The organism is Paenibacillus sp. J22P169, from assembly GCF_059691995.1.
Window position 1 is genome coordinate 576,713 of record NZ_JCAUAO010000002.1, and the last position, 57,671, is coordinate 634,383.

Annotated in this window: 29 protein-coding genes (1 of these 29 cut by a window edge); 19 read left to right on the forward strand and 10 right to left on the reverse strand. The window is 46.2% G+C overall.

The features are described from left to right. Window positions 1-52 precede the first annotated feature (52 nt). Window positions 53-2,383: a SpoIID/LytB domain-containing protein gene (locus AC58QG_RS16840; protein ID WP_497363269.1), complete on the reverse strand. Its 2,331-nt coding sequence runs from the start codon at window positions 2,381-2,383 to the stop codon at window positions 53-55. Window positions 2,384-2,798: 415 nt separating this feature from the next. On the opposite strand from AC58QG_RS16840, the gene helD reads away from it, so the two are divergent. The 9 genes from helD (at window position 2,799) to AC58QG_RS16885 (ending at window position 25,793) form a co-directional block, all read left to right on the forward strand. After that, entirely contained in the window at window positions 2,799-5,234 is a 2,436-nt protein-coding gene (helD, locus tag AC58QG_RS16845) for an RNA polymerase recycling motor HelD (RefSeq protein ID WP_497363270.1), read from the forward strand. 181 nt (window positions 5,235-5,415) lie between these two features. Further along, window positions 5,416-7,797: a helix-turn-helix domain-containing protein gene (locus tag AC58QG_RS16850; protein ID WP_497363271.1), complete on the forward strand. Its 2,382-nt coding sequence runs from the start codon at window positions 5,416-5,418 to the stop codon at window positions 7,795-7,797. Window positions 7,798-8,034: 237 nt separating this feature from the next. Further along, entirely contained in the window at window positions 8,035-9,675 is a 1,641-nt protein-coding gene (locus tag AC58QG_RS16855; protein WP_497363272.1) for a type 2 periplasmic-binding domain-containing protein, read from the forward strand. 80 nt (window positions 9,676-9,755) lie between these two features. Further along, entirely contained in the window at window positions 9,756-10,733 is a 978-nt protein-coding gene (locus AC58QG_RS16860) for an ABC transporter permease (RefSeq protein ID WP_497363273.1), read from the forward strand. A 12-nt stretch (window positions 10,734-10,745) separates the two neighbouring features. Further along, the gene (locus tag AC58QG_RS16865; protein ID WP_497363274.1) at window positions 10,746-11,618 is read left to right on the forward strand and encodes a carbohydrate ABC transporter permease; all 873 of its coding nucleotides are present in this window, start codon (window positions 10,746-10,748) and stop codon (window positions 11,616-11,618) included. A 46-nt stretch (window positions 11,619-11,664) separates the two neighbouring features. Continuing rightward, window positions 11,665-14,772: a glycosyl hydrolase family 95 catalytic domain-containing protein gene (locus AC58QG_RS16870; RefSeq protein WP_497363275.1), complete on the forward strand. Its 3,108-nt coding sequence runs from the start codon at window positions 11,665-11,667 to the stop codon at window positions 14,770-14,772. 615 nt (window positions 14,773-15,387) lie between these two features. Then, window positions 15,388-23,847 (forward strand): endo-alpha-N-acetylgalactosaminidase family protein, encoded by an 8,460-nt coding sequence (locus AC58QG_RS16875; RefSeq protein ID WP_497363276.1) that lies wholly within the window; start codon window positions 15,388-15,390, stop codon window positions 23,845-23,847. Between the two features lie 460 nt (window positions 23,848-24,307). Beyond that, window positions 24,308-24,913: a pentapeptide repeat-containing protein gene (locus AC58QG_RS16880; RefSeq protein WP_497363277.1), complete on the forward strand. Its 606-nt coding sequence runs from the start codon at window positions 24,308-24,310 to the stop codon at window positions 24,911-24,913. A gap of 52 nt (window positions 24,914-24,965) precedes the next feature. Then, window positions 24,966-25,793, forward strand: coding sequence for an AraC family transcriptional regulator (locus tag AC58QG_RS16885; RefSeq protein WP_497363278.1), 828 nt, complete (start codon window positions 24,966-24,968; stop codon window positions 25,791-25,793). 26 nt (window positions 25,794-25,819) lie between these two features. Here AC58QG_RS16885 and AC58QG_RS16890 read toward each other — a convergent pair whose 3' ends face one another. The 5 genes from AC58QG_RS16890 to AC58QG_RS16910 all read right to left on the reverse strand — a co-directional run bounded on the left by AC58QG_RS16890 (window position 25,820) and on the right by AC58QG_RS16910 (window position 31,705). Beyond that, window positions 25,820-26,812, reverse strand: coding sequence for an aldo/keto reductase (locus AC58QG_RS16890; RefSeq protein ID WP_497363471.1), 993 nt, complete (start codon window positions 26,810-26,812; stop codon window positions 25,820-25,822). Window positions 26,813-26,995: 183 nt separating this feature from the next. Further along, window positions 26,996-28,549 carry an extracellular solute-binding protein gene (locus AC58QG_RS16895; RefSeq protein WP_497363279.1) on the reverse strand — a complete coding sequence of 518 codons (1,554 nt, stop codon included), beginning with the start codon at window positions 28,547-28,549 and terminating at the stop codon, window positions 26,996-26,998. Between the two features lie 63 nt (window positions 28,550-28,612). Beyond that, complete coding sequence (locus tag AC58QG_RS16900) at window positions 28,613-29,464, reverse strand: carbohydrate ABC transporter permease (protein WP_497363280.1); 852 nt, start codon at window positions 29,462-29,464, stop codon at window positions 28,613-28,615. 13 nt (window positions 29,465-29,477) lie between these two features. Further along, the gene (locus AC58QG_RS16905; protein ID WP_497363281.1) at window positions 29,478-30,383 is read right to left on the reverse strand and encodes an ABC transporter permease; all 906 of its coding nucleotides are present in this window, start codon (window positions 30,381-30,383) and stop codon (window positions 29,478-29,480) included. Window positions 30,384-30,613: 230 nt separating this feature from the next. Continuing rightward, complete coding sequence (locus AC58QG_RS16910; protein WP_497363282.1) at window positions 30,614-31,705, reverse strand: hypothetical protein; 1,092 nt, start codon at window positions 31,703-31,705, stop codon at window positions 30,614-30,616. Between the two features lie 316 nt (window positions 31,706-32,021). Between AC58QG_RS16910 and AC58QG_RS16915 the strand changes: the two genes are divergently transcribed. After that, window positions 32,022-37,898 (forward strand): hemoblobin-interacting domain-containing protein, encoded by a 5,877-nt coding sequence (locus AC58QG_RS16915; protein WP_497363283.1) that lies wholly within the window; start codon window positions 32,022-32,024, stop codon window positions 37,896-37,898. Between the two features lie 39 nt (window positions 37,899-37,937). Here AC58QG_RS16915 and AC58QG_RS16920 read toward each other — a convergent pair whose 3' ends face one another. After that, on the reverse strand, window positions 37,938-40,205 hold the full coding sequence (locus tag AC58QG_RS16920; protein ID WP_497363284.1) for a helix-turn-helix domain-containing protein: 2,268 nt from the start codon (window positions 40,203-40,205) through the stop codon (window positions 37,938-37,940). A gap of 259 nt (window positions 40,206-40,464) precedes the next feature. Between AC58QG_RS16920 and AC58QG_RS16925 the strand changes: the two genes are divergently transcribed. The 6 genes from AC58QG_RS16925 to AC58QG_RS16950 all read left to right on the forward strand — a co-directional run bounded on the left by AC58QG_RS16925 (window position 40,465) and on the right by AC58QG_RS16950 (window position 48,378). Next, complete coding sequence (locus tag AC58QG_RS16925) at window positions 40,465-42,093, forward strand: glycoside hydrolase family 10-like protein (protein ID WP_497363285.1); 1,629 nt, start codon at window positions 40,465-40,467, stop codon at window positions 42,091-42,093. A 26-nt stretch (window positions 42,094-42,119) separates the two neighbouring features. After that, window positions 42,120-43,718: a response regulator transcription factor gene (locus AC58QG_RS16930; protein WP_497363286.1), complete on the forward strand. Its 1,599-nt coding sequence runs from the start codon at window positions 42,120-42,122 to the stop codon at window positions 43,716-43,718. Between the two features lie 235 nt (window positions 43,719-43,953). Continuing rightward, window positions 43,954-44,859 (forward strand): ABC transporter permease, encoded by a 906-nt coding sequence (locus AC58QG_RS16935; RefSeq protein WP_497363472.1) that lies wholly within the window; start codon window positions 43,954-43,956, stop codon window positions 44,857-44,859. A 57-nt stretch (window positions 44,860-44,916) separates the two neighbouring features. Beyond that, complete coding sequence (locus AC58QG_RS16940) at window positions 44,917-45,837, forward strand: carbohydrate ABC transporter permease (protein ID WP_497363287.1); 921 nt, start codon at window positions 44,917-44,919, stop codon at window positions 45,835-45,837. A gap of 106 nt (window positions 45,838-45,943) precedes the next feature. Then, entirely contained in the window at window positions 45,944-47,476 is a 1,533-nt protein-coding gene (locus AC58QG_RS16945; protein ID WP_497363288.1) for a type 2 periplasmic-binding domain-containing protein, read from the forward strand. A gap of 62 nt (window positions 47,477-47,538) precedes the next feature. Then, window positions 47,539-48,378: a Gfo/Idh/MocA family protein gene (locus AC58QG_RS16950; RefSeq protein WP_497363289.1), complete on the forward strand. Its 840-nt coding sequence runs from the start codon at window positions 47,539-47,541 to the stop codon at window positions 48,376-48,378. A 431-nt stretch (window positions 48,379-48,809) separates the two neighbouring features. Here the strand turns inward: AC58QG_RS16950 and AC58QG_RS16955 are convergent, their stop codons facing one another. The 3 genes from AC58QG_RS16955 to AC58QG_RS16965 are packed head-to-tail and all read right to left on the reverse strand — an operon-like array spanning window position 48,810 to window position 54,665. Beyond that, complete coding sequence (locus tag AC58QG_RS16955) at window positions 48,810-51,959, reverse strand: Ig-like domain-containing protein (RefSeq protein WP_497363290.1); 3,150 nt, start codon at window positions 51,957-51,959, stop codon at window positions 48,810-48,812. 43 nt (window positions 51,960-52,002) lie between these two features. Beyond that, window positions 52,003-53,061, reverse strand: coding sequence for a Gfo/Idh/MocA family protein (locus AC58QG_RS16960; protein ID WP_497363291.1), 1,059 nt, complete (start codon window positions 53,059-53,061; stop codon window positions 52,003-52,005). Between the two features lie 32 nt (window positions 53,062-53,093). Further along, on the reverse strand, window positions 53,094-54,665 hold the full coding sequence (locus tag AC58QG_RS16965) for an FAD-dependent oxidoreductase (protein ID WP_497363473.1): 1,572 nt from the start codon (window positions 54,663-54,665) through the stop codon (window positions 53,094-53,096). A 226-nt stretch (window positions 54,666-54,891) separates the two neighbouring features. Here AC58QG_RS16965 and AC58QG_RS16970 point away from each other — a divergent pair, with 226 nt between their 5' ends. The 3 genes in view from AC58QG_RS16970 to AC58QG_RS16980 are tightly spaced (at most 58 nt apart) and all read left to right on the forward strand, a layout consistent with a single transcriptional unit that may run on beyond the window. Continuing rightward, window positions 54,892-55,992, forward strand: a complete 1,101-nt coding sequence (locus AC58QG_RS16970) for an SGNH/GDSL hydrolase family protein (protein WP_497363292.1) — start codon at window positions 54,892-54,894, stop codon at window positions 55,990-55,992. A 41-nt stretch (window positions 55,993-56,033) separates the two neighbouring features. Continuing rightward, the gene (locus AC58QG_RS16975; RefSeq protein WP_497363293.1) at window positions 56,034-57,539 is read left to right on the forward strand and encodes an extracellular solute-binding protein; all 1,506 of its coding nucleotides are present in this window, start codon (window positions 56,034-56,036) and stop codon (window positions 57,537-57,539) included. Window positions 57,540-57,597: 58 nt separating this feature from the next. Next, a protein-coding gene (locus AC58QG_RS16980) for a cache domain-containing sensor histidine kinase (RefSeq protein ID WP_497363294.1) crosses the window boundary here: on the forward strand, window positions 57,598-57,671 show its start. The gene runs 1,756 nt beyond the window's last position; 74 of the gene's 1,830 nt are visible here — the first part of the coding sequence; its start codon is at window positions 57,598-57,600; its stop codon lies beyond the right edge, outside the window.

Below are 57,671 nucleotides of genomic sequence, written 5' to 3' on the forward strand. Positions count from 1 at the left end.
GGCGTTCATATTTGTCATGTAATTAGTTCAGTTTGAATCGTACCTGTTCATTTTATTTATCTTTATCATTAAAGTTACCGTGTATTTTCACGGATACGCCAAGACTCGTTACGCCTTCATAGGAAGCGAGAATGATCACATCTCCCTTATCTAATGTGTGCAACACCTGGTTAGAAGCAATCATTGCTTTCTGTGTGTCGTTGGATGTGAACAGAGTGAAAGCAGTTAAGTCAGCCGTACTGCCATCTGCATACGTTCCGATAGCTTTGAGTTGAGCGGTTTCACCGGTTTTAAGCTTGTTAGGCAACCCAACAATTTGCATGCTAACAGGCTTGGCGGGTACGACCTTTACTTCGATCTGAGAAGATTTGCCATTGTAAGTGGCTACTACAATCGTACTCCCCGTTTTAACCGCAGTTAAGGTACCGTCTGGGGATACAGTTGCAACGTCGGGTGCGCTTGAAGTGAAGTTCACGCCAGATACGATGTCAGCACGGGAACCATTTGTATATTCGCCGCTCACTTGCAGCCTTGCAGATTCTCCGGCTTTAAGGACACTAGGTCCAGTTGCTGAAATCTGGGTCAAGATGAGGTTGCTATTGTTGTAATTATGGAATTGCATGTTTGGATAATACGCATTCAAGATTCGATCATAACTCCAGCCCATACCGCCAAGCATCGAGGCGCCGAATTGGCTCATGCCTACGCCATGACCGTTGCCTCCACCAAAGAAGGTTACGCCTGTTGCTGCACCGTTAGCATCTCGAGCAATGTCAAAAGTAAAGAAAGCGGAGTATAGGATGCTTGGATTTTTGAGAGTTGCCGTGGCGTCATAATCTGTCGCACCGCCTTTTGCCCGATACGCTAGGATATCAGATCCTCCGGTATATAATTTACTTGGTCGTATTGTAAATCGGATATTGAATTCTTTGATGATCTTGTACGTACCAGTAGTTCCTTCCACGACAAGTTCAGTAATATTGCCGCCTGCACCTCGTTTGGCGACGTACATGTTTTTGAAGCTTCCGATCCCTTCAGCAGGTATCGCGAGGCTTTGGAACGAGCCGTCTGCTGTGCGTGTCAGAATAAAGTTAGGATCTGCCGCATATCGCAATCCCAAGTTAGCATTGATCGTTTTTTCAAGCTCTTGTTGAGTAAGCCCAACCTTCCAACGGAAATATAAGGAATCGGAATCGTAGCCTTTGTAGGCTAGATTTTTGTAAAATGCGCTAACAGCCGCTTCATCTTGGGTATTCATTTGGAACAGCTTGCTGCTGTCTGCCAAATCAAAGGTATAGCTGCCTGCTGTCAGGTAAGGAAGCGGAGTCCCAGGGAACAGATTAGTTACAGTGTCAGACCAAACTTCATGTTTGGAAGCACCGAACCCGCCTGAAGTGGAATAGAAGCGGGCGTCAACCAAGTCTTGACCGCTCTTCATGATTTGGCCAGCCGTCTCGTTGATCGCTTGCGTAGTCAATGTATTCTCTGCTGAATTGTTATACACTTGGCTTAGCGTGCTATCATCAATATGAAAGCTTTGATCTGCGAAACGGTTGGAGACATAATCGGTCAGTGCATACGTTCTTGCAGCTACAGCTTGTGCCTTCAATGCTTCCAATCCAAAACTAGCAGGCATTTCACTAGGAACGACCTGATACAAGTATTCTTCCATGCCTACTTCATTAACTACGCGCAGCTTATCTTTGCTCGGGTTCAAGGATAGTTCCATGACACCGCGATATTGAGGAGGCGTGCTTAGCGCTCTTTTTATCGAGGATAGTTCCAATTTCTGTGTGGGGCTAGAAGGTATGGCATAGAGTCTATTAGCTGTCGTATAAACATCTACACCACTCACAGTTACTTTCATTTTACCGTTGTCAGGGGTAACGGAAAGCAAGCTTCCTGCTGGAATGTCTAAGGTATGCTCAGAAATTTTATCTAACAGCTGGAAGTTTTGCACCGATTTGAGATCCACTTTGGCGTGGTTCAGCTGAGTCAGATCGGCAATGTTAGAAATATCAAAACGAATCCCGACACGCATCACATTCATCGGAGTTTCGCCTTGAAGAACAATACGGGAAATTTGACCGGCTGTATTCGTATAAACCTCCGCATTTTTCGCTCCGACCATGACGTCGCTCAAGCTTTTGGTAAACCATTGCCCATTCACATTTTGGAGAACATCTGTGTGATCAGCTAATGGAAGAGTGCCCGCGAATTCTAGTTCCAACGTATGATTAGTCATATTTTTCGAAAGGATCTTTTCTTTCAGTGGTGTTGGCTCAATCGTCTCTCCATATACAGTAGGTAAAGCGCTTACAGAGCCGAAAGCTAAAAGCATGCAAAATATGAAAATAAGAGGGCGGAAAACAAATGCTTTCATTTTTTTTACTTCTCCTTCGTGTTGCAAAATTTTGAAATAAAATTTCATGTTGATGAATAAAAATTGATCATTTATGAAATTTTATTCCAAAACTAGTATAACTGGGATTCTTTTACTTGCCCATAAGTCTTTCTAACTAGAAATGATTCGACAAAAAATGAAAAATAGGTCATCTGTTATGTTTTGCGGAAACAAAAAGAAGAACCGGTAGAAAATACCGGTTCTTCTTTTTAAATAAATCATTTACATGGAAGGAAGCTCTATGATAAAATCGAAAAGTCATTTCTATTTATTTTTGATAAAACTATATAGTTAATGCATTTTATCTATACTTAAATTTTAGCATGATGACTTGCAGTTTGTCAAACATTTTTTGTTTTTTCACATAAGACCAAGAAGGAGCGTGTTTGTAAAGATGGAAAACGCGAAGGATTGGCAGCAAGAACAGGAGAGGTTAGATAAGGTTACTGAAAAATTGAGAACGACAATAGAGGAATTGGAACCGGAGGTATCCGGGCTGCGCGATCAAGTGACGGACTTTCGTAAGCGTTTTTGGGAGGAAGTAACGATCAACACCAGCAGTCATGAAGATTTCGAAGAGTCGTTTTACAGTATGAGGCAGCAAGAGGTGCTATTGTCCGAACGGGAGCGCAGTCACCGACAGCGGGTGCAGCGTTTGAAAAGCCTGAAACGGCTGCTTCCGTCTCCTTATTTCGGGCGGATCGATTTTCAAGAGGACGGCATCGGCATTAGCGAGCAGATTTATATAGGCGTTTCGTCCTTCCTTGATGTAGATGGCATAGACTTTCTTGTATACGACTGGCGAACGCCAATCGCAAGCATGTACTACGATTATTCTCCAGGAGCATCTGCCTATGAAACACCAGGAGGACGCGTAGAGGGCGAAATGAAGCTGAAGCGGCAATATCAGATCAGCGACGGTCAGCTGAGAACTGTGTTTGACACCAGCGTAACGATCGGTGACGAATTGCTTCAGCATGTGCTAGGCAAGGGCGCAGATTCACAAATGAAGAGCATTGTGGCGACCATCCAAAGGGAGCAGAATGCGATCATCCGCGACGATACAAGTGCTATGCTCATCGTGCAGGGAGCGGCAGGCAGCGGAAAGACGTCCGCCGCACTACAGCGGGCGGCCTATCTGTTGTATAAGCACCGCGATAAGCTCAAAGCGGATCAAATTGTGCTTTTTTCACCGAATCCGATGTTTAACAGTTATGTATCCACGGTGCTTCCCGAGCTCGGTGAGGAGAACATGCAGCAAACGACGATGCAGGAATATCTGGCTTATTGGCTAGAATCCACGTTCCGTATAGAAAGCCCTTTCGACCAGATGGAATATGTCCTGTCTTCAACGGGATCAGTTGGTTATGAAGCAAGGCTGAGTGGGATTCATTATAAAGCCTCTGAAGCTTTTCTACAGGCACTCCAAGAATATGGGCTGTGGCTGCGTAAGGAGGGGATGCTATTCCAAGGCATCTCTTTCCGTGATGGTGAGTTAATAACCGCGGAACAGATGGAAGCCGAATTTTACAGCTACGACAGCTCACTCCGTCTAGCTAATCGGGTCGCCCTTCTGCAGGAATGGCTGCTGAAAAAGCTAACTTTACTTGAGCGTAAGGAGCAGAAAGCGCAGTGGGTTCAAGATGAACTCGACTATCTCGACAACGAACAATATGCAGAAGCCTACAGCGAGCTGCTTAAGAAGTATAAACAAGAGGGAACCGTCATTCATTTTAACGACCAATATGTGGAAAGGTATGGCGAATCTGAGGCGGAGCAGGAAGGGGAGTACGACTTCGACTTTGAATATGCCATGCAGGAAGAAGAGCTGCTGCGCCAGATGATCGTGAAAGCGTGGTTTAAACCACTGAGGCAGCAGGTAAAACGGTTACTGTTCATCGATATAATGGGACTGTACAATCGATTGTTCGGTGACGCGGCGGCCTATCGGAATATGACGAACGAGACTGACTTACCCGAGCAGTGGGCGGAAATGTGTAAGCAAACACAGGCAAAATTGAGCCAGTTCGAATTGTTCTATGAGGATGCGGCGCCATTTCTGTTCTTAAAAGAACTTGTCGAGGGCAATCGGAGGAACACCGAGGTGAGGCATCTATTCGTGGATGAAGGTCAGGATTACTCGCCGTTCCAATTCTATTTCCTCAAGCAATTATTCCCTCGCGCCCGCATGACGGTGCTCGGGGATTTCAGCCAAGCGATCTTCCCACAGGCGACGAATTTGCACGAGGTGGATTCGCCTTTGAGCAAGCTTTACGGTGAAGGCGAAACTGGCCTAATCCGCCTTGTCCGAAGCTATCGCTCAACCCGCGAGATCGTGGAGTTCACGAAGTCGCTATTGCCGTACGAAGAGATCGTACCTTTTGAGAGGAGTGGCCGTAAGCCGCAACTCATTAAGGTTAGCAGCGGTGAGAAGCGGGCCGTGCGCATAGTAACGGACATCGCGTCACTTCAGGCAGAAGGCTTCGACTCGATCGCCGTCATTACGAGAACCGCAGCCGAAAGCCGTGAGGCTTATGACGTATTGAAGTCACAGGGCTGCGAAGCGCTGCGACTTATTACGAAGGAGACGCTCACTTTCGAGAAAGGCGTCATGATTATTCCCTCTTATCTCGCGAAGGGTGTTGAATTCGACGCGGTATTGGTCTACGATGCGTCTTCACAAACATACGACAGAGAAAGTGAGCGCAAGCTCTTCTATACCGTATGTACGCGCGCGATGCACCGACTTCTTCTTTACTCGACGAGGGAGTGGACAACATTTATTACATCGATGGATCCATCATTATATGAACTCGAGCTGTTAGGATAAATGAAAGTGGAGCCACATTTCTCAGAAATGTGGCTCCATTATTTATTAGGTGGAAATTCCCCAACCCCTATCCATTGAGCAGCTTGTGCCGCTCTAGTTTGGACATGTACGACAAGCCCAAAATGTTTTATTGCAACTTTGATGTGGAGAAGATACAATTTCAAGTAAATTCGTTTGCGGAATGGATGGTGAGCTTGTTTTGAAAATGCCTTTCATTATACGTCTTTTCGATAGTCGCAAAAGTGCTCTTTCAACGATCATCGCCTCCAATTTATTCATCCTATTGATACCGCTTGCAATGGGCCTTTTTCTGTACACGAAGGTGGAACAAAGCTTAGAGAAGAGCTCGACTAGATCCAATGTGGCCATGCTCGAGCAGCTGAAACTGTCACTCGATAACAAATTATCGGAAGTGGATACGTTAATGCGGCAGGTTGTGTTTGATCCGAAGCTGGATTATATGCTTAGAATTCCTGCGAACTCGACGGATGCGGACAAATACGAGTTTATTCAATTCATGCGGGACAAAATGAGCAAATATCACAGTATGACCAGCAGCTTCATTTTGGATTACTATGTATACTTTGCAAGCAGTGATACTATTGTCAAATCGGATTTGGTGACGAACTCTCGTACCTTTTATTCACTCTATTACTCCTATAAGAACATGTCGTACAATGGATGGCTTGAGCTATTGGACAAGGAACATAATATGTCGTACTTGCCGCTTACTTCCGTTTCAAACGGATCAGATTCAATGACCAAAGATGTGGTTACCTATATACAATCTCTACCCATTCATTCGCAATCTCAAAATCTCGGAAGCTTTATCGTATTGATTGACGTCGATCAGGTTAAGCAATTGTTTGCGCAGATGGAATCGGCCAGCCATAGCTTAGTCTACATCATAGATGATGCAGGAAAAACGATTATGAGCAACAGTGAGACACCTTTTCCGTCCGACTTGCTGGCACGTATTCATGGAAGCACGCAGCCATTTGATTACCGATTGGCGAATGTAGATCAAGTGGTATCGGTCACATCGTCGCAAAAAGCGGGCTGGAAATATGTATCTATCATGCCAAACGATGTTTTTATGCAGCAGGTGAATCAAATTCAGAGTTGGTCAATTGGGTTGTTCATCCTATGCTTGATTTGCGGTTTGGTGGCTGTAAGCATTGGGGCTTACCGCACGTACAAGCCACTCCAAAAAACAGTTAACGCAATTATGCGCGGGAAGGAAATGATCATGCGTCCTTCCTCGAATGAATACGAGTTTATTCGGCAAACCGTCGAGGGCTCCATTCATGAAGAGAAAAACCTGCGCATGACCTTAGCACAGCAAGTTCCTTTTATTCGAGCGAACTACTTGTCTCGTCTTCTCAATGGCTATATGGATGTGGATATATCCGTCGAAAACGGAGATCGGCTTCAATTTATGGATTTGAAATTCACAAGCGATAGTTTTGCAGTGCTCATAGTCAAAATTGAAGATGTTCATTTCTTAGGTGAAGAGGATGAACAGCAGTGGGCTCACGCAAGATTTATCGTCTCCAATATCGGTACGGATCTGATTGCGACGAATCATAGAGGCTTCTCGGTTGAGCTCGACCGAGATCGCATTGCGTTTCTCATTAATCTAACGACGAATAAGGAGAGCGTGGCTGAAGCAAATATCCGTGAAATCGCGGAATCCCTCCTCAGTATCACCTCTCAAAGATTCCAGATGGGCATAACCATCGCAGTTGGCGGCATTCATTCGGGTCCAAAAGCGATTCGTGATTCTTACCCGGAAGCACTAGCAGCACTTGAGTATAGGTTGATAGTGGGTAAACAGGCAACGATCCATTTCCAGGATATTCTCGAGGTTAAGCAGCATTATTATTATCCGCTTGAAATTGAGATTCAGCTCATTAATTTTGTCCGCAGCGGTGATATCGAGAATGTTGAAAAGGTACTCGATAAAATTTATTCAATGAATTTCGATTCCAGTCAGATCACACCAGAATTAGGCAAAGCCTTGTTTTTCAATGTGACGAGTACGCTCTTGAAAATTATTAACTCGACGAATACGAATCAGGAGGAAGTACTTGGCGCTGGCTTTGATCCCATCAAAGAAGTGTTCAGTTATCCAACAGCGCAAGGCATGTATACGAAAACCAAGGAGCTGTACGAGACACTTACCGGCTCGTTTAATTTGGAACGATCTGATCACAGTTCACAGCGACTTCAGGAAATCGTTGCTATTGTACACGATAATCTAGATGACTCGAACCTGGGAGTTGCTCAGATTGCTGAACGTATCCAGATGACACCTCAATATTTGTCTACCTTTTTCAAAAAGCATCAAGGACAGAATTTGCTGGATTACATCACAACGAAACGGATTCAACAAGCCAAGCATTTGATGAAGAACAAAGAACTGACGATTGTGCAGATTTCTCAAAGGATCGGTTACAACAATGATGTCGTGTTCATTCGAGCATTCAAAAAGCTTGAGGGTGTGACGCCGGGTAAATACCGTGAGACGATGTTTGCGGAAAGTATCGGCTCAAATTCCTAAAAGGCAGCCTCTTGAGGCTGCTTTATTCATTTGGCAGAGGCAACTGACGATTTCTAATATGGACTGATTATTTCTCTTCAGGCCTGATTTTCTTACTAAAATACAACGGAAATGAGAACTAGACTGTATTCATGCCATAGCTGGAGAAGCATACTTGGAGACAGGTGCTGGATGACGCTCACCGATTCTCAGTACCAAGCAAGCTTAGTGTTACTCATATAAAGGGAGGCAAGAAGAATGAAGAAAACATTGAAACAAGTAGGGTCCGTTGTATTGCTTTCTGCACTAGTCATTTCGGTAAGCGCATGTGGCGATGATACGAGTAGTACGAGCTCATCGGCAGCGCCACAGGCAAGTAGCGAAGCTCAGCCGCCAAAGCTGTCCAAATTGACGTATTGGGTAGCTAATCATTCTGCAGCCTCAGGTCAAATGAAAACGTACGCTGAAATGGGCATGTATAAGGAGCTCGAAAAAGCTACTGGTGTCAAGGTTGACTTCCAGCATCCTCCACTTGAGGTTCCACAAGCGCAAGAGCAATTTAACTTAATGATTGCGACAAACGAGCTTCCGGATGTTATTGAAGCGAGCTGGGGAGCAACAAGCGGTGCCGTTATTCGCTATCCAGGCGGACCGGAAAAAGCAATTTTAGATAAGAAAATCATTAAGCTAAACGATCTCATCGACAAATATGCCCCGAACCTGAAGAAGCTGCTTGCCGCTCATCCAGATTGGAAAAAGCAGATTTCAACGGATGAAGGAAGCATCTATGCGTTCCCGTTCTTGCGTGGTGATGATAAAGTCAGAGTGTTTTTTGGTCCATCGATCCGTCAAGATTGGCTGGATAAGCTGGGCTTGAAGATGCCGACGACCATCGATGAATGGTACACCGTGCTGAAAGCTTTTAAAGAAAAAGATCCAAATGGCAATGGTAAAGCGGATGAGATTCCAATTTATCTAGATAAAAATTTATTCTCAACCGACGCTCCTTTCCTTGGCGCATGGGGCGTTAACTACAGCTTCTATCAAGATAACGGCACTGTAAAATACGGCCCGATTCAGCCTGAATATAAAGAATTCCTGGCAACCATGAACAAATGGTACAAAGAAGGCTTACTCGATAAGGATTTCGCAGCTCCGAACGATAAATTATTCGATAACAAAATGACGACCAACCTCCTGGGTGCAACGGCTTCCTTCAATGGGGGAGGCATTGGGAAATATGCGGGTCTCATGAAGGATAAAGATCCTAAATTCGATTTGGAAGCGGCTCCATATCCTGTATTGAAAGCTGGCGACAAAGCGATATGGGGACAAAAGGATTTTGCTTATAACGGTGTTGGGGCAGCTATCTCGGTAGTCAACAAGAACCCAATCGAAACGGTGAAATGGCTCGATTACGCTTATGGAGAGAAAGGCGATCTGCTGTTCAACTACGGTGTAGAAGGCACGAGCTACAAGATGGAGAATGGCAAAGCAACCTTCTTACCGGAGATTTTGAACCCGCCAGCGGGAACGAGCATTCAGCAATCCATTGCTAAATATAATCGTGCTACATGGAGTGCACCTTTCGTGCTTAGCGATAATTTCCAAATGCAATATCTGGCTTTGCCACAGCAGAAGAAAGCCTTGGAAATCTGGTCGAAACCAACAGCTGAGCGTAAGATTCCGCTTGTTTCTCCGACGCAGGATGAAAGCAGCAAATTCGCTTCTATCGTCACGGACATCCAAACGTATCAAGACGAAATGCTCTTGAAATTCATCATGGGCGTAGAACCTATTGATAATTTTGATTCCTATGTGAAAAAGATTAAGAGCATGGGCATTGATGATGCGATCAAAATCCAGCAAGGTGCTTTGGAGCGTTTCAATAAACGCTAAGGAAACGTTGGGGGATGAACAGCGTAGAGGGTTTATCCCCTTTTCTAAATAGAAACGTTGAAAGAAAGGGTAGGGAGACGATGAGGCAAAGCCATACACCAGTTGAGGCCGTACAGGCCGTAAATATAAAGAAACCCTATCGCAATCCGACTGTGCTGGAAACCATACGTGGGGATTTAAAACGGCATTGGTCCATTTATGTGATGGCCATTCCCGTTATTGCGTATTACTTGATTTTTCATTATGGACCGATGTACGGATTGCAAATTGCGTTTAAAGATTTCTCCCCAGCGAAAGGAATTCTGGGAAGTCCATGGGTTGGATTTAAACATTTCGAAAGCTTTTTTAACGGGATTTACTTCTGGCGATTAATCAAAAATACCATCTTAATTAACCTCTACGATCTGCTGTTCGGTTTCCCGGCAGCCATCATTCTGGCGTTATTGCTGAACGAAATCCGCCATAGCGTATTTAAAAGGGTTGTGCAGTCAATCTCCTATTTGCCGCATTTTATCTCGATTGTTGTTGTGGCGGGGATGATGATCGACTTTCTTAGCCGCAATGGTCTCATAAATCAACTTATAGGCAGCTTTGGCATTGAACCTATAGATTTCTTACAAAAGGAAGGTTGGTTCCGTTTCCTATTCGTTTCCTCTGGTATCTGGCAAGGGATCGGCTGGGGCTCCATCGTTTATTTGGCAGCAATGGCGACGATCGATCCGACGTTGTATGAGGCGGCCAGAATGGATGGCGCAAACCGCTGGAAGCAGACGCTGCATATAACGATTCCGGGCATCATGCCGACGATCGTCATCCTATTTATTTTACAAATGGGTAATATGCTGACGGTCGGCAGTGAAAAGGTGCTCTTGCTTTACAACCCGCTGACCTATGGAACGGCTGATGTGATTTCAACCTATGTTTACCGCAAAGGGGTATTAGAAGCAAGTTATAGCTTTACTGCTGCTGTCGGGCTATTCAACTCGGTTATCAGCTTTATTCTGATCGTTGCCGCCAATAGCTTCGTTAAGCGAATCAGCGAGAACAAACTGTGGTAAGGAGATTTGCACATGAAATTAACCAGTGGGGAACGAACATTTGGCTACTTCAATATTCTGTTGATGCTCGTGCTTTGCGCGGTCACCCTATATCCATTCTTGTACGTGGCTTTCGCTTCGATTAGCGATGCGACATCCTTGCTGCAGCATCGCGGTATCATGCTCAAACCGGCAGGGTTTGATCTTGGTGCCTACAAAGCGGTTTTTGCGAACCCGATGATCGTGAAAGGGTATCAGAATACCCTGCTATACGTCGTACTCGGTACAACAATCAATCTATTCATGACAGCGATTGGTGCCTATGTGTTGTCTAGGCCGAATCTCTATTTTAAAAATATCATCATGTTTTTTATCGTCGTGACGATGGTGTTCCATGGGGGACTTATTCCAAGTTACCTGCTCGTGAACGATCTCGGCATGATGAATACGATGTGGGCGATCCTCATTCCAGGTGCAATCAACACGTTCAATATGATTATCATGCGTACTTCTTTTCAAGGCATCCCCGTCAGCTTGGAGGAATCCGCTAGAATGGATGGCGCAGGCGACTGGAAGATTTTATTCCGAATTGTCATTCCTCTATCGATGCCGGTCATTGCTGTCATGATTTTGTGGTATGCGGTAGGGCACTGGAATTCTTACTTTAGCGCACTGGTCTATCTGCGGAATAGGGAAGCTTATCCCCTCCAGCTCGTGCTCCGTGAAATTTTGATTTCTAACAATACGGACTCGATGATGGCAGGTGGAGGCGATGACAAATATGCCATCGGAGAAACGATTAAATATGCGGCGATTATCGTCTCAACACTCCCAATTATTTGTTTGTATCCGTTTCTTCAGAAGTATTTTGTTCAAGGTGTGTTGATTGGAGCGATTAAGGAGTAGACTTGCGCAAGATCACCACGATATGGAGGCAAAAGGAGAGATACGTGTGAGAGGCGTAACGTTCGAGAATGCTCCGAGCAGCTGGGACGAGGCTTTACCGATCGGCAACGGTCATTTTGGGGGCATGGCGTATTTCGAGGATAACAAGCTGACGCTAGCGCTTAATCATTACGAGGTTTATTATCAAAAGCTCCATCGGTATAGTCAGAAGTATCGAAATGGGGAAGGCCCTGATTTCATGCTTCAATATGGGCGGACATTGGAAGAGTTAAAGCAGCTGGCGACTGATAGGTATCGCGATCCCGAGCAGGAGCCAGTTGTTCTATATGGCGATGCGTTAAATGCGAACAGTATGTATAGAAAATATGGTAAGCCATCCGGTGGAACCTCCCATTATCCGACTGGTGAAATTGGGCTCTTTCCTTCTGAAGATCTGGCAGAACCTGATGATTACTCCTTAGGGCTTGATTTGGAAGAGGCAGTTATTCACTTGCGAGTGCAGAAGGGGCTTGATCAGCTTGAAGTGAAGACCCGGATAGCTCAGGATCGCGACTTGGTCATCACCGAAATTAAGCAGACAGCGTCATCCTTGTTGCAATCCGTAGCGATGTCCATCCCACTGGGTAGATATGTTGATATGCAAGTGGCGTATCATCGTCTGGATGAGAAGACCTTCTACTATCAAGGCAGCTTTTATCCCGATGGTGAGGATAAGGAACAATATGAACCGTTCACGTTCATTGTGATGATGAGGATCGTTGGGGCTGAAGGGCGCGTCGTTAGTTCCGCCGATTCCCTCCGAATTGTACTTGAAGATGCGCAGGAAAACATAACATTGCTTACAACGGTGGTCACAGAGGAAGAAACCAAGGAACTACTTCCAACTGCTCTGAGGAGACTGAATGAGGCATCATCACAATTACAGATCAGGATAGCCCATCATCAATCACATTGGCGCAGCTTCTGGTCACGTTCCTCCATCACCTTGCCGGATAAACTGATCGAAGAACTCTGGTATATCAATTTATATGCGATCGCTTGCTGCAGTGGAAAAGGCGGTAGAATGCGCGAGCAAGCATGCGGATTGAATGGACTATGGGATATCAAACAGCCGACCAAGTGGGGCAGTATGTGGTACTGGGACGTGAATATTCAAGCGGCGTTTTGGCCGCTTTATACGGCTAATCACCTTGAAGTTGCCGAAGCGTTCAATGACGGGTTATTATCCTATGTTGATCTAGCGACGCAGATGTCGAAGCAGTTTCATGGTCTGGAAGGCATTGCCGGGGATTATCCGCATGCGTTGTATGTCAGCATTTGGCCTTGGTGTGCGCAGTTCCTGTGGGACTATTATCGATACAGTATGGACCCTGATTTCCTTAGGGATAAGGCGTACCCGCTGTTTAAGCAGATTGCACGATTTTTCGAAGGCTATTTGCAGGTGAATCCGAAGTCAGGATACTATGAGATATTCCCTGATATTTCGCCGGAACAGGGTCCTTTGACTCGAAACTCAACCTGCAGTCTGTCTGTGGTTAAATATGTCTTAAGGATCGCGATGGAAGCGAACGAGCGGCTTGGTGAAGATGAGGCGGATCAGCTGAAGTGGAAGCAATTGATAGACAATTTGGCGCCATATCCAAGGGTTGATTCCAATCGCTATGGGGATGTCCTCAGGGATTCTGAATGGGCACCTGCTGATTTGCATCTGCGGCATCCTTCGCTGCTAATGCCGATTTATCCGATTGGAGAAATCAACAAAGACAGTGAGCCTACATTGAGGAAAAGAGCAGAGAATACGCTTCGTTATGCGGAAAATCACACGGAATACGGCATGTTTCAGTTCGGGTGGCTTTCCTGTGCGGCCTCAAGATTGGGCAAGGGCAATACGGCGCTTAGGCTGCTGTATGAGCAAGGCATCGATTTGTCGCTCAGGAGCAACGGTCTGTTTGCGGAAGAAACGGAACGCTGGATGAACTACTGCAACATCACGAACGAACCGTTATACCATCCACACATGATGGAGGCTTCGGGAGAAATGGTGGCGGCGGTGAACGAAATGCTGCTGCAAAGCTATGATGGCGTGATCGAGGTTTTCCCTGCGCTGCCTTCAGGCGAGCCTGAACCGGAACGGACGATTGGTTTGTATGACCATGCGGTTGAGTCGAGAGTAAAGCAATATGAGAAATGGAGCGATTGCTCCTTTCAGGGCTTGCTGGCCGTAGGCGCTTTTGAAGTGAGTGCTGAGCGGAAAGCGGGTCGAACGACTTGGGTTTTGATCCGTAGTAGGGCAGGGAACAAGGTTGTGATGCGCAACCCATTTCATGCGAGCAAACAAGTGCTTGTTTCCAGTAAAGTGGGTTATTCGTGGGATGCAGTGGATTTTGTGCAGGACAATGACCGCATTTCATTTGTGACAGAGCCGGGAGGGGAGTACGCCTTGTATCCGCATACGGAATCCTTACTGCCTGAGCTGTATGCAGCAGATTCCGCTGGCCAAACGGACGGTAAAAGCCGCCCATTGGTACATGAAGCCCACACCCATCGGAGAGTGTTTCTCGGAAAAAACCAAGACACACAGCACTACAGAACGTTGGACCATTTTACTTTTGACTATTACTCGGGAAATTACCGTGAATCCAGGCTGGCTGCGTATCGGCTTGATTGTGGGGTAGCTTCTCATTTGCTGGACAAAGATTATTATCGTGTGCTGCCAAGACAGGTCCATATGGAAGGTGTCCTCGGGCAAACCTTTCGTAAAATAACGCCAGAGACTGTGTTTAATCCTTACACAGGGATCGGATGGGAGAGCAGAGATCTCATTGCTTTGGATCGCGGAGAGCCCGACGAGCTGCGCAGGGATTTCATCGGCGGAACGGGTGAAGCCACGTTCATCGTGGAGCTTCCGAAGGGGCGTTATGATGTGCTCTTCGTAACAGGGGACAATGAGGCGCCGTCCTACACGGAGGTTGAAGTTGTAGGGCAAAGTACGTGGAAGCCGGAATTGGCGCTGAGAGCCGGTCAATTTGTCACGGAGATCCTGCCCATCACACAGAGAAAGAACGGATATGTAAGAATTAGATTTCGCGCCTGTGAAGGTTTGCAATGGCGAGTAAATGCGTTGATTATCAATAAAAATTACACGTATTTATAGAAGAATTTTCTGCTGAAAAGAAAGTGAAATGGAGTTTACCCCTGATTTATGTTCGGTTCACAGGTGGCAAAAATGCAAAAGAGCATCCTTTTTAGTGGAAATCACTTCAGCATTTTAAATACATGCAAAAAGGCATCTTTTGGGGTCGAATAGGTCTATACAGAGCTGAACATACAGAAATTGATGCCTATTTGCATCAATGTTAGATGAAATCGTGTAATTGATAGAGAAAAGTTGCCCTTTTGCATTTCTCAGCGTGGAGAGTGCTGGTCGAGGGAGTTACCACTCGTTGCGGACGGAATTTACTTCGAAGCTTATCTTCACTTTGTGGAGTAGAATAGCAGCTGCTCGCCCTCGAAGGACTTCGATAGAAGGTTTTCTCATTCAGAAATAGCTACTGACGATTTCTAAGATGGACTGATTTATTCTCTAGATGCCTGTATTTCATACTTAAATACAATGGAACTGAGAACTAAGCAGTATTCAGGCTCTAACCGGTGAAGCATACTTGGAGGCAGGTACTCGGGCAACAAGTGTTGGTACCAAACAAGCATAGGCAAAACCGCAAGCCAGCGCGAATTTACAATTAATTGGGAGGGAAAAAATTTGAGCAAAATGAAATGCAGGATTCTGAGCATGATATTGGTTTTGGTCATGATGCTGTCGTTAATCGGCGATAACCTTGCGCCATTGACAGCATTTGCAGCCGACCCACATGGATCCGAGGCTGAGTTGATCAGCGTGGTGGGGGAGACGCTCGAGCAGGGCGGAGGAGACGGACAACAAACCGTCATACAGCCGCTCTCTGCAAGCGCTCCCAATGTAACGTTTACCATCAACAAAGACGGCCAGCCGTTTGGCGGGCACGGCAAAACGTTCACGCTGCGGCAGAATGGGGAAATAATTGATAACGGTTCCGACATTGGCGGCACGGTTACATTTGACGTTTATGACGGCACATATAACATTTTTGATGGCAGCGTCGACACTGGCGAAACAGTCGCCGTCTCTGGAACCGCTGCCAAAACGCTCAACTACTACACGGTTGAATTCAGGGCAGAGGATACTGGTTCGTCTAATGGTTCAGCTATCATCGCTAAATACAACGACAACTTCATTGCCAGCGGTGCTGTGGTTCTCGGCGGCAAAACGTTAGTGATTACCGCCGAAGGAAGGGGGGCGATGTCATCGCCGCCGGACGTGCTCGAAGCCGGGTATTCGTACAAATGGAGCGGTGAAGGGGCCAACAATCAAACCACCGACGCGATCACGATTAACAATCTGGACAAAAAGATTGATGTGCTCTGCATCGTGAAGGGAAGTCTGAGGCTGTACGCTGCGGGCAGAAATAGCGCAAATGCTGCTAAAGCATACTATACACTGCCGGAGGTTTTGACTAGTGGACAAATGACGGTTCAGTTCGACTATGTCACAACGGCAACCAGCCCGAACACGGCAGTCTCCTTGGTTCAAAGTGGTGCCGCAGCGAATGCGGATGTCGACAAAATGAACGCCCTTGTGCGGTTCAATACGGGTATTGGCGCATATAACGGCACAGGGTGGGGTGCCGATGTCATTTCCCCTTTAGTGGCAAATAAGGTGTATCATGTAAAAATTACGATTAATATGACTACTAAAACATACAGCGCATGGGTAACGCCGGATGGCGGATCGGAGACAAAAATAGCCACTGACTTTGCGTTCAGGGCAAAAAATCCTACTAACATTGGTGAGCTCCGGGTGCTTGATACAAGGAACTCAGGCAATAACAATGCTACAAGGCTAATGTGGGTTGAGAATATATCCGTTTCCAAGAAGCCAGAGCTGACGGTGCTTCTGGATGGAGAACCGCATCCTGACATTAGCGAAATGGAGTTCGTACTGATGCAAGAAAGTGTCGTAAAGGCTACCGGCGTCAAGAATGGCAACAAGGTTGTCTTTAACGAGACGTTGATCGACGGCATATATGACATATATGTCAATAGCACTAATTCTAACGTAAAGCTCACGATCACCAACGGGGGAGGCAGCGCGACGATCGATCTGGGCTCTGAAGAGAGCAGAGCGAGGAAAGCGCTGCAAGAACTTGTCACGACCATTGAGGGGCGTGGTCTTAAAGAAGACCGCTACACCTCGGCTACATGGGTGCCGTTTGCCACGGCATTGGCCGGGGCGAAAAACTCGCTTCTCGACGAGACAGCGTTAGCAGTAACACTTAATACTGCGTTGAGCAACTTGAGCAACGCGTATGAAGCGCTTGTGCTGATCCCGCGTGCCAACGGCATCTACAAGGCTGCGTACGCGGATAAGTTTGGCGGCACCGTAGTTCGCACCAACATTGGTAACACTAGCAACGGAGCAACGTATCCAAATGGCAGCTACTCGTCGCCACCGGCTGGTCAACCTAACGACAGATCTGTTCTAGGCGGCTTATACACAGGCAGCGACCCCCAAACCTATCGGGCGAAGCGCGGTGCTGGCGTTACGTTCCCTTTTACCATCCACAAAGATGGTGAATACGGATTTATGCTGAAGTTCTCCCGTGTCAATTACGAAATTGAGGACTATATCAGCGTGTATGTGAACTACGACCAGGTCGAAAAAAATGAAGACGGCTCTCCGAAAACGCCTGGTGATTACCGTATTCCCCTCGCTGGCAGGGACAGCGAGCTTGTGTTTGTTGAGTCCGACATCTGGACGATGGGACTGAAAGAAGGCGACACCATTTCTCTGGTGCTCGACACCTCCAGTCTTGACGTAGTGGACTATCCGGACAAGGGCCTTGTGAATATCGACTATATCTCCGTCTGGGAGGTAGAGGAGTCCTACCAATACGATTCCTTCAACCGCAACTTCTACCTTCTGTCGGGCACTGAAATCATTATTCCGGAACCCGTGAGCTTCCCACTCACCTGGAGCAGCAGTGACACGGAGATTGCGACAGTGGACCCTGTGACTGGAAGGATTCATACGATTAAGGCTGGGGACGTCGTCATTACGTCCACTGGTACCGGCGGCACGTTTAAGTACAATCTGTACATTAAGAATAACGAAGGCGAGATTACGTTGAAAACCGCTCAAGTCTCGCTGTGGGATACGGCAAACAATGTATTCGACCCACCGGCGGCGGTACGGAATAGCAACGCCAGTGAAGTCCCGCAGAACATCCCGATCGCGTTAACCGGCCTTAGCGGCGGGATTAGGGTAGGCAATGGGTTTGTGGATACGATGGACTATGTCCCGGTCGGCTCGTCTATTGAAATCGACGTTCCCGATGCCGTCGTGAAAAAGCCCGGTATGTATGACATCACCCTGAACTATGCGAAAGGCAGCTCTCAGGCGAGCGGCCAATTGGGGTTGCTTGTGAACGGCCAGCTTGCAGGCACATTATATACGAGGACAACGGCCAGCCTCACCAGTACGGAACAGTCGAACATCGTTACGGTGTATTTGAAACCCGGCGATACAATCGGCATCCGGACGATCGTCAATCCGAAGGACGCCGTTGGACGCTTTAACAGTTTGACGGTGACCGAGAACGTAGCGATTCCGCCGTCATCTATTACACTGTCCACGGTCACTAGCGTGAATCATCAGGACCAGACAACGCTGAATTATACAACGGTCCCAGCGAACGCTACGCCAGCCTTTGTCTGGACAGCCGCCAACACCGACATAGTGTCCGTATACGGCAACCTAGTGGTCGGAGAAAATGTTGGTGAGACAACTGTTACGGCGACTTCCCTATATAATCCAGAGATTAAGTCAACCGGCACGGTGACGGTTGCAGAAAACAGCAGCATTTTCAGCATTGAAAGCGATGAAGTAAAGGTCTATCTGGATAGGGACTTCCCCCGTGCCATCCAGTATGAGATGAAGGACAGCGGTGCGAAGATCGACGGCAACCGTAACAAGCTGGACACGCTCAAGTTGACCACTGGCATGACATATAGCTTAAATACGTCACAGGGGTTGACAGGTTCAACGGTTAAGAACTACAAGCCTGTCGTTACATCCAGTGAGCCAATCCTGAACGCAGACGGCAGCCAGCATGTTATCTATACCCTACAAGTGACCGAGTTGAACGCGGAAATAAAGATCAAGGCGACGGTCGAGGGGATGGTACTCAAGTTTGATTTTATTGAGATTAAGGAGGATCCCGCCAACCGTATTTTCATCATCGAAATACCGAATCATAATCCGGTAACTGTCAGCAATTTTACTACTGGCTCCTCATTTGCCGGTTCCAAAATGGAAAGCAACATCGGAAGGAGCGGCGATAGCTTTTACAATATCAAAGATATGATGACTGGCTCTGATTATTATAACTACGCCTTTGTTTCAAACGGCAGCGTGGCCGCCAGCATTCAGAGTAACGCCTTCGGATTGACGGACGGCAGTGTGGCAAGACGCGTTTTCGCTGACACCAAGAGAAACGATTCGCTGGTCACAACGAGTCTGCTCAGCGGATCCTGGGTATGGCGATTCCCTGACGCTACCAAGAAATTCCTTGATAATGAGGGTAGATACGGAGAAGAGGAAGCCTTAATAACCAGAACGTATACAGATGAACCATACGACAGGGATATGCCGCATGTCTGGGTCGTGCTGGCTGAAGAAAACAATAACGATGGCATCGTTAACTGGCAGGATGCGGCCAATGAGTACCGCAGCGTCGCTAAAGTGGCAGTCGGCTCGGACAAAATTGCCGACGCGGTCGTACAACGGCTGATTATGTCACAGGGTAACGAATCCAACTACCCTTATCTGGCATCTGTGGACGAAACCAAGCGGATCTGGCTGCATACGGACGGCTTGGGACAAATCATCCTGCAAAAATACCATAACGCAGGCAACTGGGGCGACTTCAGCGTCTACGATGACCAACTAGGCGGCTTAGACGAGTTCCGGAAGTTTACCGACATTACGACCAATCAGTACAACAGCTTTGTCGGTGTTCACACCAACTTTACAGAGTATTTCGCGAAGGTTGACCAGTTCAGCTATGAAAACGTCGAAATGCAAGCCGACGGAATCACCCCGCGAAGCAAGGGTTATGTGGCGTTCGGTTACTACCTGCACCAAGCCTATGTAATCGACGACCAGTTGGATGCGTTGACCCGAGATAATGATAATGAGGCAAGCCAAGAAAAAAGCCGTTATGAGCGCATGAATCGTTTTAAAACCGATATCCCGGATTTGGGATTCATTTACAGCGATGTGTTCTCTCACAATGGCTGGCGCGGAAACGCCCTGGCACGGGATTACGAGGATAATGGCCTTGCGTATTTCGTGGAGTGGCCATACGTCGCAGAAGACTCCGCCGCATGGGCGCACTGGTCCGTGGAAAAGAGCTATAGCCCAGCGTCGCTCAAGGGATATTCTAGCGATATTGCCCGGTTTATCTTCAACGATTCCAAAGACCGCTGGGATAACTACACGACCGACAACTGGAAGGCCGACATTGAGGAAACCCGAGTGCCGAACAGTGCCTTCCTGCTGATGGGCGCCGATACGACCTCCTACGAGGGCTGGGTGCACAATGGTATCAACGAATATGACTCGATTGTTGAGAAAATTTATCGCAACAACATCCCAACCAAGTACATGCAGCACTTCCCCGTTACGCGCATGGAAAAGGATAAGAATGGTTGGGCGGACTACATCGAGTTTAATAACGGAGAAGTGAAGGTTTATGCAGAGGGTTATGAGAACCTCAATAACGAAACAAGAAACAGCAAACGCATCATGGAAAAAGACGGAAAGAAGATTTACGAGCAGGTTAACGCAATCGGCACGGATCAAGGTTCAACCAAGTACCTGATACCGTGGAACGAAGGCGACATGCAAAAGCTTGATGAGCAAGAACAAAAGGAGATCAAACTATATCATTGGAACGATGACGGCGGCAGTACGACCTGGGAACTCCCCGACAGTTGGGCGGGCCTCAATACCGTCTACATGTATAAGTTGTCCGACCTGGGCAAGTCTACTGAGCAGGTTCTTACAGTAGTAAATGGAAAAGTTACTATCAATACGGATGCAAGAACCCCGTACGTGGTGTACAAAGAACAGCAGGATATGGATGTGGACGTCGACTTTGGCGAGGGACAATATGTGAATAACCCCGGCTTCAGCACAGGCAACAACCTCAAAGGTTGGAAAACTGTAAATGGAAATCCCGAAGTAGTGCGTAACGACAACACAACTATGCCACTCTTCACCACTGACGGAGCCGTAGCGCAGCCTAACTCAAATGCCGACAACCATGGCAGAAGCCGCAACTGGGAGCTTGCCGTTAAGGACGGTAACGAAACGGAGGTCAGCCAGACAATCACCGGCCTGACACCAGGCGACGAGTACGCTGTTTCGGTTATGGTGGAGGTACAACGTGGGAAAACGCGCAAGGCGTCACTCATCGTGGATACAGATGGAGCTAGGCGTTCCAGTTACACAGATTCCTCCGTCTTGCTCAACTATGACCGCTATGACTCCAAAGAAAAAACCAGTATGCTCCGTATGCGCGTCGTATTCACCGCAGATGCACCTACGGCAACAATCCGGTTGCACGCCGAGGCGGGCGAAGGCGAGGTGCGTTTTGACAACGTGCGCATGTACAGGACTACCACGCCAACACCGAAGATTCCAGTGACGGACGGGAAAATTATCCTGTATCAAGATTTCGAATCCGCGCCGGACGGAACAACTGAAGCGGGTACATCCATCAACAAACCTACTTTTGAGGGCTTCTTACCCTTTAATCTTGGCAACGGCGGAGGGTTTCGTGAAGCCAGAACAATCATGCAGCGCCGACATGATCCTTATACGCAAAACAATACTGTACCTGTTTGGAGCAGTAACGCTCCCGAAAGTGTAAGAAACTTTGTGCAGCCAACGAAAGACCAAGAGGGTAATACGGTTACTGGCCAATGGTGGGATACCACGACCATCCCGGTTGATCTGGTTGTGGACGGCAAAACCTCATTCTCTAACATCACCGGCAGTGCGGGCATCATGTACCAAACCACACCTCAGAGCCTCCGGTTTGAAGAGGGCAAGACATACCGTATCAGCTTTGACTACCAGACCGGCCTAAATGGCATCTTCGCCTTTGTGCTCGGGAGTGGTATGAAAGGGACACTAAGTCAGAAAGTTTCTTCGACAACCGTGGAATTTACAGGGCTTCAGCACCATGATTATCTGCAAGGCACGATGGGCCCGTATTTTAACAATGTGATATCGAACCGGTCAGACGGCAGCGTGCCAATAACCGCGATGCCTGAAGGCTGGGCGGCCAACGGCACCTACCGCAACACCGACATTAAGAAAGCGGTTCCGAACTGGAAAGGTTATTATGAGTACGAGTTCGTGAGCACATCCGACCAGACTTGGTTCGGAATCTTGCGGAACAATGACTCACCGATGCCGAGCGATAACCCCAACCCGTTTATCATCGACAATCTGCTAATCGTGGAAGTAGGCAATGTTGACTCGGGAGACGCAACGCTTTCTAATCTGACCGTTAGCGCAGGCGTACTGTCTCCGGAATTCAGCTCTGACATTACGAGCTACGCAGTAAATGTGGATAATAGTGTCAGCAGTATGACCATTACTGCCACAAATAACCACATCGGCGCTACGGTCAGCGGAGCAGGAGTAAAATCTTTGAGCGTAGGGCTGAATACATTTGAGGTAGTTGTTACTGCCGAGGATGGTACGCAGAAAACCTATACGGTAGCTGTGAATCGTGCTGGGAAAGCCGCTTCCAATGACGCAACGCTTTCTAACCTGACGGTTAGCGGAGGCGTACTGTCTCCAGAATTCAGCTCGGACATTACGAGCTACGCAGTAAATGTGGATTACAGTGTCAGCAGTATTACCATCACTGCCACAAATAACCACAGCGCTGCGACGGTCAGCGGAGCGGGAGTAAAATCTTTGAGCGTAGGGCTGAATACATTTGAAGTGCTTGTTACCGCAGAGGATGGTACGCACAAAACCTATACGATAGCAGTGACTCGTGCCAGCACACCGCAGACAGACACCGGTTCAGAAGGCACCGGCTCTGAGGGCAGCGGTTCTGGGGACACTAGCACGGAGACTCCTTCTCAGCCTGTCCCGACGATCACTCCGAAGCCAGTCGAAAATGCGTGGATCCTCCAGGTTGAGGAAAATACTGATGCAACCACCATCATTGAAGGCACATCGGAGCAAACGAAAGCAGCTGTAGATGCCGTGGCGGCAACTGCAGCGAACAACGCAGACACAAGTGTGACCATTGTGGCAGTTGCACCTCCGGTGATTGTGAAAACATCAGGGGATATCAACAAACCTTACGCTGTAACCGTAGATATTCAACCCGACGAGGACAAAGCGGAATTCACTACATTAGCAATCGTGAATGCCGATGGTACGTTGACCCCGGTACCTACCAAGATGAATAGTGATGGTACGGTAACCGTCATCGTCCGCGGAGATGTCACGTTGGTGCCGGTGAACGTCAAGTCCAATTTCATCGATGCGATCGGGCACTACGCAAATGATGAAATTAAGAGGGCAGCAGAGTTGATGCTGATCGTTGGCGTGGGTGACAACAGATTCGCCCCATCAGCGTCAGTTACTGTTGCAGAAGCCAGCACGATGTTCCTACGGGCACTTGGGATTCCGGTTAATAAAGACGCTTCTGCCGTGAATGGGGTAGATCAGAACAAATGGTATGCTGATATTGTCAATACCGCGACTGATAGTAAGCTGATTGACATAACCGAAAATAACATTGACTTTGACAGCCCCATGACTCGCATTCAGACAGCGACATTAATTGTCAACGCTCTGAAGGCTTTGAACATGAATCCTACGATGTCTATTCAGGAGGCAGATGAGTTATGGCTGAAAGACTTCAACGATCTGCCAGGGCTGACGGCGTCAGAGCGTATCGATCTGGCTATCTCTGTCAAGCTGGGTATCTTTCAAGGTAATGGCGATGGAACCATGACCCCGCACGCCACTTTGCAGCGAGCTCACTTGGCAAGTCTAGCGGTTAGGTTTCAGGATAATATTCTGAAACGAAACTAACATGGAGCTGACCAAGCTCGAAAGCTACTGGTATAACGGGCTCCAGCTACAGTGGTGGAAGCGCCTCGGCGTATGAGTTCAAGGTATATAAGTAATGGAAAGGGAGCTAGGCGGCGTGTTTGCTGCTTGGCTCCTTTTGTTTTTGCCTTGTATATGGTCAAAAATGAAAAAATACACTTATTTTTAGGTCAAATATATAAAATTAGGTAAATTAGTGCGAAAGTGCAACCTTTTGCACCGAAAGGTGCCAAAAGGAGGCGTACCGACAGAAATAGTTGCACTTTTGCAAGCATTTCGGATCGAGAGATTTAAATGGTAGAAAAGGTTGCACTTTTGCATCTTTGACAAGCTTCACAGTTGTATTAACGACATAAAAATAGTTCTTGATTTCACATTTGGTTTATGCAGGTACTTGACAGCCGTGTGCTATATTAAAATAACCACACTTAGGAGGCATCTCATGTTTCAGCAAATGAATCAGACTTATACTGGCGTAAACTTTGGCACACAAGATTTAAGATACGGGGAGCTCATAGGCTGCACATTTGATAGTTGTTTGTTTGCAAACGGATCACTAGAGGAGATCACGTCCAATAACTGCCGATTCATAGCGTGTGATTTTCGCGGTGCATCGCTAAACGGCTCCATTCATAAAGAGTCCGCGTTTGAAAATTGTAACTTTAACGGAGCGAATCTGTTTGTCTCGAAATTTGAACATTGCAAAATGATGGGATCGGATTTTTCAAGTGCCAATTTGGACGGGATTACGATTTACCGAGGAGATTGGTCATACACCAATTTAAGACATAGCCGATTAGTTAGACAGGACTTACGTGGAGTTAAATTTCATGAAGCAGACTTCTCAGGAGCCAATTTGGAAAAAGCTGATTTAAGAGATAGTGATCTGACGATGGCTATACTGGCAAAAGCTAAGCTGCAGGGTACGGATGTAAGAGGGGCTAAAATGGTAGGTGTAGATTTCAAATCATTGACGATGACAGGTATGCGAATCGATCGTGAGCAATCCGTCTTATTTGCGCTATCATATGGGGCTAAGGTAGATTGATAGTCCCTTTATGGTATAATGTCTGTGCAAATAAGGAGGCGAGGGTTACATTATGGCAGTCTTTCAGTACAATCAGGAACGATTATATCGGAAGGATCCGGATCTTCATTTGCTGTATTGGGGCAAAGAGGATTGTAAACCCGGTCATACCGTAGGGCCTGGGGTCCGTGATTTATACAAAATACATTTTATCCATAAAGGAAAAGGACTTGTTCGTATCGGAAATGAGACGCATCAGCTGAATCCGGGGCAAGGATTTCTCATCTACCCGCATGTGATTAGCTATTATGAAGCGGACCAAGCTGAGCCTTGGACGTATTCGTGGATTGGCTTTCAAGGGGCGCAGGTGGAATCGATCTTATCTCGAACACGATTATCGCCAGAACATGCCGTTTTTCCGATGGATCGGAAAGTAATGCCAACGATGTATGAGCAATTGACAGAGGCTAATGCCCATGCATACAGTGCTGATCTACAGCTCAAGGTGATCTTATATGAGTTTATGACAGCCCTCCTTGAAGTGGCTCCAGCCTCTTCGAGCAGAGATGTACTTCCTAATAAGTGGGATAGTTATATGATCCAAAGTATGGAATTCATACATGCTCACTATAATGAGTCTATTTCAATTGAGGGGCTTGCTTCGCTTCTCAAATTGGATCGCAAATATTTTTCGGCCATTTTCAAAGAAGCGACAGGGCTGCCTCCCCAACAATATCTCTTGCAATATCGAATGAATAAAGCAAGTGAATTGCTGGAGAAGAGCAACTATGCCATAGGGGAAATTGCGAATTCAGTCGGATACCAAGATCAACTGATTTTCTCTAAAATGTTTAAACGCGTAAAAGGCGTATCGCCCAAACGATATCGGAATAAGACGTAATACAAATGATCTAGACGCTGGCTCACTTAAGCATTCAGAATCCCATCGATTGCGGTTAACTCCTCTTGGGTAAACACGGGAGCCTTCAACGCTTGGGCGGCATCTTCAATTTGGCTGACTTTACTCGCGCCGATTAAGGCTGAAGTCACTCGACCACCTCGCAGCACCCAAGCCAGCGCCATTTGAGACATTTTCTGACCACGTTCATTCGCAAGTGCATTTAGTTGTCTGACTTTCGAAATCCGCTCTTCATTAATATCAGTCTCTTTTAGGAAAACGCTTGAGCTTGCAGCTCGTGAATCCAGCGCAATTCCGTTCAAATAACGGTCAGTGAGAATCCCTTTAAATAATGGTGAAAAAGCAATCGAGCCGATGCCTTCTTCATCCAATACATCCTGAAGCCCCTCTTCAATCCAGCGGTTCATCATGGAATAACTCGGCTGATGAATGACACAAGGCGTCCCTAATCGTTTCAAAATTCGGGAAGCTTCTTTCGTCTCCTCAGGCTTGTAGTTGGAAAGACCAACATATAGCGCTTTGCCTTGTTGAACGATCTGATGCAAGGCAGCCATCGTTTCTTCAAGCGGTGTATTCGGGTCTGGGCGGTGATGATAAAAGATGTCGACATAGTCGACTTGCATACGCTTCAAGCTTTGATCCAGGCTGGCAATAAGATTCTTCTTGGAACCCCACTCCCCATAAGGCCCTGGCCACATATAGTAACCTGCTTTTGTCGAAATGATCATCTCATCTCGATATGCAGCGAAATCACCTTTCAGCATTTTCCCAAACATCTCTTCTGCAGAACCAGGCGGCGGGCCATAATTGTTCGCTAAATCGAAGTGCGTAATCCCTAAATCAAAAGCTCTCTTGAGCATCGTTCTGCCGTTCTCGAACGTGTCAATCCCGCCAAAATTGTGCCATAGTCCTAACGAAATGGCCGGCAGTTTCAGGCCGCTTCGACCACTACGGTTATAGGTCATTGCCTCATATCTGGATGAACTAGCTGAATAACTCATCATTGAACCTCCTAATTAGGTGAATAAGTTACATTCTAGAGAGATTTGATCCAGATGACAATGTTCATAAGGATGTTGTTTATGTCCTAATGTCTGTTGGGGAGGGGGCCGATCACAATAAAAAACCTCCAAATTCCACGAAGTAAGTGGAAATGGAGGTTCATTTACGAGATCGATAACCGATTATTTTAAGTTTACATTGCCAGCACGAGCTTTAGCAGCCTTATAAGAATCGATGATTTGTTGTACGCCTAATTTTTTGGCTCCATCCACATATTTAGTCCAATCATCCATGTTTGTTGTGCCAAGAATAAATTTAGCGATGGATTCACTGCGATTTTTATCAATCGCTGAGCCGACTGTCGACATGACTTCGAATTCTTTTTCGTTATAAGACGGTTGTGGTCGGTATGGACCATCATACTTTCTTGCTTCAACATAAGCTGCTTGCAATTCTGGCGTAGCCATGGATAAATGTGCATCGTAATCAATCCACGTGTATGTTCCGTTTGTCGCTAAGCCTGTTTTCTTACGCAAATCGGCTACATCGACAAAGTCTGTTTTCATTTTTTTCTTACCGCCATCGAGTGTGTACGTTTCGCCTTCCTTGCCCCAGCTTGCAATATTTTTGCCGTCTTCGGAATAGAAGAAGTCGATGAATTGCATAACGTCTTTAACACTTTTGGATTTAGAAGAGACGGTCATACCAGATTCTACAATTTGAGTATAAGGGTTTTGCTGCTTGCCGCCTGGAATGCCAGCCGGTGGTGCCATGAAGGCTAAGTTATATGCTGGATTATCTTTTCTAAGCGCTTTATTGAAGAAGTCAATTCGTCCAATATAATCAATCGTAATAAAGGCTTGGTCTGTTGACATCTGATCTTGCCATTGCTTCGTTTCAAGCGTTAACCAATCGGGTGGAATGAGCCCTTCTTTGTAAAATTTGGATAAGTAAGACACCATGGTTTTGTAGTTATCTTCGATAGGGCCGTACTTCACTTCCTTCGTAGCCTCATCTGTGTAATACCCTTCATTGGTAGCAAAGTTCGGACTTAAGTGAGAAAAGATGCCGCCATTAGATCCTGTACGGAACGTTAAAGGGTAGCTTTTCGGATAAAGCTCTTTGAGCTTCTTAAGAACGGTATACAGCTCGTCATAATTTTTAGGAGCAGCTAAATTGTTTTTCTTGAAAACATCATCTCTGTACAACCAAATGATACGATTTGTTTCTCCAAACCCTTCATTAGGGAAGAGATACATTTTTCCATCAGCTGCGATATTAGCTTTCGCGATATCCGGATATTTTTCCATCCACTTTTTGAAATTAGGCATCTGGTCTTTATAGTCTAGGATGTTAGCAAGAGCACCTTGTTGGCCATATTTATTAGCTAGCGTAAGATTCGTCATAAAAGTAATATCAGGCATATTGCCGGAAGCAACATTTAGATTAATGGTATCTTCTGGCTTACCTGCAGGTACCTGCATATCGATCGTAACACCTGTTTTCTCTTGAATGAGCTTCCAGATTAACCAGTCCTTCGTATAAGGCCATGTTGCTGCTGATTCTGCCATCATCGAGAAAGTTTTCTTCGTTTGGCCTGCTGTTGCTGGCGCATTCGTTGCACCATCTCCCGTGGAAGGTGTTTCTGTCTTGGATGTGCATGCCACAAGTGAGGAAATTGCTAATGAGGTAATTAAGCCGATTGCCATTGCTTTCGAAACTGCTTTGATTTTCATTCGAGCACTCCCTTTTGTTTAATTTTCCCTTAGAGTTTCCCTTTGAGTAATATACCTTATATATTAACCCTTGACTGCACCAATCATTGCTCCTTGTACAAAATACTTTTGGAGGAATGGGTAGACCAAGAGAATGGGAACCGTTGAAACCATAATGACCGTATATTTTAAGGATTCATCTACAATTTCCACATCGCCGCCTAAGCTGGTAACTTGACCGGCAAGAACGATGTTTCGAAGTATAATCTGGAGTGGGAACAGATCCGCATCCCTTAAGTACAGCAGCGGAAGCATAAAGTTATTCCATAGTGATACGGCATAGAACATGCCAATTGTTGCGAACGCTGCTTTGGAAAGTGGTATGACGATGCGGAAGAAAATACCTAGATCTGTTAAACCATCCATTCTTCCGGATTCTTCTACTTCAGTGGGGATATTTGCATAAAATGTTCGCATGACCAACAAGTTCCATGTACTCACTGCCCCTGGCAATGTCATGGCCCAGATCGAATCCATAATGCCGTAAGATTTAAGCACGAGAAAGGTAGGGATTAAACCGCCACTAAAGAACATGGTGAAAATGATCATGAACGTAAACGTTTTGGAAAAGACCATTTCTTTCTTGGACATGGCATAGGCACCCATAGAAGTAATGAGTAAGGCAATCGTCGTACCAACAATGACGTAAAGTATCGTGTTTATGTAAGATTGCAATATACGCGGGTCGTTCAGTACTAATTTATAAACTTCAAGGGTAAGTCCTTTGGGAAACCATGTGATTTCGCCCCGTAACACGTAATTGTTTGAGCTAAGGGACACCGCTGCCATATAGATAAAGGGGTATAGTGTACTGAAGATTAACCCGGCTAGCAGGATAAAATTAACAATTTGAAACAAGCCGATTTTTTTTCTCATCGTAGTCCTCCTATTACCATAAACTTGTGTCTCCTAATTTACGGCTCGCATAATTGGTACCTAATATTAATATGAGACTGATAATCCCAGTAAATAAATCAATCGCAGAAGCATAACTGAAGCTTCCCTGAGTTAAACCGACGCGATATACATAAGTACTAATAATGTCTGCCGTCTCGTAAGTGGCCGGATTGGAGAGCAGATATACTTTTTCAAATCCGACTTCAAGCACATGGCCGACATTCAGGATCAAGATAATCACAATAGCAGGCATAATTCCTGGAAGTGTTACAGCTTTCATTTTCTGCCATCGAGAGGCGCCATCGATCTCAGCAGCTTCATAGAGCATAGGGTCAATCGCTGTTAGTGCGGCTAGGTAAATAATCGTTTCCCATCCAACGTGCTGCCAGATTTCGGATAAAGCGTAAATGGGTCGAAATAGTTCGGCCTTCACCATGAAATTGATAGGTTGAAATCCTAAAGCTTCAATCATTCGATTCACGACCCCGCTGGAGGGGGACAAAAACATGATGACCATACTGGCTACTACGACATTTGAGATAAAATGAGGAAGGTAGCTGACGGACTGGACAAACCGTTTAAACAGCTTATGTGTTAATTCGTTCAAAAGGAGAGCCAAAATAATTGGCGCCGGGAAACCAACAATTAATTTGTACAAGCTTAACAGAAACGTATTACGCATGAGGATGAAAAAATCCGGATTTTTGAAGAACTGCAGGTAGTATTTGAAGCCAACCCAATCACTTGCCCAGATGCCCTTGTATAAATTGTAATTTTTAAAAGATATCACGATACCGAACATGGGGAAATATTTGAACATGACATACCAAACAAAACAGGGCAAGAATAATAGTAACAAATACCGGCTTCTACTTATTTTTTTCATCATAAGCTCCATCGTGAATACCTCGTTTCGTTCTTGTAATTGCCCTCATCATACCGACAACCCTTAAGAAGTTAAATCCACATTTCTATGGATAACATTCAATAATTTATATAAGTGATGAAATGTTAAGTTTATGGAGAGATGAATACGCCTCAGATCATGAGATTATAAGTAACCAGCATGGAATGAAAAAGAGCTGTTCCATTAGGTCTGAAGTGACCTGAGGAACAGCTCTTAGTTCTTTATGGGATTAGCCAGTTGGTTTTGAACGCAGGCCAGTCTGTAGCCCAGCTTGCATAACCGTAGGCGTTCGTATCTGCGGGGTCACTTGTGCCATTCGCATGGGCATAGATCGCTGCGCCTTTAAAATAATTTTCAGACGGATCAGAGGTATCATTCTTTAGAGCAGTTACGCCGGCATCCAATCCTTTGGCGCCAGAGGTAATATTTTCATACAAGGGATTATGGATGGTTGGTTTGCTAGGAAAAGCGGGCAGTCCAATGAATACTTTGATTCCGTTTGTAGGTAGGGGGTGACCGCTCGGATCGTTCCAGTAGACGCCAGATACCGCTCTTAAAATATCATTGGTCTGCTGCTGCATCCACGCTTGATATCCGCTGCTGCTTGTCGCCGCACTATCATAGGTCATGGCGACCAGCACATCGATATTTCGTCCCATATAATAGTAATAAGTTGGACTCCATGAGTACACACTGCCAGTACCGTATTTATGTACAGCTGCCCCTGTCAGCTTGCTGCTGGAAATATTGCTTTTGATATCAATCATCAGCTGTTTATAGTTGTTAAACAGGGTATCATTATTTCCCGATGGCTCTAAATCCATCATAATACCGTCAAACGCCCGATTTCCGCCATCAAAATATGTACCTGGCCCGATATTCGTTAGCTTTACGGCTTCATTAACAATGGCTGCTCTCACGGTTGCATTGCCAACATCGACGACCGAGCTGTCGGCATTCACCCACGCGAGCACTCGGAAATGATAATTGTTCGCTTGCTCATACGCATAAATTTGATTTAAGAACGCTTTGGCCTGCGCCATTTCGGTGGCAGCATTCGTAATAACACCACTGCTGTTTAACGTACCAACATTCGGAAACAAATAATTGACTGCGTACGTATTTTCCATTTTATCGGCTAGATCAGGGACCAAACTTACATAACTGGTGTATTTTACGTAATTATGCGACAGAAATGTGGCATTCTCCAGATACTGACCTCGTATAGTCGAAATGGTCGCTGAAGCCGTTGTAGAAAAGGTTAACGTAAACACCAAGATGAGAAGAATAAAGATTTTGTTCCTATTAGTCATACCAGCCATCCTCCTTCAATGAAATGATCCTGCTGCACTAGTGTATATCGCTGTCTGGTGAGAAAGACTATACCGTTTTATAGCTAGTTAACAATTGTATCGTTTCCCTAAAACAAGTTAACAGCTGTCCAGACTCCATGAATTAGGAAATGTCCACTGAGAGTCAATCTACAGTTTTTCAACCTGTTATCATTTTTATAGGTTTGAATAAAAGTGGTTGAATTCCAGCAACGTGAACATTTCTATTCTGATCCCATTCCTTTAGGATGAAGCTAGACACCACAAGATCAACTAAATTCGAAAAGGGGAGTTATAGTTGAAAAAAATACGTTCTAAATGGCTTGCGATTTCAATTTTATCTTCACTGCTCGTTGCTTATGTACCCAAGGGGGGAGAGGTGTATGCAGCTTATACACCAGCGCCGATTAGCGATAACTTTGATAGTTTAGCTAGCGGGGACGCCCCAAGTGGAAGTCCGGCGACATTGGCCGACTATACAGTTACCGTAGGTGGTACGGGTGCCGCAATGGGACCGAATCTGAATGCATTCATTTCCGATGTTCAGCATGTGAGCGGTACAAACAGTCTATCAATGGTAGATGCGGTAAGTAATCAATATTTGAGGGCCAAAAAAAGGTTTACTTCTAATCCTTCTACGACGACCAAAGTCATTGCAGAAGCAAGTCTGTATGCTACGTCTTCGGCGTCTTCCGCCACGATTGAGATGAACCTCTTGGACAACACCGGAAATCAAATCATAAGAAATGTATTGAACAGCTCAGCATTCAAATATGGCAACCCACAGCTCACGGCGCCTGGTGTTACACTCCCGACGAACAGCTGGTATAAGCTCCGATTGGAAGCCGATGCGGCGGCTAAAGCTTATGATATCTATGTGAATGGGGCTTTGGTTGTGTCTCATGCTACATTTACTAATGCGGCGGCTATAGACACGATTCAATTTTCAACGGGTTCCTCGAATGTAGCAACCTATTATATCGATGATGTGACCGCACGAGAAGCGCTCGGTACAACCCCGGCATTAGCAGCCGATACCGATCTTAATACGGTACAAACCCCGATTGATCTACCGTTTGCTGCAAATACGGAGTGGCAGAGCAACATTACTGGCATTACGGTGGATGGAACAAGGCTTAGTGAGGCTTCATATACCATTTCTGATGGCAATATTCATCTTCAACCGCAAGCGTTTGCAACGGCAAAAACGTATAAAATCAGCGTTGAAGCTAATGGCTATTTCACTGCTCGTGTAAATCAGATGATCGTTGATCAAGCGACCAAAGCTGCTCCAATCTTAACACCGGACGTAGAAGGCAATAGTACGGGCAACTCCGTGGACATTGGATTTACGGATGATCCCGATTGGCGGTCGTCGATTATAGGCGTAACCGTGGATGGAGCAACCGTATCCAGCGTAACGTATTCCGTTACACCTGGTAACCTTCACCTTGATGCAAGTCTCTTTGGCATCGCCAAAGGGTACGGCATTCAGATTAACGCAACTGGGTATAATCCTTCATTGATTACACAGCAGATTACTGCTCCAGCAGGTATGGTTGCTCCGGTTACGGCGGATAAGCCTTCTAAGCAGTACCCGTCAAACATTCAGGTTGCGTTGAGTTCACAGACGACAGGGGCGGCTATTTATTACAAAATAGATGGGGTAGATGCGAATTTCACCCTTTACTCAGAACCGATAACGGTAAAAGGCAGCACACAGATTGTAGCCAAAGCGATGAAAAACGGGGAAGAGAGTGCAGAGTCGAGCTTCTATTACTCCATCCTATCAGACAGTAGACCAGCCATTACGAACTCAGAAACATTCACGGGTTGGACCAACAAGGTACTTGATACGACACATGTGAAGGAAGGCGCGAGTTCAGCCAAATGGAGCAATCCAGCCGTAGCTGTTAACGTCAACGATATCACAGCAGACTGGAGTCAATACGACCAGCTCGAGGTTTGGGTATACTCGGGGAAAGCAACGGGGAACAACATTTATATGATCATTGATACGGATAATAACACTGTATCGGGCTACGATTATTTTATCGCTCCCTATAGAGTGGATTGGGTGGGATGGAAGAAAGTCGCGATCCCACTTGCCAAATTTACCAAATCTACAGCACGGACAACGTTAGCAGAGTATCGCAGACTTATCATTCATCCGAGGTGGTATGCGAACGATCCGCCTCTTGATACCTCGTTGGATTTATATTTTGACGACATGGTGTTAACGAAAAAGGTCGTCGACGTGTCCACTGACAATATCATTCGCTATGCGAAGCCTGGTGTTGATTTGGACTATACGTTCACGATCACGAATAAATCGAAGGCACCAACCACCTATCAGCTGGCATTGAATCCGGGCTTCAGCACGTTCGATAGCTCGTATACCGTGACATATCCAAGTAGGACGGAGGAAGTCGCTCCAGGGGGCGAGCTTCAAGTCGATGTCCATGTGAAGGTGCCAAGCACGGCTGCGGTTAACGATATGAAGTATGGCACTTTAAAGGTAACTTCAGATGCGGATGGCAGCGAAACTTCCGTGAAATTGCAATCGCAAGTTGTGGACTGGGCATCTTCCGCCCAAGCGCACCCGAATACGATGGTAACCCAAGCTCAACTCGCTCAGGCGAAAGAGAAGGTGAGCAAGTATCAATGGGCTAAGGATTACTTAGCAGCCGTCAAGACGAAAGCGGACACGTGGCTGAATACGACTTTTTATTACCCCGACCGTCCCGGGGGACATTCGATTTGGTATTACTGCGGGGATACACCTTTAACCTATAACTATAATGAGCCCCATAACCATACTTGTCCTGACGACGGCAAAGTTTACAGCGGCGGAGATTTCGACTTTGCATGGCGATCTACCACGCACCGTAAAAATATCGATGCAGCAAAAGCGCTTGCCGTAGCTTATTCCTTAACGGAAGACGTGAGGTATGCGGAGAAAACAAAAGAAATTTTGCTGGCGTATGCCAAATATTATCCTAGCTATCCGCTTCAATCGAGGAACGGAAGGCTATATTGGCAATCGCTGGATGAAGCCGTTCAAATCATCAAGCTAGCGCAAGCGTACGATCTGACTGTGAATAGCGGATTATTCGCAAACGATGAACAATTTGATATTGAAATGAACTTATTCAAGCAATCCGCAGAGACGTTGACGGAAGTGGATAACGGCACGTCCAACTTCCAAACGTGGCATAATGCGGCCATCGGCATCATCGGCGTGCTGCTTCGTGATGAGTCGCTCATGGATATTTCCATTAACGGAAAGAGCGGCTTCCTGTACCAAATGCAAAATAGCGTGCTTTCCGATGGATTCTGGTTGGAAGGTGCGATCGGCTATCACTTCTATGTGCAGGGTGCGTTGTTTATGCAGGCAGAAGCGCTGTATCATGCACTTACACCTGAGCATCCCGATAGGGATTTATACGCCCATCCAAATTTCAAAAAAATGTTCGAGGTGACGCTCGGCTACGTTTATCCAGATTTGGGCGTCAGTAACAATAATGACTCCGGTGGCTATCCCTCATCACTCGTGGGTACTGAGCTGCGCACGCCTCCTGTAGATTATGAAGGGGTGTACGCGCATTACAAAAACGAAGATGAAGGCTATGCGCATGTAGCGGAATACGAATCACTGCTCAGCATGATTTATAATGATCATCACCAAATTCGAGGTGGGAAGTTGAACCCGGATGACGGTAATATCGATGCCTATATCGGGGAGCAGGCTGTATTCTACGGACTGGATGAAATTCCCTCGGCGCCTGCCTTGAAGCTGGGAAGTACAAACTTTGATGGAATCGGGCATGTTGCCTTAAGATCCGGCGCGGGGGCCGATGAAATGTTCGCCCTGGTTGATTATGGGCTTCACGGCGAATCGCATGGTCATTTCGATAAGCTTAACCTGGATCTTTTCGGTCAAGGAACACGGCTAGCGCCAGATTTCGGAAGTACCGCGACCTACGGTATCTCCTTATATAATCAGTATTATAAAAAGACATTCAGCCATAATACGGTGCTCGTAGACGGTTTGGATCAGTCGATTTACAAAGAAAATAATGAAGAAAGCTTTGACCCCACGACACTGTTTCTAGACTCTGACCGCTTTGCCATCAGTACGAATACGGCAAATCATGTCTATAACGGGGTAAATCAATATGAAAGAACGGTTGCATTAACGAATGATTATGCAATTGATATCTTTAATGTCAGCTCTGCGGATGAACACACCTATGATTGGACACTTCATGGACTTGGGAAATTTGAAACCGACATGACCATGAATCCTATAGCGCCAGAGAGTATCGGGACGACAAATGGCTATCAATATTTACAGAATACACGACAGGTTCAGCAAGACGGTGTTTGGAGCGGTACATGGAAGAATGAGCAGGATGTCGGGCTGCGAATCATTGGACTGAACGATAAGGCTTCCGATATAATCGTGGGTGAATTGCCTGGTCCTGCGACCCAAATCGATACGTATTACGATACGGTTATTCATCGTGCCAAGGGGAAGAACGCTTCCTTTGTATCCATCCTGGAGCCTGTTGACGGCAGCAGCAAGATCGCGAGTGTAAACCGTTTGGATGACGCTAGCTTTATGATCGATTTGACAGACGGCACGAGCAATTATATTTACCATACATCGCAAGCGAACGCGGGAGAAATCAGTTATTTGTATGCTGAAGGGAGAAATATGGATCCTGCGCTCGTCGGGTCAATGAACACATCGATTAATAACGGTATCTTGGAAATTGGGTATCTGTTGACAAGTAATATCGAGAACCTTACTTCGATCATCTATGCGCCTAATGTTACATCGGTGAAGTTAAATGAAGTTGAAGTACCTTTTAGCATAAGTAACGGTTACGTCATGGTACAATTGCAACCGAATGTACTGGTCAATCATGCTCCAATCTTGAATTCGATTCCAGCAACTAGCGTGACGCTTGGCCAAGTGGTAGATTTCTCCTTACATGCGGAGGATACGGATGGTGACGCTGTCACTTACAGTGGTGTGAATCTGCCGGCAAATGCAACATTAGATGCAGCTACAGGCGCCTTCCATTGGCTGCCTGATACAACGGGTGAGTTTACGTTGAACTTTAAGGCTGTTGACAGCAAAGGGGCGGAAGCGACTGTAACTGCGATCGTAACGGTGATTGAGATTGTGAATATGGATCAAACAAAACCGGAGACGGTCAGTATCGTCTCACCTTCAGTACCGGACGGATCGAATGGTTGGTATGTTCATCCCGTGACGATTCAGTTGACTGCAACTGACGATTTTTCCGGAGTGTTTCAGACAGCGTACAGTTTTGACGGTGGATCAACGTGGATGCCTTACACAGGCCCAATAACGATTACACAAGACGGGCGGTACACGCTGAGTTATCGCTCAACTGACAAAGCGGGGAATCAAGAGCTGCTCAAGAGCAACAGTGTTAATCTAGATACGACGGGTCCGGAAATTAGGGTTACTTCGCCGATCATAGGAAGCAGCTATCTAGATTCCAGTGATTTTACACCGCAGTTTAAAACGGTAGATGGTCTATCCGGTGTTGACAGCAGTAAGACAATCATTCAACTTAATGGCAAGCCTCTAAAGCAAGGAGTAGGTATTCCTCTTTATACGCTGCCACTCGGCACCAATAAAATAGAAGTAACGGCTTACGATGCGGCGAAAAACGCACAAAAAGTGACTGTAATGTTCTCGACTTACACAAATCTTGAATCTTTAGAAGCGTTGGTCACGCGCTTTGAAGACATGAAATGGATTGATCATTCAGGTAGTGCAAAGGATCTGCAAAGTGAATTAAATCAAGGGGATTTAGGGGAGTTTATGGATGAGGTGAAATCCCAAAGCGGCAAACATATAGCCAAGGAAGCGGTAACCTATTTGCTGCGGGACTCGCAATATATACTGGATTCATTAACGACTTTAGTCAATCAACTTAAAAACAATAAATCAATTGATAGTGATGTGGCGAAAGATTTGCTGAAAGCACTTAAAGAAGGCGACTTGAAAGACTTTGCGAAAAAGGTTCAAAAGGAATCAAAACGTATCTCGTCTGAAGCGGCAGCGTTGTTGCTTAAAGACCTGCAGTCCCTATTAAAGGGTAAAAAAGACGACGACCAGAATAAAGAATGAGGAAATGATTTTATGATCAAAAGCAAAAACCTCGCCGAATTATGGCGAGGTTTTTGCTTTCAGCGCATCCCCTTTACGAAACTCTCCAGGTGGTACGCCAGTGACCTTTTTGAACATACGGATAAACGAATTTACGTTGTGGTAACCGACGCGATCGGAAATCTCTTGGATTTTCAGCTGGGTTTGTTCAAGCATTTCCTTAGCCTTGTCCATGCGATAGCTGTTGAGGTAATCACTGAAATTGATGCCGTTCTTCTCTTTGTAATAAGTGGATAAGTACGCCCCCGTAATATTCAGCTTTTCTGCCAAGAGCTCGAGCGAAATGTCCTCGCCATAATGGGACTCCACATATTCCGTGACAAAATCAGTGATGTAATCGCTTTGCGACTTCTTGCGTTTGTTCCGCTCGGCAGCTGAGGTCAGCATCCGCTCGAACAAATCGATGTATTGCTCTATCTTATAGCATTCCATGATCTGATCGGATAAGGGCTGCGGGCCAAGCAGTTGATCCGTTTCGATACCCGAGGATTGAAGGAGCTTCGTAACACGACCGACGATGTCTCTAGCAAATTCAGTGAACTGCAAAGAGGTGGCTCTTTTCTTGTGCATCTGATTCAGCACACGGGTAACGATGGAGATGACAGCAGCACTGTTGCCTGCGGATAGGTTAGCTGTCAACTCTTGCTCTTCAGCGACACTAAGCGCGAAGTCTCTAGGAGCGGGCTCATCTTCACGCACAATGAGCGTCTCGTCGGCAAGTCTGCGCTGCTTCGCAAGCTCCAGCACTTGCTCATAAGCAATGGCTAAATCCACCGTTTCATGCTGCAGCGGACTTGTCGCAATCGTGACGAGACAGTATTGCAGGTCCAGATCGAAAACCTGTTTTAAACTTTGCAAACTAGCCTCAAGATCGAACGATTTACCAGGCTCAAAGAAGAGGAGTGACAGGATCTGATCCTTTTCTATTTGAAAAGTCAGCGATTCTCGCAGCGATTTGGTGAAATGGAAATGGATGTACTCACGCATATAATACATGGCCTTATTTTTCTCCATGTCCGACTGTTCGAGGAAGGCTTGTTTCATATGTATTTGGAAAAGGACTAGCAAGTAAGGCTTGTCGCTGTTGATTGGAATCTTGACATTTTCGCCGCCCCCATGAATCATCTTCAGTTTGTTCATGTACATATAGTATTGCAGAACTGAGTTTTTACTCGTCAAATCCTCATGAATGTCCCGGTTCGTTCGCTGCAAGTCGTACAATTTATCACTGATCAGATCGAACTCTTTAATCTGGCTGCGCGGTGAATTCGGCGCATTCAGCTGGCTAATCGACTCCACAATTCTAGCGAGTGGATAATTTAATTTCATCGTAAAGAAAATGGAAGCTGCAATCCCGATCACGACGGAAATAGCCAGCAGTCCTATCAATATCCAATTCAACTTCACAATTTGTGAAGCGATTCGTTCTAGCGGAATAACGTGAATATAGCTATAGCCTGTTTCGGAGCCCTTTTGATAAAAGACGTAACTTTTCTCAATTTCAAGGAAGCCTTGTTGATCCGTCATATGGTCGAGCGGCAGATCGGACGTTGTAATATTGCCTGTTGAAGAAAATAACGGCTGCCGTTCTTCATCCAACATAAGGAAGCGACCGCTTCCGGCAGGCTGGAGCGCCTCGTACAATTTACGGCTGTCGAGCAGGATAAGAACTGCGAAATTTTGATTGGAAATGTTTTTAATTAGAATAGGCATGAAATCGCCCTTTAACGTAGGCTTTTCTGGGCCTTTTTCAATGAAGGTGGCGGATGGGTATACTTTGAAACTGACTGGTTTCTGCAGCTGTTCTGTCCAAAATGGAAGGCTGTAGGCAGCATTATAATAAAATTTGGAGAACATGACGTCAGCAGGGCTTGTGCCTTCCTTCTCAATGACATAGGAGCTGTCTTTGAAGAAATAGATGATGTTATGTACATATAAAAATGGGGTTGCCAGCGTCGATTGCAGCTCTTTGCGAATTTGCGCCATCATTTCATAATCCAACTGAGGCGACATGCTTTTCATGATTTCAGTCTTTTCGTTAAAATAGAAACTAAAGCCCAAGTTTTTGACGAGCGCGACTTGCTTCTCATAATTGTGGACTGCTGTATTCAAATTCAAGCGGTTATTGTTAATAATTTCATTCTGGATATTTGTGCGGAAGAAAGTGTAGGAGAGAAAGTTAAACGAGACCAGGAGTAAGATAATCACGGCAAAGCTTGTCAGCAATTTGAAAAATAACGAACTGCTTTTATTTTTCCATAAGTGCATGAGTTGTGGCAATACAGGCTCCCCCACTCTTTCTATAAGTTATAGAGAAATAAAGTATAACACCTGACCTCGGGATTGCCTATAATATAGACCGATCTTGGGTGTATAAATGAATATGCACTTTTATAGCGGGTTAACATTATTATTGATTTACATAAAAATACTAACATTTTACCAAAGAAAGTAATCACTGTCCCCTATGAAGTGCGGCCTTGATATGATATTTTCAATACCAAACACATGAAAAGGGGTGTTTACGATGACTAAGCAGGAAATCGCCCAGTGTTTGGATCAGGTGGCCAAGCAGATTATCTATGTGAAAAAAATAATGATGGAAAATTGGGAGAGTTACGTCAACGCTCCTTTTGACTTGGCTAAGCAACATTTGGCAAGGGCAGATCAGCTGCTAGAGGAAGCGCTTATGCTTCAAGCTTCCGATACGGAAGGTAGCATGTGTAAAGCGAAGCTTGCATCCATGGAAGCCATGGATGGCTATCTATGTTCTCTACCGAGTAGAGCAGCGGAAGCCCGGGGTGTCTGGTATCGTCCTACAGAACATAGTCATGAGGAAGTGAGCCTCACTTTAGATCGCATGAAGGCTGCCGGCTTCAATGAGTTGTATTTGGAGACTTGGTTATGGGGATATACGATTTTCCCTAGCTCCACGGCAGCAGCGGAACATATAGAGGTGCAGCATCCTGCTTTCCGAGGCTGGGACCCGCTGGAGGCTTTCGTTGAGGAGGGCGAGAAACGGGGAATCGCTGTACACGCTTGGTTGGATGGGTTCATGGTCGGTGTCAACCAGACCGGTGGACCCGTGCTTCGAGCCTACCCGGAATGGTCAGCGTTAACGCGTAGGCAATCCGATTCTGAGAAGCCGTTACCTCAGCAGGGGACAGGTTACTTTTGGCTAGATATTACGAATCCTGCTGTGCGCCAATACTTACTGGACATCGTGAAAGAGATCATCACGAAATATGGTGTTGCTGGTATTAACCTGGACTTTATGAGGTTTCCGCATACGAATGACGACTGGCAGGATACCTACTGTTTCAGCAGACATGCACGCACAGCATTTGAAAGCGAGCATGGCATAGACCCACTGGAGATTCATGCCAAGCAGCAGACGGAGCTTTGGACAACGTGGACGAAGTGGCTCGAGGAAATCGAGGATAATTTTGTTTCTGAGCTATACAAGGAGATTAAGCGGATCAGCCCGAAAGTAATTGTATCGGCTGCACCAGAACCGGGAGCGGAGTCCGATAAAATTGGCAACTGGTCGCAAAACGTTGATGTTGTAATCCCTCAGGCTTATTATGCCAATGCTTCTGAGGTTCGACCATCCGTCCAACTGCACAAAAACGAGCTTCTCCCAGGCAATCTAGTATACAGCGGGATCTATCCGATGTACGCTAAATTGGGAGCGCAGGAAACTGTTGCTCAGGTTCTTGCTGCGCAGGATCTAGATACCGGAACCGTCATATTTGCTTTTGGCCAAGCGACGGATGAAACGATCCGTGCGCTGCGTATGGGGCCGTGGCGAAACGACGCAATCTCGACAGGGATGCATCCGCTGCGGGCGATCCAAGCGGCATTGCATGCACAAAAAACAGATGTAGAGCAAGTTTACCTTCCACGCCAAGCGGTTCATGAGGAAACGGCGATTGATCTTGTAGACAGGTTAGACTTGCTTCTTTATGATTTGCAAAGAAAAACAGGGGAAGCGTTGTATGCCTCACTGGATGAGATGTTCAAAGAATGCAAACAATTTCTGTTGCAAGCGAAAGAAGAGGAGACAATTCATCCCTCTGTCGTGCTGCAGCTGACGAACACGTTAATTGAAGTTCAAGAGCTTCTAAGTTATTCACGGATTAAGCAAGTCAAGTGAAGTAAAACCGAGCGGGGGTCCCCATTATGAATTTATTAATTGTGGAAGATGAAATCCGTCTCAGAAATGCGCTAGCCAACAATATTCCTTGGGATAAGCATGGCATTGAGGTCGTAGGTCAGGCTGGTAACGGGGCGGAAGCTCTACGAATCATCGATCGTAAAAAGCCTGATATCATCCTGCTGGATCTGCAAATGCCAGAGATGGATGGTCTAACATTAGCTAGGCGCCTTCGCCAAATTGATTCCTTGTTGAAGATTATTGTACTTAGCGGACATGATGATTTCACTTATGCGCAAGAGGCACTGGGTCTCGGTGTTATGAAATATTTGTTGAAACCAGCAGGCGACGAGGAAATTTTGGAAACGGTGCTCGAAGCAGCGGAGAGGTTGAAAAGCGAGCTTGAGCAGCGTCATAACGAAGATGAGCTGAAGATGAAGTGGAAGCTTCACCTTCCTCAATTGGTCAATGAATTCTTTCAGGGGTTGTTAAATGGGAAATACGAGCCTTGGGAGATTGAGCAGAAATGCAGGGATCTACAATTGGATTTGAACAAAGAGGCTGCGTATGCTGTTACCGTTGTCGATATGGATCCGATCTCAGAGACCGAAAGTCGTTTCAGCAAGAAGGATATGTCACTACTTCAATTTTCACTTAGCAGTATTGTGAAGGAAGCCTTATCGTCGACTCATTGCTGGGTGTCTACCAATTTTGCAGGCTGTACGGTTATCATTTTTCAGCTTCCCAGTGATGAGGAGCCTAGAATTTCTCTGCAAAAAATTAATGCTTTAACCGAAAAGCTGCTGTTCACGGTGAAAAGCTGCCTCAAGCTAAGTGCAAGTGCCGGGATCAGCGGCATGTCGGGTGGTATAGTGGATATGAACAAGCTATACGTTCAAGCAGTGCGCGCATTGCAGGATCGAATAGTACTTGGTCACGATTTGGCGATCCCCTACCGGGCCGAGCAAGGGCGGGAGCCGGAGCTGACATTTCAGCCTAACCTTGAGAAAACGCTGGAAATCGCCCTCGAGACCGGAGATGCTGAGAAGGCTAATGAAACGTTAACGGCGCTCTGGAACGGTGGGATGGCAAAAGCGGACACCGTTGATGATATTCGTGAGCATATCCTATATTTCACATGCTTATTTATCGGTATGATCCAAAAACAGGGCTGGCCGGTGCGCGAAGTAGCTGGCGAGGATTATGTTTATTTTCATAACCACTCGGAGCTGGCGTCGAAGGAACAAATCCTTTTTTGGCTGCAGCGTATGATAAGGGCATATTTAGCATATGCCGGCCAAAGGCGGAAATCGACGAGCCATGGCATGATCAAGACGATATTAAGTTTCGTGGAAAATGAAATAGATCAGGAAATGACGCTGCATGCTGTCGCAGACAGGATGTATGTCAACTCTTCCTATTTAAGCCGTCTTTTCAAACAGGAAACAGGGAAAGCTTTCTCCACTTATGTGCTGGAACGCAAAATGGAGCGTGCCAAAGCAATCCTGCAGGAGGGCTCACGCGTGTACGATGCCGCATCGGGTGTTGGGTATAGGGATGTGAGTTATTTTACAAGAGTATTCCGTAAATATTGGGGTGTCACACCAGGGGAAATACGAAATTGATCGCCATATATGTCGTTTGGCAGCCTTCTCGAGCATTATCGGGGAGGTTTTTTCATTTTCTCAGGCGAGAAGTTATGAAAGTACCAAAACAAGTAATATTCCTCTAATTCGCAAAAAAACGGGGGGTGATACACTAAGTTTAGAAAGACAGTACGAAGGAGGAGGCACCTTGAGAGAAACGACAACTGCAAAGGAAACTGTCCTATCTTTGAAAAAAAATGTTAAAAAGAGATATATGCATCAATTGTGGATCGATGTCAGGAAAGATTGGGATTTATATCTTGCACTTATTCCTGGCATCGCATTTCTCCTGCTGTTCAAGTACACGCCGATGTACGGGATTATTATTGCGTTCAAGGATTTCAATATTTTCGATGGGATGTCCGCAAGTCCATGGGTTGGGATGAAGCATTTCGATAAATTGATTTCGTCTGCAAGTTTCTTACAGGTATTTCAGAATACCTTGTTTATTTCCATCTACAAAATCTTGTTTCTCTTTCCACTCCCGATAGTGATTGCTATTTTACTCAATGAATTGAAAAACATCGCGTTCAAGCGAAGCGTGCAAACCGTTGTCTACTTGCCTCACTTCTTATCTTGGGTTATCGTCAGCGGATTATTCATTGATCTTCTCTCCACGAACGGCGGTATCGTGAACAAAATAATCGTCGCCATGGGCGGCGAGCCGATCCGCTTTTTCTTAGACAGTCAGATTTTCCGTTCTGTGCTCATTGGGACGGCAGGCTGGAAAGAAACGGGATGGAATACGATTATCTATCTCGCTGCTTTAGCTGGAATTGATCCCGGCTTGTATGAAGCAGCTAAGATCGATGGCGCTAATAAATGGAGACAAATCATACATATCACATTGCCTGGCTTAATTCCGATCATTTTACTGATGTTCATTCTTCGTCTCGGCTACGTGCTGGAGGCTGGAACAGAACAAATTCTCGTCATGTACAATCCCAGTGTTTATAACGTCGCAGATGTCATCGGCACCTATGTGTATCGCATCGGACTCGGCGAACAGGATTATAGCTTCTCAACCGCTGTAGGGGTATTCGAATCCGTTGTTGCGTTTATTTTGATCCTTACAGGCAACGGGCTGGCGCGAAAGTTTTTTGGACGAGGTATTTGGTGAGTAGCTTATGCTTACGGTGTGAGTTTTTCTAACGAAAAACTTTAAGGAGGGAATAAGATGAATATACAAAGCATACTGAAACCAAAAAGTGCCAGAAAGTCTTCGGGCATCCCTTCATCACTTGGTGAGAAAATTTTTACAGTGATCAATCACCTGTTCTTTATATTACTGGGCTTATCGACTGTATTTCCATTTATTAATCTCATCGCCAAATCGCTTAGCAGTGAGGCTGCTGTCGTTTCGGGGATGGTTAATCTCATCCCAATCGATTTTCAAATAGGGACCTATACGTATGTAGCGAGCAACTCCTTGTTTCTGAGCGCATTCGTGATCTCCATAACAGTCACAGTGGTCGGCTCACTCATCTCGCTGTTCATGACGACGCTTGCCGCATATCCGCTGTCTAAACCAAGACTGCGTTGGCGCAAATTTTTTATCATCATGTATTTGTTTACGATGCTATTCAGCGGTGGCTTGATCCCGACGTATTTGCTCATGCACAAGCTCCACCTCATTGATAAGCTGCCTGTACTGTTCCTGCCATTCATGATTAACGTGTACAACATGCTGATTGTCAAAAGCTACTTCGAAAGTCTGCCTGACAGCCTTGAGGAATCGGCGAAAATGGATGGAGCCAGCAATATGACGATTCTAATGCGTATTATTTTGCCGCTTTCCATGCCGGTACTAGCGACGATCGCTTTGTTCTATGCCGTTACGTTCTGGAACGATTACTTTACTTCATTGATCTATATCAACTCGGCTGATTTGAAGCCTTTGCAGTTATATTTGAAAGAATTGTTCGTCTCCTCCACGGATACGTTCATGCGGACTAATGTCGATGCCTCGCTGAACGTTTCACCGCAGTCCATTCAGGCGGCATCAATCATTCTAGCTACACTTCCAATTATTTGTGTGTATCCATTTTTACAAAAATATTTTGTTAAGGGTGTTCTGGTAGGCTCTGTAAAAGGTTGAATCTAGATTTCTTGAAGGGTGGTGGTGGGCCGGCTCTACAATGGTTCCATGATATTTGGTATATTGCACTATCCATACTCAAAGGAAAAAATAGGGAGGCTCTTACATGGTTAAAAAGATGTTAGTTCTCATGTCCATCACAACGATGGCAGCGGCAATTACGGCTTGTGGCGGAAGTACACAGACCACTAGCAGTTCCACTACGCCGGCTGCTTCTACTGCTCCTGTTGCAACTGTAGAAGCTAATAAGCCGAAGCCGGAATTCAAAGCGCTGCTGCAATATGCGCGATTTGATCCGAATACGGAAGTTGTGGCAAAGTTCCTGAATGAAAAAACAGGTTACAAAGTCACCTACGACATGCTGCCAGTCGAAAATCCAGATGATAAGCTTAATTTGCTGATGGCGAACAAAGAAAAGTATGCCTACATGCTTCTCAGCGGCCCGCAATATTCCAAGCTTGCTGCGTCAGGAGCCCTGGAGCCGATCGATGAGCTGGTAAATAAATATGGCACAAATATGAAGAATGTGATTTCACAAACCTCCTGGAACGGAGCGAAGCTGAACGGTAAAATTTTCGGCATTCCGCAAACGGGATCAGGGACAATTGTAAATACACAGTTAATCGTCCGTCAGGATTGGATGGATGAGCTTGGCTTAAAAGCGCCTACGACACGTGATGAATTGTATACCGTTTTGAAAACGCTGAAAGAAAAGAAAAATGTGATGGGTTTATCTGGGGGGAAAAGTCCGCTTCTTCCTGAGGTACTTCCGACGTTTGGCATACCGATGGTTCAATCTAACGCAACAACCGGCTGGCAGGATGTTAATGGTAAATTGGTGAATTCCATTGAGAATCCAAATATGAAGAAATATTTGGAATTCATGAAAAAGCTGTACACAGAGAAATTGATCGATCAGGAATGGTCGCTGAACCAAGCGAATAAAGTGATCGAGAATTTCACAAGCGGTAAAGCGGCGATCATTTCTAATGCTTATTTTAACGCGCCGACCGTACAAAATGCCCTATTGAAAAATTCACCAAATGCCAAAATTGGCAGCTTCCCTTACCTCAAAGGGGATGATGGCAAAGTTCAAGTTATGGGCAGTGCAGGAATCAGCTTCTACGTGGGCATACCGAAATGGGCTGAGAACAAAGAAGACATTATTAAATATTTGGATCTGAAGCTGGATAAAGATATCTTCAAAGAAGCGGCAATTGGTAAAGAAGGCGTTCACTATAAGATGGAAAACGGCAATTACTTCCCGATTCTGCCTAAATTCAATGATGAATACAACAATGCATCAACATTCTTAACAGGTGTGGATGAGAAAAATTACCCAATTTACTGGCAGGCTCGTGTTCGTAAGGATCCAATCTTAACGGATTCCTTTAATAAGATTCAAGAAGCAGCCAAAGGCAGCATTGTGCTTGACCCGCTTGCTTTTGCACCACCACTTGAAGCGATTGGTAAATACAACTTGAAGCTGCAAAAGCTGATGGAAGACACGTTCTTGAAATACATCACGGGTGCAGAACCGCTTGAAAACTATGACAAGTTCGTAGCGCAATGGAAAGCAGATGGCGGAGAAGAAATGACTAAAGCGGCCAATGAATGGTACGCAGCAAACAAGAAATAGTAGTGAATTCCCCTGCGGTTATGCCGTGGGGGTTTTAATTCCTAGAGGGAGTGGAGATCAAGATGAGAAAGATCGGGTTTATCGATTATTTTCTGGATGAATGGCATGCGGAGAAATACCCAGGCTGGATTGATAAAGCGACGAATGGACGCATGCAGGTTGCGTATGCTTATGGGAAGACCAATATGGAAGGTAAGCTCAGCAATGAGGAATGGAGCCAGAAGAAGGGAATCCAGCTGCTTGACTCCATCGAGGAGGTCGTGGAGCAGAGCGATTATTTGGTCGTTCTCTCGCCGGATCATCCCGAGTATCACGAAGAGCTATCAAGATTGGCACTGCAATCTGGCAAGCCTACTTATATTGATAAAACGTTTGCTCCTGATCGAGCTGCGGCATTACGCATGTTTGAGCTCGCTGATAAGCACAGGACTCCGATGTATTCCACTTCAGCGTTAAGGTTTGCTGCGGAGTACGTGGGGGTTGAGAAGCAGGGCATTGAGTCTATCAACAGCTTAGGGCCTGGGATGTTTGCCAACTATGCCATCCATCAGGTGGAGCCAATCGTTTCACTGATGGGGACGGATGTCAGACGTGTCATGTGGACAGGAACAGATAAGACACCATCACTGCTTATCGGATACGCAGACGGTCGCCAAGCGACGATAAACCTATACGGCTGGGAATGCCCGTTTAGCATGGCACTCAGTTATGAAGCGGGAACGTCGAAGTTTCTCAAGATTGAGTCGGACTTCTTCGGGGCTTTTATCGAGAATCTAATCGGGTTTTTCGATTCGGGCAAGCCGCCGGTTTCCCAAGAGGAAACGATAGCGATTGCTACGATTCTAGATGTCGGCATGAAGGCTGCGAAGTCGCCATATCAATGGCTGCAGCTGCCATCATAGGATTAACCTAAAAAGGCCCAGCTCCTCCCATGTGGAAGGAGCTGGGTCTTTTTTAGGTTGATCAACAAGACGCTGGAATCAGCGTTAGTACGATTCTGCCGAATTAAAACGAGGATTGCATTCGAAAAAGCAGAAATAGTCCGATTCTATCGACTTATTTGCCCTATTTCCTTGAGCGGAGGCTGAATAGTGTGATTTAGTTGGGCGTTTCGGACTAAATAATGAATTGTTGACGCGGTCAGTGAGATTGGTTCGATAAATTTGGACTAATGGGGGGAGGGAGGCGCAATGCGAGAGGCCTAAGTCGAAAAAATCGACTTAGGCCTCTGAGAAGAGGCAATACGAGAGGCGTAAGTCGAAAAAATCGACTAACGCCTGTGAGGAAGTAGCGATATTTGTGAATTTAGTCTTCACACGCAAGTGGATTTTGTTCAGTCAGTGGCCCCATCCACCTCATCAGCCTCATCCATCACTATATCTTCACTTTTGTCTTTATGGCTATTGAACACTTTAATCTTGATGTCTGCCTGCTTGCCTTGATAGGAGGCCGTGATGGTAGCAGAACCTGGCTTTACAGCAGTAATGGTGCCATCCGCAGTAATTGCAGCCACTTTATCATGTGAAGAACTGTAAGTCACTCCTTGGGTGATGTAGGAGACTATGCCATCGGAGTAAGTGACTTTAAGCGGTGCTTGGTAGGTTTCCCCTTTGACAAGACTATGTTTGTCTTCATCGAAACTGAGACTTGTCACTTCCACGACAGTTACGACCGACTTGGCTGTTTTTCCCTCATAGGTAGCCGTAATTTCCGCCGTACCTGCTTTCAATGCGGTAACCGTTCCATCTGCGGCAACGGTTGCTACGGATGGATTGCTGGAACTAAACGTAGCTCCAGCTACAACCGCACTCGTTTCATCCGAGTAAACGGCTGTCGTTACGGATGCATGCTTATCACCTGCTACAAGGCGATAGGCAGCAGAATCAAGCTGAATGCCCGTGAGGACAGGAGCCGTACGTGTGATGGAAATCGTTTTCTCATTTGTCTTGCGATCGTCCACATAGACGGAAATTTGCAAACTATTAACGCCGATTGCGAGCGGGACACTACCGATAAAGTCTCCATTACTGGAAACCTCAGCGGGTACACCGTTGAGAAGAACACGTGCCGTTCCCGGTCCAATCACTTCGACCTCGCCTTTGATCTCCAGATTACGCAGTGCTGTACTCGTGTTCGCGTAATCCAGATACCCTCGCAGCACAGCCGAACGAACGTCATCACCAACCTTGTAGGTTCTAGCGAGTAACTGCCTTCTCGTCCGTACCCCAGAGGCATCTAGGGCAGAGATAACGAAGCCGCCTAGTGGAATGACACTATTATTCGGCGAGATATTCGTCCAGTTCCAGCTAAGTGCCTGCGTCTGGTTAACGACCTTCGTGACTTTACCGGCGCTGTCTACGATAGCCTCTACACCGAACGTGCTGGTTGCCGTGGTTTGACCGAAGGCATCAGAATAAACGTTGAGATTATTCTCGTTACGGCTCACATTATAGAGATCGGCTTCGAGAAACGTCTCTGGATTGCTAGGAACGCTGGAGCCTATTTGATAATCCTTGACGTATTCCACGTTATGAAGCGATGCCTTCACAACGGACCAGTTGACTTGTGAAAGGTCGAAAAGCATGAGGCCGTTTGACTGCGACAATCCAGCTTGGAACACCGAACGCTGCAACGGAGGATCTTGGATGTTCGCCAGTGCGATACTTGCGTACATCGGCACTTCACCGTTCGTTACAATGTTGCCTAATGTGATGTGATGTTCAATTTCCTTCTGTGTCGTTTGATACGTACCAATCATAAGAAAATCAATGTTACCCGAGTAAGCGGTCTTGGAGTAAGAGTCTGTGTATAGACTGTCATCCGGTAATTGCAATCGGCTATCGTACTTGAAATTCGGGCTGCCCCAATGGACGCCGTTCAAGTAATAGGACTCAAACCAAGAACCTACATAGGCTGAGGAGTAAACTTTATGACCTTTCAGAGCAGAGTACCGATCTGTTAGTAAACGGACATCATCCGTAAACGTTTTGATCGTTTGTGAGCGGAACTCCCACCAGTCATTGATGAGCGGACCAGCTTGGCGAACATTGTTCACATAGCTGAAAACATCGGCTGGCCAATTCGTCAGCTGTTTTCCTCGTGCGGCGAGAAACGCCTCAAACTTCGCGCGCGTCAACGGGCTGAAGTCGGCTGTTTCGTTGTCATAACGAGTACGATCCAGTACAACGCCGTCTACATCGTAGTTCTTAATCACTTCTTCCATGTTTTTCAACTCGAAGGCTCTTACATCATCATTGGCTGGATTAACAAAAGCTACGAGCGACTTGCCCGATTTAAAGTAATTGCTTTCACGCAGCCGCAAAATTTGACCATTATCCTCTGGACGATATACATGTTCTTCCCAATCCAGATGCTGATTCAGCAGCCCGTACTCGTTGTGTGCAGGCGATCCTTCAGCAAAAACGTTGAACGCTGCGTGGATTTTGATCCCAAGCTGATGCCCGTACTTGATAAACTCTTCCAGCATATCCAGATTTGGATTGGCACCCGCACGTGTCGGAGCTGTCATTTGTGAGATGTGCGGACGATTTGTCAAATCGTTTTTCTTATAGTTGGCGAAGCCTTCGACGCCTTTAACATCAAGCGCAACAGCTGTAACGCCAGCATCCTTCGCCTTGGTTAGCATATCGCGGATGTTCTCAGGAGTTTGCAGTTTGAAAATATTCGTACCTTGGTCGACCCAGAGGACGACTTCCTTGGCCGTGCTAGTTTGTTTTTTATAAAACACGACTAGCGTCTTACGATCGTTTTCTACGCCGTTCTTGGAGGCAATGACATCTAAATAATTAACACCCTCTGTGAGATTAATTTCACTTTGGAAAGTGCCGTTCGCTTGCAATGCAACCGAAGTTTGATTAACACGAATCGCATAGGCGACGCCTGATTCCAAGTTTTCCAGCTTGCCGGAAACGGTTGTCTTCGGCGCGGTTACCGTAAACCAATCGTCATTGTCCAGTTTAAGACGCGCTTGGAGTCCTTGACCCGTCATGAGTGCTGAGACGGGAATTACTTGGCCATTTTTACGCAGCTTAATGAGGTCACCGACCTTGAAATTTTTGGCGAGATACTGTTTAAAGGTTTTATTCGCCCAACTGTCATCATTCGCCACAAGGATGAAGCCGCCTTGCGGGATAGTCAAGGTTGTAGGTCCTGTCCAGACGGGTACACCGCCGTTTACGGATGGATTAACAACCCGAGTCACATGATTCGTCGCATCGACGACAACCCCGACGGAAGTCGTACCAACCGTAACGGATGTTGCAAATTCCGTCGTGAATAAAGCAACATAATCGGTGATTCTACTCATATCCGTATCAACGGCATTAATTTGCTTGCGCGGACCCTCGATATCGATGGTGATATCGACGGGAGCCGCTTCTACTTCAATGAAATCGGTGGGACTGGTTGCCGCAGATGCGGTTATGGACCAAGAAGAAGCGAGTAATGTAATCAATAAGGTCATGATTAGCCATTTCGATTTTTTCAATTGGATTCACATTCCTTCCCTAGAAGCGTATTTCTTCACCTTTTTCGCTAGATTCATAGACACCGCAAAGTATTTTCATCATCTCAACCCCATCCTGTACAGGTGAAATGGTTTCCTTTTTACCTTGGCATACTTCAATGAAATAATTGATTTCATCCTGAAAGCCGGCAACAAAATCGAAGGAAAGGTTATTAATCTGCGGTGTGAGGTTCAAAATAGTATCGTACTTTTCTGTAATGATAGATAACTGAGGCTCTAACTCAGCCCCGCCTTTTTCCCCATACAGCTTCACCGTCAATTCGTCTTCCTTCGCATGAAGTGTAAAGCTGACATCAACTAGAATAGAAGCGCCGTTCTCGAATCGAATTAAAGCATTCGCCAAATCCTCGACGGTATTGTGTGTGGGATCATAATCAGCTGCTTTGTAAAAAGCGAGGTTTTTCACATTGGCACGATTACCAAGCTTTTTGTACGTATTTCCAGAAATGGATTTCACCTTAGGACGGCCCATCAAATACCAGCAAAGGTCAATAACATGTACGCCTACATCAATCAGCGGGCCGCCACCAGAGCGCTCCACATCTGAAAACCAGCCGCCTGGGTTGCCCAAACGACGAATACACGATGCCTTCGCATAGTAAATTTCCCCGAGTTCATTGTTATCAAGGAACGATTTGATGATGCGAGTATTCGAAGCGTAGCGGCGTACGAAACCGACCTGAAGCGTTTTGCCAGTACGTCGAACGGCGTCCTCGACAGCAAGTGCTTCGTTTACTGTTGTGCAGAGCGGTTTTTCAGTGAGTACGTTTTTACCAGCTTCTAGAGCGGCAATGGATATTTGGGCATGGCTATTGTTCCACGTACAGATACTAATTGCGTCTACAGCCTCATCAGCCAGCAGTTCCTTATAGTCCGTATAGATATGTTCAATGCCGTATTTTTCAGCTTTTGCTTTTGCACGTTCCTCATTTAAATCGCAAATCGCATAAAGTTCGGCATCCGGATTATTGTGATAGGATTTCAAATGCATTTCGGAAATAGAACCTGCACCAATAACGCCAATACGTATTTTACTCATCTACAAACACCTCATCATTAGAATGGTTAACATTAAACGGGACGAATTGCGGGCCAAGACAGCTCGATTCCGTAGCTTTCAAGCATTTGCTGGAAAACGCGAAGTTCAGACTCCTTGTTGCGTACCTCACGGGGCTTAATACCGCGATCGATGCATCGACTAGCCAGAAACCCAGCTGCTTCACCAATGTTCCATTCGACCGGATGGAGACGGTAACAGCCGTTTGTGATGTGCGTAACGCCAAGATTTTTGCAAGCTGGCAGTAAATTGTTTATCCGGATAGGAATCAAGCTGCCCAGTGGAATCTGGAACGGCAAGGATGAGACGTCTATATAATGACGGTTGCCTGTGCTCGGATGCAGGTCTATGCGGTAACAGCCGATACCAACGGAATCAGGGAAGTGCTCGGCTTTACCATCAGGACGACAGGCAGTGCTCACATGCTGCTCCAACACGGTGAACTCAGCCTTGATTCTGCGCGACTCTCGTATGTACGGATACATAGCTAGTCCATCCTCTGTACCGACGATATCTTTGCGCAAGCGAAGTCCAGGGTATCCTTGACCGCCATCAGGACGCGGCGCTTCTGTTTGGAGCCAATAAAGCAGGGATAGACTGAGCTGTTTAGCATCCCAGAGATTTCGATCTCTGTCCTCAGCGCTGACATCGATAATGGAACCAAGCCAGTAGTCATTCTGCGGCCAGTTGACGAGTGTAATGTCGCCAGGATAAAAGCCCTCCTCGAAGTTCTTGCTATCGATGATGCGTCGATAGAAGAACAAAGAGTACTTTTCTGTCCCTTCGAACAATTCATAAGAAACCGTCTCCAGCGTATGAGGGCGGACACCGGACCAGCTGAGCAGTCGATCGGGCCAAAATTCCGCTTTGTATTCCTTCCAGAAGTCGTATCGCTCGGGACGCGCAATCGTGTGATCTTCACCTTCGATGTAATCCATCGCGAAGCAGTAGGTAAAGCCTTGCATGTCCTGCGGCAGTGCTTCGTCTTCAACCGCATGCGGTTCGCCGGTCTGGCTCTTAGACTCAGCCCCTGTCACATATTCCGCGCCAGCTAGAGGTAGAGCATCGCCACACTCCGTGGCGTCGAGGAAATAAGCGGCTACTAGTCTTACCTGATCGCCGCTCGTCAAATTGCGAATGGATACGGAACGGACATCATCACCTTCCACGGATACCGATTCAAGGCGATGACGGGTTAGAATCTGTAACCTCCCGCTGTTGACGTATGGAGCCAGCATATCCTGTAGGACTGCCAATGCTGCCCGCGGCTCATGGCATAATCGTGAAACGCCGCCATTACCAGGATTAAGCAGCGTTCGTGAACGCGCCTCTGATGTAAGCGGGAAATGACGGCGGTAATAATCACGCACGCCTTCTCGAAACTGACGATAGCTGCGCGTGCAGCCAAATTGTTCGATCCAAGGATGTTCATCTGGCGGAACGGCTTGGCTCGTTAATTGCCCGCCTATCCAGTCGGTTTCCTCGGTCATGATCACCTTTTTCCCTGACTTAGCAGCGGCAAGAGCAGCTGCGCAGCCGCCGGTACCACCGCCGATCACGACGATATCAGCATGGTATTCATGCATAATGGGTGTGTTGTTCGTGGTCACCAATGCAGATAGTCCCTCCTTTTACCAATTCGCCTGTATGCATTTCACAGGTTATCCCTATTGTATTACAGCTGTTAAATAGCCACAGCGGAGGACCATGACTTCTTTTGGTACTTTAATAACCCATTGGCTGCTGAAAAAAAGGGATTGCGGAGTAGAGGGCGAAGATTCATTGGAACAAGTACTATTGGAGGAATTCCTGATGGCAAATGAGCAACAACCGGTTAACGCAGTGAAGTTGGACGCGAATATGCGGATACCACAATTCGCCAACTCATCTTTCAGTTGGTATTCACCGCTTGAGCAGCCATTTCATGTGGCAGGCTTTGGCTGGCTGAGCGAAGAGAAGCTTTACCGCAGACTGCCGGCAAAACCGGCTTGGATACTGCCAGAAGCGGTAAACAACTTGGCCAACTGCACAGCTGGCGGGCAAATACGCTTCACAACGAATACAGCCTCGCTAGCAATCAAAGTGAAACTGTCCGGGGCAGCGAATATGTATCATATGCCAGCTACGGGGCAGTGTGGGTTTGACTGCTACATCGGAGCTCCAGGGGAGCAGTTGTATTACGGCACAACGCTCTATGATGCCAAACAAACGGAATATGAAAGTGTTTTATTCTCGAATTTGGAGCAAGACAATCGAAGCATTACATTGAACTTTCCACTTTACCAAGGTGTAGAGGAAGTATGGATCGGTTTGGATCCAGCCGCTCAAATCGCACCTCCTTCTGCTTATAATAGTAGTGAAAAGGTCATTATTTATGGTACATCCATCACGCAGGGAGGCTGTGCCTCACGACCCGGTATGGCGTATACGAATATCATATCAAGGCGTATAAATAGAGAATTTCTGAACCTAGGCTTCTCAGGGAACGGGAAAGGTGAGCCAGAGCTTGCGCATATACTAGCAGAGATATCGGACCCAGCGTGTCTCGTCTTGGACTATGAGGCCAACTGCGTTTCCACAGAAAATTTGCAAAAGACGCTGCCAGAGTTCATTCGCATATTCCGCAATAAACACGCGTTGACACCGATTATAGTAGTTTCGCGAATCACCTATGCGAAGGAAAGGTTTCAAGCGCAATTGCTGCAGGATAAAGAAGACCGCAAACAAGTCCAGAAGCGAACGGTCGAACAGCTGCAAGAGAATGGCGACGCTAACATTTATTTTTACGATGGGTCCAATTTGCTTGGTGAAGATGCCCACGAATGTACGGTAGATGGTGTTCATCCGACGGATCTCGGCTTTATGCGTATGGCAGATGGACTAACCCCTTTGCTGAAAAAAATACTAGCATGATTAATTGCAGATTTGGTTAAGTCTGAAGGAGTGGTGGATTGATGAAAAGAATGAAAACGGTTATTCTGGTCATTCTCGCATGCTGTTCAACTGCTGGCTGCGGCTTTCCGAATTTGGACATGAACGAAGGAAATAAGGTGGATACGGCAAACGAACCAGCGATACGAGTCGTCGCGAATAGCCTAGGTATGAACTTCCCAGAAGGGATGGATGAGAATCATAATCCCTATCTTAGCTATATTGAAAAGAACATTGGTGTTCAGGTCAATGTAACGCTCCCTCCGCTGAATGGGTATGATGAAAAGTTAAACGTCATCATGGCGTCCGGCGAGCCCCCGGATTTGTTGAATACAAGTGATCCATCTTGGTTTATTCATTTTGTGAATCAAAAAGCGCTTACGCCATTGAATGATTATATTGAGAAGTATGGGGCCAACCTGAAGGCCAAAATCCCTAAGGAAGCCTGGGACAACGTAACTGTGAATGGCAAGATCTACGCGATACCAAGCTTGAACGAAGTAAAGGGAACCGAAATCGTTTATGCCAGAAAAGATTGGCTGGATAAACTCGGTCTTCAGCCACCGAAGACGATTGAGGAGTATACGGCGGTGATGAAGGCTTTTGCTGAAAGAGACCCAGATGGAAACGGAAAAAAGGATACTTATGGCTTATCGATTCTGGAGCGGCTGCGAAGAACGTCACCCTTTCTCGGTGCTTTTGGCGTACAAATGAAAGCCTGGTATGAACGGGACGGGAAGTTGGTTTATTCGGGAATCCTCCCAGAAATGAAAGATGCTCTTCTTTATCTTCGAGGGTTGTACGATGAAGGCATATTGGATCCCGAGTTCCCGCTCAATAAAATTGACGTACTTGGTGAGAAAATTGTGAGTGGGCGAGTAGGCCTGTTCTCAGCCGCTTGGTCTGATACGCGTGCTCATATTGCAGCAAACCGTAAAAAAGATCCGAACGCTGTGTGGATCCCACTCGAATTTCCTATCGGACCTAGCGGCAAACACGGTGTCTACAGCACGTCCATTGTCCGTTCCTACAATGTTGTTCCTAGCAAAAGTGAGAAGGCAGAGTCTGTCGTTAAGTTTCTAGATTTCGTCGCAGGGCCAGGACAAATAAGCTTAAAGCTCGGTTTTGAGAACGAAATTTGGACGCGAGTGAACGGCAAATTGTCCATACGCTTTGATGAACACGCGAAGCACGGCTATCGTGGCATCTATGGCGCATTGGCGGATATGGCAGATCCGACAGTCACACAAGATCGACTGGAGGCACTTGGCGAACAGTTCCGTCTGTATGACAATATTCAGCGGATTGAACATAATCTGATGGAAGATCAGTTTAATGGGCCGCCAACACCAGCCATGGGCAAGCATCAAGTCAAGCTGTCTAAGCTGCAAGAGGAGACATTTACGCGAATCATTGCGGGCCTAAGCCCCATTGAGGAATTCGATGCTTTTGTGAAAAAGTGGAAGGAAGCCGGCGGTGACGAAATAACCGGAGAAGTGAACGAGTGGTGGCGTGAAACCAGCAAATAGTTGGCAAGTATCCGACAAGCTGTCGGAGTGTGGTCGGTCATGAATGGAGGTTGCCGAAATGACCAAAGAGATCTTTCCTAAAATTCGCAAATTGCTAGCCGGTTATATCCAAGTTCGGTTAACCTGGTATTT

Bases quoted from the DNA above. Each gene is read 5' to 3' on its own strand.
- AC58QG_RS16880 (WP_497363277.1), top strand. From the start codon at position 24,308: ATGTTTCAGCAAATGAATCAGACTTATACTGGCGTAAACTTTGGCACA.
- AC58QG_RS16965 (WP_497363473.1), bottom strand. From the start codon at position 54,665: ATGCATGAATACCATGCTGATATCGTCGTGATCGGCGGTGGTACCGGC.
- AC58QG_RS16910 (WP_497363282.1), bottom strand. From the start codon at position 31,705: ATGACTAATAGGAACAAAATCTTTATTCTTCTCATCTTGGTGTTTACG.
- AC58QG_RS16940 (WP_497363287.1), top strand. From the start codon at position 44,917: ATGAATATACAAAGCATACTGAAACCAAAAAGTGCCAGAAAGTCTTCG.
- AC58QG_RS16945 (WP_497363288.1), top strand. From the start codon at position 45,944: ATGGTTAAAAAGATGTTAGTTCTCATGTCCATCACAACGATGGCAGCG.
- AC58QG_RS16885 (WP_497363278.1), top strand. From the start codon at position 24,966: ATGGCAGTCTTTCAGTACAATCAGGAACGATTATATCGGAAGGATCCG.
- helD (WP_497363270.1), top strand. From the start codon at position 2,799: ATGGAAAACGCGAAGGATTGGCAGCAAGAACAGGAGAGGTTAGATAAG.
- AC58QG_RS16925 (WP_497363285.1), top strand. From the start codon at position 40,465: ATGACTAAGCAGGAAATCGCCCAGTGTTTGGATCAGGTGGCCAAGCAG.
- AC58QG_RS16850 (WP_497363271.1), top strand. From the start codon at position 5,416: ATGGATGGTGAGCTTGTTTTGAAAATGCCTTTCATTATACGTCTTTTC.
- AC58QG_RS16955 (WP_497363290.1), bottom strand. From the start codon at position 51,959: ATGACCTTATTGATTACATTACTCGCTTCTTCTTGGTCCATAACCGCA.
- AC58QG_RS16905 (WP_497363281.1), bottom strand. From the start codon at position 30,383: ATGGAGCTTATGATGAAAAAAATAAGTAGAAGCCGGTATTTGTTACTA.
- AC58QG_RS16900 (WP_497363280.1), bottom strand. From the start codon at position 29,464: ATGAGAAAAAAAATCGGCTTGTTTCAAATTGTTAATTTTATCCTGCTA.
- AC58QG_RS16840 (WP_497363269.1), bottom strand. From the start codon at position 2,383: ATGAAAGCATTTGTTTTCCGCCCTCTTATTTTCATATTTTGCATGCTT.
- AC58QG_RS16895 (WP_497363279.1), bottom strand. From the start codon at position 28,549: ATGAAAATCAAAGCAGTTTCGAAAGCAATGGCAATCGGCTTAATTACC.
- AC58QG_RS16960 (WP_497363291.1), bottom strand. From the start codon at position 53,061: ATGAGTAAAATACGTATTGGCGTTATTGGTGCAGGTTCTATTTCCGAA.
- AC58QG_RS16970 (WP_497363292.1), top strand. From the start codon at position 54,892: ATGGCAAATGAGCAACAACCGGTTAACGCAGTGAAGTTGGACGCGAAT.
- AC58QG_RS16920 (WP_497363284.1), bottom strand. From the start codon at position 40,205: ATGCACTTATGGAAAAATAAAAGCAGTTCGTTATTTTTCAAATTGCTG.
- AC58QG_RS16865 (WP_497363274.1), top strand. From the start codon at position 10,746: ATGAAATTAACCAGTGGGGAACGAACATTTGGCTACTTCAATATTCTG.
- AC58QG_RS16875 (WP_497363276.1), top strand. From the start codon at position 15,388: ATGAAATGCAGGATTCTGAGCATGATATTGGTTTTGGTCATGATGCTG.
- AC58QG_RS16975 (WP_497363293.1), top strand. From the start codon at position 56,034: ATGAAAAGAATGAAAACGGTTATTCTGGTCATTCTCGCATGCTGTTCA.
- AC58QG_RS16935 (WP_497363472.1), top strand. From the start codon at position 43,954: ATGCATCAATTGTGGATCGATGTCAGGAAAGATTGGGATTTATATCTT.
- AC58QG_RS16860 (WP_497363273.1), top strand. From the start codon at position 9,756: ATGAGGCAAAGCCATACACCAGTTGAGGCCGTACAGGCCGTAAATATA.
- AC58QG_RS16950 (WP_497363289.1), top strand. From the start codon at position 47,539: ATGAGAAAGATCGGGTTTATCGATTATTTTCTGGATGAATGGCATGCG.
- AC58QG_RS16930 (WP_497363286.1), top strand. From the start codon at position 42,120: ATGAATTTATTAATTGTGGAAGATGAAATCCGTCTCAGAAATGCGCTA.
- AC58QG_RS16855 (WP_497363272.1), top strand. From the start codon at position 8,035: ATGAAGAAAACATTGAAACAAGTAGGGTCCGTTGTATTGCTTTCTGCA.
- AC58QG_RS16890 (WP_497363471.1), bottom strand. From the start codon at position 26,812: ATGAGTTATTCAGCTAGTTCATCCAGATATGAGGCAATGACCTATAAC.